At 67.9% G+C, this 47,292-nt stretch carries 41 protein-coding genes and 2 pseudogenes; 22 read left to right on the top strand and 21 right to left on the bottom strand.

The genetic code is table 11. From position 1 onward, the window contains the following. Positions 1–145, top strand: a pseudogene (locus tag A5622_RS29110) (two-component sensor histidine kinase); the annotation flags it as partial. Beyond that, positions 142–798 carry a response regulator transcription factor gene (locus A5622_RS11090; RefSeq protein WP_066861989.1) on the top strand — a complete coding sequence of 219 codons (657 nt, stop codon included), beginning with the start codon at positions 142–144 and terminating at the stop codon, positions 796–798. The pseudogene A5622_RS29110 and the gene A5622_RS11090, both read left to right, overlap by 4 nt. A gap of 4 nt (positions 799–802) precedes the next feature. Here the strand turns inward: A5622_RS11090 and A5622_RS11085 are convergent, their stop codons facing one another. From A5622_RS11085 to A5622_RS11065, 5 genes are all read right to left on the bottom strand, one after another. Beyond that, positions 803–1,063 carry a hypothetical protein gene (locus A5622_RS11085; protein WP_066861940.1) on the bottom strand — a complete coding sequence of 87 codons (261 nt, stop codon included), beginning with the start codon at positions 1,061–1,063 and terminating at the stop codon, positions 803–805. Positions 1,064–1,247: 184 nt separating this feature from the next. Next, positions 1,248–2,588 carry an SRPBCC family protein gene (locus A5622_RS11080; protein WP_066878496.1) on the bottom strand — a complete coding sequence of 447 codons (1,341 nt, stop codon included), beginning with the start codon at positions 2,586–2,588 and terminating at the stop codon, positions 1,248–1,250. A gap of 11 nt (positions 2,589–2,599) precedes the next feature. Beyond that, the gene (locus A5622_RS11075) at positions 2,600–4,360 is read right to left on the bottom strand and encodes an amidohydrolase family protein (RefSeq protein WP_066878494.1); all 1,761 of its coding nucleotides are present in this window, start codon (positions 4,358–4,360) and stop codon (positions 2,600–2,602) included. Positions 4,361–4,490: 130 nt separating this feature from the next. Continuing rightward, positions 4,491–5,627, bottom strand: coding sequence for a phosphotransferase (locus A5622_RS11070; protein WP_066878492.1), 1,137 nt, complete (start codon positions 5,625–5,627; stop codon positions 4,491–4,493). Between the two features lie 101 nt (positions 5,628–5,728). Further along, complete coding sequence (locus A5622_RS11065; RefSeq protein WP_066861958.1) at positions 5,729–6,349, bottom strand: TetR/AcrR family transcriptional regulator; 621 nt, start codon at positions 6,347–6,349, stop codon at positions 5,729–5,731. Between the two features lie 125 nt (positions 6,350–6,474). Here A5622_RS11065 and A5622_RS11060 point away from each other — a divergent pair, with 125 nt between their 5' ends. Then, the gene (locus A5622_RS11060; RefSeq protein WP_066878490.1) at positions 6,475–7,611 is read left to right on the top strand and encodes a hypothetical protein; all 1,137 of its coding nucleotides are present in this window, start codon (positions 6,475–6,477) and stop codon (positions 7,609–7,611) included. Further along, complete coding sequence (locus A5622_RS11055; RefSeq protein ID WP_066878488.1) at positions 7,608–8,684, top strand: phosphotransferase family protein; 1,077 nt, start codon at positions 7,608–7,610, stop codon at positions 8,682–8,684. Before A5622_RS11060 ends, A5622_RS11055 begins: the two co-directional genes overlap by 4 nt. On the opposite strand, the gene A5622_RS11050 is transcribed toward A5622_RS11055, so the two are convergent. Both A5622_RS11050 and A5622_RS11045 read right to left on the bottom strand, forming a co-directional pair. Beyond that, the gene (locus A5622_RS11050; protein ID WP_082984634.1) at positions 8,685–9,113 is read right to left on the bottom strand and encodes an ATP-binding protein; all 429 of its coding nucleotides are present in this window, start codon (positions 9,111–9,113) and stop codon (positions 8,685–8,687) included. Between the two features lie 59 nt (positions 9,114–9,172). After that, positions 9,173–9,550, bottom strand: a complete 378-nt coding sequence (locus A5622_RS11045) for an STAS domain-containing protein (RefSeq protein ID WP_066869897.1) — start codon at positions 9,548–9,550, stop codon at positions 9,173–9,175. 358 nt (positions 9,551–9,908) lie between these two features. On the opposite strand from A5622_RS11045, the gene A5622_RS11040 reads away from it, so the two are divergent. The 5 genes from A5622_RS11040 (at position 9,909) to A5622_RS11020 (ending at position 15,357) form a co-directional block, all read left to right on the top strand. Continuing rightward, positions 9,909–11,060: a catalase family peroxidase gene (locus A5622_RS11040; RefSeq protein ID WP_369829234.1), complete on the top strand. Its 1,152-nt coding sequence runs from the start codon at positions 9,909–9,911 to the stop codon at positions 11,058–11,060. Then, positions 11,057–11,647, top strand: a complete 591-nt coding sequence (locus tag A5622_RS11035; RefSeq protein ID WP_066869900.1) for a cytochrome b — start codon at positions 11,057–11,059, stop codon at positions 11,645–11,647. The genes A5622_RS11040 and A5622_RS11035 overlap by 4 nt, the downstream gene beginning before the upstream one ends. A gap of 119 nt (positions 11,648–11,766) precedes the next feature. Continuing rightward, positions 11,767–12,660 carry a fructose bisphosphate aldolase gene (locus A5622_RS11030; RefSeq protein WP_066869952.1) on the top strand — a complete coding sequence of 298 codons (894 nt, stop codon included), beginning with the start codon at positions 11,767–11,769 and terminating at the stop codon, positions 12,658–12,660. A 74-nt stretch (positions 12,661–12,734) separates the two neighbouring features. Beyond that, positions 12,735–13,556 carry a helix-turn-helix domain-containing protein gene (locus A5622_RS11025; RefSeq protein ID WP_066869903.1) on the top strand — a complete coding sequence of 274 codons (822 nt, stop codon included), beginning with the start codon at positions 12,735–12,737 and terminating at the stop codon, positions 13,554–13,556. A gap of 181 nt (positions 13,557–13,737) precedes the next feature. Further along, positions 13,738–15,357, top strand: a complete 1,620-nt coding sequence (locus tag A5622_RS11020) for a GMC family oxidoreductase (protein WP_082994569.1) — start codon at positions 13,738–13,740, stop codon at positions 15,355–15,357. Here the strand turns inward: A5622_RS11020 and A5622_RS11015 are convergent. The 3 genes from A5622_RS11015 to A5622_RS11005 all read right to left on the bottom strand — a co-directional run bounded on the left by A5622_RS11015 (position 15,354) and on the right by A5622_RS11005 (position 18,772). Beyond that, a complete protein-coding gene (locus A5622_RS11015) occupies positions 15,354–16,427 on the bottom strand; it encodes a DUF190 domain-containing protein (protein WP_066878482.1) in 1,074 nt (357 codons plus the stop codon). The genes A5622_RS11020 and A5622_RS11015 overlap by 4 nt on opposite strands. Positions 16,428–16,505: 78 nt before the next feature. Continuing rightward, complete coding sequence (locus A5622_RS11010; RefSeq protein WP_066878480.1) at positions 16,506–17,678, bottom strand: sulfotransferase; 1,173 nt, start codon at positions 17,676–17,678, stop codon at positions 16,506–16,508. Beyond that, the gene (locus A5622_RS11005) at positions 17,675–18,772 is read right to left on the bottom strand and encodes a DUF1214 domain-containing protein (RefSeq protein ID WP_066878478.1); all 1,098 of its coding nucleotides are present in this window, start codon (positions 18,770–18,772) and stop codon (positions 17,675–17,677) included. The genes A5622_RS11010 and A5622_RS11005 overlap by 4 nt, the downstream gene beginning before the upstream one ends. Before the next feature lie 62 nt (positions 18,773–18,834). Between A5622_RS11005 and A5622_RS11000 the strand changes: the two genes are divergently transcribed. Continuing rightward, complete coding sequence (locus tag A5622_RS11000; RefSeq protein WP_066869916.1) at positions 18,835–19,431, top strand: TetR family transcriptional regulator; 597 nt, start codon at positions 18,835–18,837, stop codon at positions 19,429–19,431. Positions 19,432–19,441: 10 nt separating this feature from the next. Here the strand turns inward: A5622_RS11000 and A5622_RS10995 are convergent, their stop codons facing one another. Then, positions 19,442–20,038: a TetR/AcrR family transcriptional regulator gene (locus A5622_RS10995; RefSeq protein ID WP_066878476.1), complete on the bottom strand. Its 597-nt coding sequence runs from the start codon at positions 20,036–20,038 to the stop codon at positions 19,442–19,444. Positions 20,039–20,208: 170 nt separating this feature from the next. On the opposite strand from A5622_RS10995, the gene A5622_RS10990 reads away from it, so the two are divergent. Genes A5622_RS10990 through A5622_RS10980 form a run of 3 tightly spaced genes read left to right on the top strand, consistent with a single transcriptional unit; the run spans position 20,209 to position 24,063 of the window. Beyond that, on the top strand, positions 20,209–22,431 hold the full coding sequence (locus tag A5622_RS10990; RefSeq protein WP_066878474.1) for an acyl-CoA dehydrogenase: 2,223 nt from the start codon (positions 20,209–20,211) through the stop codon (positions 22,429–22,431). An 8-nt stretch (positions 22,432–22,439) separates the two neighbouring features. Beyond that, on the top strand, positions 22,440–23,648 hold the full coding sequence (locus A5622_RS10985; RefSeq protein WP_066878472.1) for a thiolase family protein: 1,209 nt from the start codon (positions 22,440–22,442) through the stop codon (positions 23,646–23,648). 4 nt (positions 23,649–23,652) lie between these two features. Then, a complete protein-coding gene (locus tag A5622_RS10980; RefSeq protein WP_066878470.1) occupies positions 23,653–24,063 on the top strand; it encodes a Zn-ribbon domain-containing OB-fold protein in 411 nt (136 codons plus the stop codon). A 1-nt stretch (position 24,064) separates the two neighbouring features. Here the strand turns inward: A5622_RS10980 and A5622_RS10975 are convergent, their stop codons facing one another. Beyond that, positions 24,065–25,042 carry a LacI family DNA-binding transcriptional regulator gene (locus A5622_RS10975; RefSeq protein ID WP_156749100.1) on the bottom strand — a complete coding sequence of 326 codons (978 nt, stop codon included), beginning with the start codon at positions 25,040–25,042 and terminating at the stop codon, positions 24,065–24,067. 297 nt (positions 25,043–25,339) lie between these two features. Between A5622_RS10975 and A5622_RS10970 the strand changes: the two genes are divergently transcribed. The 6 genes from A5622_RS10970 to A5622_RS10945 are packed head-to-tail and all read left to right on the top strand — an operon-like array spanning position 25,340 to position 31,596. Then, positions 25,340–26,695, top strand: coding sequence for an amidohydrolase family protein (locus tag A5622_RS10970; RefSeq protein ID WP_066878468.1), 1,356 nt, complete (start codon positions 25,340–25,342; stop codon positions 26,693–26,695). 2 nt (positions 26,696–26,697) lie between these two features. Continuing rightward, on the top strand, positions 26,698–29,031 hold the full coding sequence (locus A5622_RS10965; RefSeq protein ID WP_066878466.1) for a CoA transferase: 2,334 nt from the start codon (positions 26,698–26,700) through the stop codon (positions 29,029–29,031). A 1-nt stretch (position 29,032) separates the two neighbouring features. Continuing rightward, positions 29,033–29,362, top strand: coding sequence for a hypothetical protein (locus A5622_RS10960; RefSeq protein ID WP_066869937.1), 330 nt, complete (start codon positions 29,033–29,035; stop codon positions 29,360–29,362). Continuing rightward, positions 29,352–30,518 carry a thiolase family protein gene (locus A5622_RS10955; RefSeq protein WP_066878465.1) on the top strand — a complete coding sequence of 389 codons (1,167 nt, stop codon included), beginning with the start codon at positions 29,352–29,354 and terminating at the stop codon, positions 30,516–30,518. The genes A5622_RS10960 and A5622_RS10955 overlap by 11 nt, the downstream gene beginning before the upstream one ends. Then, on the top strand, positions 30,515–30,949 hold the full coding sequence (locus tag A5622_RS10950) for a Zn-ribbon domain-containing OB-fold protein (RefSeq protein WP_066878463.1): 435 nt from the start codon (positions 30,515–30,517) through the stop codon (positions 30,947–30,949). Before A5622_RS10955 ends, A5622_RS10950 begins: the two co-directional genes overlap by 4 nt. After that, a complete protein-coding gene (locus A5622_RS10945; RefSeq protein WP_066869946.1) occupies positions 30,946–31,596 on the top strand; it encodes a PadR family transcriptional regulator in 651 nt (216 codons plus the stop codon). Before A5622_RS10950 ends, A5622_RS10945 begins: the two co-directional genes overlap by 4 nt. Positions 31,597–31,816: 220 nt before the next feature. On the opposite strand, the pseudogene fadD1 reads toward A5622_RS10945, so the two are convergent. Together fadD1 and A5622_RS10935 are read right to left on the bottom strand one after the other, a co-directional pair. After that, positions 31,817–33,385: pseudogene (gene fadD1 / locus A5622_RS10940) on the bottom strand (fatty-acid--CoA ligase FadD1); the annotation flags it as partial. A 362-nt stretch (positions 33,386–33,747) separates the two neighbouring features. After that, a complete protein-coding gene (locus A5622_RS10935; protein ID WP_156752922.1) occupies positions 33,748–34,509 on the bottom strand; it encodes an SDR family NAD(P)-dependent oxidoreductase in 762 nt (253 codons plus the stop codon). Positions 34,510–34,926: 417 nt separating this feature from the next. Between A5622_RS10935 and A5622_RS10930 the strand changes: the two genes are divergently transcribed. Both A5622_RS10930 and asnB read left to right on the top strand, forming a co-directional pair. Next, positions 34,927–36,381, top strand: coding sequence for an aldehyde dehydrogenase (locus tag A5622_RS10930; RefSeq protein WP_066878459.1), 1,455 nt, complete (start codon positions 34,927–34,929; stop codon positions 36,379–36,381). Between the two features lie 53 nt (positions 36,382–36,434). Further along, positions 36,435–38,264 carry an asparagine synthase (glutamine-hydrolyzing) gene (asnB, locus tag A5622_RS10925; protein ID WP_066878457.1) on the top strand — a complete coding sequence of 610 codons (1,830 nt, stop codon included), beginning with the start codon at positions 36,435–36,437 and terminating at the stop codon, positions 38,262–38,264. A gap of 64 nt (positions 38,265–38,328) precedes the next feature. Here asnB and A5622_RS10920 read toward each other — a convergent pair whose 3' ends face one another. Continuing rightward, entirely contained in the window at positions 38,329–39,159 is an 831-nt protein-coding gene (locus tag A5622_RS10920; protein WP_066868471.1) for an alpha/beta fold hydrolase, read from the bottom strand. Between the two features lie 67 nt (positions 39,160–39,226). On the opposite strand from A5622_RS10920, the gene A5622_RS10915 reads away from it, so the two are divergent. Then, the gene (locus tag A5622_RS10915) at positions 39,227–39,835 is read left to right on the top strand and encodes a TetR/AcrR family transcriptional regulator (protein WP_066868469.1); all 609 of its coding nucleotides are present in this window, start codon (positions 39,227–39,229) and stop codon (positions 39,833–39,835) included. Positions 39,836–39,888: 53 nt separating this feature from the next. On the opposite strand, the gene A5622_RS10910 is transcribed toward A5622_RS10915, so the two are convergent. From A5622_RS10910 to A5622_RS10885, 6 genes are all read right to left on the bottom strand, one after another. Then, on the bottom strand, positions 39,889–40,455 hold the full coding sequence (locus tag A5622_RS10910) for a TetR/AcrR family transcriptional regulator (protein ID WP_255361692.1): 567 nt from the start codon (positions 40,453–40,455) through the stop codon (positions 39,889–39,891). A gap of 112 nt (positions 40,456–40,567) precedes the next feature. Beyond that, positions 40,568–41,857: a lipase family protein gene (locus tag A5622_RS10905; RefSeq protein ID WP_197507992.1), complete on the bottom strand. Its 1,290-nt coding sequence runs from the start codon at positions 41,855–41,857 to the stop codon at positions 40,568–40,570. 153 nt (positions 41,858–42,010) lie between these two features. Beyond that, positions 42,011–42,820 carry a polysaccharide deacetylase family protein gene (locus tag A5622_RS10900; RefSeq protein WP_066868462.1) on the bottom strand — a complete coding sequence of 270 codons (810 nt, stop codon included), beginning with the start codon at positions 42,818–42,820 and terminating at the stop codon, positions 42,011–42,013. A 255-nt stretch (positions 42,821–43,075) separates the two neighbouring features. Beyond that, a complete protein-coding gene (locus A5622_RS10895) occupies positions 43,076–44,476 on the bottom strand; it encodes an alpha/beta hydrolase-fold protein (RefSeq protein WP_066868460.1) in 1,401 nt (466 codons plus the stop codon). A gap of 173 nt (positions 44,477–44,649) precedes the next feature. Next, positions 44,650–46,905: a cation-translocating P-type ATPase gene (locus A5622_RS10890; RefSeq protein WP_066878455.1), complete on the bottom strand. Its 2,256-nt coding sequence runs from the start codon at positions 46,903–46,905 to the stop codon at positions 44,650–44,652. Then, positions 46,902–47,114 (bottom strand): heavy-metal-associated domain-containing protein, encoded by a 213-nt coding sequence (locus A5622_RS10885; RefSeq protein ID WP_066878453.1) that lies wholly within the window; start codon positions 47,112–47,114, stop codon positions 46,902–46,904. The genes A5622_RS10890 and A5622_RS10885 overlap by 4 nt, the downstream gene beginning before the upstream one ends. Positions 47,115–47,292 lie beyond the last annotated feature (178 nt).

The raw sequence follows: 47,292 nt of genomic DNA, 5'->3' as shown, positions 1-47,292 counted from the left end.
CGGTTTGCGCGGCATGCGCCAGCGCGTCGAGCTGCTCGGCGGGGCCATCGACGTCGGCCCCACCCGCGACGGGTGGTCGGTGTGCGCCGAAATACCGCTGCAGGAAGGCGATACCGCCTGGCGGCCAGGGTGGTGCAGGGCGTGATCGACACCGTCCCCGAGGTCGCTGTGCTGCTCGTCGATGACCAGGACCTGGTGCGGTCGGGCCTGCGCCGGATCCTGCGCCGCAAGGACGGTTTCGTCATCGTGGCCGAGTGCGCCGACGGAGACGAGGTGCCCGCCGCGGTGGCCGAGCACCGGCCCGACGTCGTCGTGATGGACCTGCGGATGCGCCGCGTCGACGGCATCGAGGCGACGCGCAGGCTGGGTGGCAGGCCGCCGGTGCTGGCGCTGACCACCTTCAACGAGGACGAGCTGTTATCGGGGGCGCTGCGCGCCGGTGCGGCCGGCTTCGTGCTCAAGGACTCGTCGGCCGAGGAGTTGATCCGCGCGGTGCGGGCCGTCGCCAGGGGCGACAGCTATCTCGATCCCGCGGTGACCTCGCGGGTGTTGACCACCTACCGCAAGGCCGCTCCCGGGCCGCGCGGCACGGCGATCGGTGAGCTGACCACCCGCGAACTCGACGTGTTGACGTTGATCGGGCAGGGCCTGTCCAACACGGAGATCGCGAATCAACTGTGCATCTCGGGCGTCACGGTCAAGAGCCACATCGGCCGGATATTCGGGAAGCTCGATCTGCGCGACCGTGCCGCCGCGATCGTCTACGCCTACGACAACGGCATCGTCGCCCCGCGCTGAAGACCTACAGCGGCGCCGATTGCTCGGCCAGGTTCAGCATGACGTAGGCCATGCACATGAGGAAGTTGAGCACCACCATGATCAGGCCGGCGAGCATTAGCGACCGGGTACCGCGTTGCCTGAGCCGCTTGTAGCGCGCGGCACGCAATTCGCGGTCGAGCCGGATCGCGATCAGCGCGAAGTTCACGTTCATCAGCTCGTGGGCGGCCAGCGGCGCACCCTCCAGCATTTGGCGCAAGCGCTCCGGTGCCGTTCGAACGCCCACCCGCTCGAAGCTCTGGCTCAGACGTAGCGCCCGCCGCCGGCGGAGCGATTCATATGGCAGCCGAAGCCGCCGCGCAAGTTGCCCTCGATCGTCCCCCCAGGGGTAAGACGGGGTCATCACAAGCGGGATTCTAAATCGCCCGGCGCCACTTTTGCGCTGCGAACACGAATTATGTTGGGACAGATCACTTCGCCGCACCGCCGCTCATTTGCTGGGAGGCCGGTAGGTCGAGATAGCGCTCCAGGTTGCGATGCATGTTGATCACGCGGCGCTCCTCGCTGGACAACACCAAGTGAGTGAAGCCGGGTTGGTGCATGCCGCGCTGCAAGCCGGGCAGCACCGCGATGTCTTGCGTGAGCACCACCCCGGGCTCGGCCGACTCGGCGGCCATGCGGACATCCGTCGGCTTGGTGTGCGGCGCGCCCGGCGGCATGCGGGTCATCAAGAACATGACCAGCTCACCCTTGTCGGGCGACGGGTCGGCGGCGGGGCGCGCGCACATCACGGTCAGGTGGTCGGCGTTGGCGAGAAGCGTCATGTTAGGAAACACGTTGTACTGATGCAATCGGGTCATTCGATCGGTGTCAGCCCAGTTGAGATCCACGCCGCGGGTTGCGGCGAACGCCCGCGTTCGGTCGGCGATCAGGTCGGCAACCGTCTGCCCGGGCCTCCGTTCCTCGGCGGGGAAGGGGGTGCCTTCGGCCGCGCCCATCAGCGCGCCCTGCGTATAGACGTAGGCGTCCCAGACCTCTTCGTCGCTCAGCGCACCGTCAAACCGTGGGCTCTGCACACCGTAGGGCTGGTCCGATTTCCCGGTGTGCCCCCAAATCCGTTGCGGTGCATGGATGTCGTCGACGCAGCGCAGCAGTTCGGGATGCAGGGTCTGGATGTGGTAGGTCTCGCTGTATCCGTCGGCGATCGTTTTCCAGTTGGCGTCGACCTCGACGGTCAGGGTCGCATAGCAGTGGAAATCCTCCAGGTGGCACCAGGCGATGTCGTCGGGCACCGCCTCCAGGTACTCGATCAGGGACACCGCGCCCGGGTCGAGGGTGACGAAGACGAGCCCCGCCCAGGTGTCGACGCGCGCCGGCAGCAGCGGAAAGTCGGACATGCGCAGCCCGCCGAAGCCCTTGCGGTTGGGCACCCGTTTGAGCGCGCCGGCGAGGTCCCACGTCCAGCCGTGATAGCCGCATTTGAGTTCGTGCAGGCCCGAACCCGATCCGGTGCACAGCGAATTGCCGCGGTGCCGGCAGACGTTCTGGAACGCGCGGAGCACCCCGTCGTCGTCACGGACGATGAGCACCCCATAGGGGCCGCAGCGGTATTCGAAATAATCACCGGGCGCCGCGACGTGGTCGAGCATGCAGGCCAGCTGCCACACCCTCGGCCACATCCGCTGCGACTCGAGCGTCGCGAAGGCGGGGGAGTAGTAACGCTCGGCGGGCACCAGCGTCGGGCACTCCGGCGGGGCGCCGATGGCGTCCTCGTCGCGGGTCCGCGCCGGATTGCCGGCCGCCGTCGCCATCGCGGGAGCTCTTAACGCGCTCCGCGGACCAGGCGGCCGGGGCGCGCCCCGGTGTCGACGTCGTCGCGGCGGGTCACCGTTCCGCTGACGATGGTCGCGGCATAACCGCTGGCCCCCTGCAGGATTCGGTTGCCGCCGGCGGGCAGGTCGAACGCCATCGCGGCCGGATGCAGTGTCAGCGCGTCCATGTCGATGACGTTGATGTCGGCCTTCTTGCCCGGTTCGATGGTGCCGCGGTCGGTGAGGCCGAACAGGTGCGCGGTGTCGCGGGCTTGCTTGCGGATCACGTACTCCAGCGACAGCTTCTCGCCGCGGTGCCGGTCCCGCGCCCAGTGCGTGAGCAGGAACGTGGGATAGGAAGCGTCGCAGATCATCCCGCAGTGGGCGCCGCCGTCGGATAGTCCGAGAACGCCGGCGGGGTGCAGCATCATCTCGCGGATCGCGTCGTGGTTGCCGTCGGCGTAGTTGAACAGCGGCAGCATCAGCATGTTGGTCGCGTTCGACTCCAGCATGAGGTCGTACAGGGTGGACAACGGGTCCTCGCCGCGGGCCTCGGCGATGGCCGCGACGGTGCGGTCCGGGGTGGGCTCGTAGTCCGGCGGATTGCCCAGGGCATACAGCCGTCCCAGCGAGTGCTGCACCAGGGCGAACATGCCGTCGAACAACAATGTGGGGTCGGGGGGCAGGTCGTCCTCGGCGAGGATCGCCGCCTTCACGGCGGGGTCGGCCAGCCGCTGTGCGAGCTCGTCGCGGCTGCATTCGGCCTTCAGCCGGCGATAGGTGGGCCGGTGGCTGAACCCGTGATGACCTTGGAAGCCGATCATCATGCCGAAGGGGCGCGCCGCGATCTGCGGGTAGAGGCGGGCGCCCGCGGCGTGCGCGTCCGCGGACAAGTCCAGCATCTCCCGCCACAGCTTCGGGTCGGCGTCCACCTGGATCAGCGCGAAGGACACCGGCCGGTCGATCTCGCCGCTCAGTCGCCGCATCCAGTCCAGTTCCTTTTTCGGGCCGATGATGTCCTCGCCCGCGGCGCCCTGCGGGGCCAGCTCGAACACCGCCTGGCCGCCGGCCGCCATCGCGCGGCCGAGGCCGAACAGCTCTTCCTCGGCGGCGAAGGTGCCCGGCACCGGCTCACCGTCCATCGCGCGGTGGCCCATCGTGCGCGACGTGGAGAAGCCGAGCGCCCCGGCCTCGATCGCCTCGCGGACCAGCCGGCCCATCGCCTCGATGTCCTCGGGGGTGGCCGGTTCGTTGCGCGCGCCCCGCTCGCCCATGGCGTAGGCGCGGACGGCGCCGTGCGCGACCTGGCTGCCGACGTCGACGGCGAACTTCTGCTTGTCGACCGCGTCGAGATACTCCGGGTAGGTCTCCCATCCCCAGGTGATGCCCTCGGTCAACGCGGTCCCGGGGATGTCCTCGACGCCCTCCATCAGCTCGATCAGCCACTGCTCGGTGCCGGGCCGCACGGGCGCGAAGCCGACGCCGCAGTTGCCGGTCACGATCGTGGTCACGCCGTGGCCGCTGGAGGGCTCCAGCAGGCTGTCCCAGCTGACCTGACCGTCGTAGTGGGTGTGGATGTCGACGAATCCGGGCGCCACCACGCGACCTGTCGCATCGATGGTTTCGGCCGCCTCGCCGGTCAGCGTGGGGCCGTCGGCGGAGCGGCGAACGACGTCGACGATCTTGCCGTCCTTGATGCCGATGTCAGCGAGAAAGCGTTGCGCGCCCGTGCCGTCGACGACCGTGCCACCGATGATCTTCAGGTCGAACATGAGACTTCCCTTCGCCGGGTCGCGGGCTGTCCCTGGCGGGCTGAGCGCGAGGCACGCCGGATTTCGCTACGGTAGGTAGCGTAACTCTTGGCGCGACGAAGGCAATAGCCCCGGCCGAATTGGTCCGCCGTCAGAGCGAGCCCTTCAGGGCGTCGACGGTTTCCAGATCATCGAGTGCCGCGACGCCGCGCCGCAGGCCTTCCATCGCAATGACTTCGAGCTGCATGCCACCCATCCCGGTGGTGATCAGCGGGGCGACGTATGCGTACAACGCGGCCTGGCGGAACCGCAGCCACAGGTCGTCGCGGTCCAGCTCGGGTCCGCCGGCGGCGATCAGCGCCCGCCGGTAGTCGTCGAGGAGTTCGCGCTGGTTGGCCTGGCGGTCCTCCGGCGTCAGGCTGGTGATCAGGGTGTAGGCCAGTTCGCGCGACGGGTGTCCACGGCGCACCGCCTGCCAGTCCAGCAGCCCGGCCTTGCCGCCGTGGAAGTACATGTTGCCCGGGTGGGCATCGCCGTGCATGACGGTATGTGGGGGAGTGTCGATGAGCGCCGCGACGGCGCGGTAGTTGTCGGCGATGAACTTGCCGTTTTCCACCGGGATCGTGGTCCGCTCGGCCAGCCGCTTGATGGAGGTGTGCATGAGCGACCCGGTCAACAGCGACGTGACGTCGCCCGACGGGGTGTACAGCCAGCCCATTGGCCCGCGCCCGTCGCGCGGCAGCCGCCCCCAGAAGGTGGCGTGCAGTTCGGCAAGCAGCTCGACGATCAGGCCGGCCTGGTCGGCCGACAGCGGGTGCAGCGTGTCGGGGAACTCGCACGACTCCGCCGGCAGGTCCTCGAGGACCAGCAGGTATCGGCCGGTCCACGGGTCGAACGCCGTGCCGTGGCAGTAGGGGACGCCGATGACCTGCGGCGCGAGCTCCCGGTAGAAGCGGACCTCGGTGTGTCCCAGGCGTCCGAGCTCGCCCATCAGCCGGGTGGCAGCGGCCTGCGCCGCGACCTTGACGAACACCGAGTCGGGGACCTCCCTGCCGGTCAGTACCAGCCGGCCACGCGAGGAGGTGCCGGCGTCGCGGCTCAGCACGCGGATGGATCGAACGGTGGTCCCCATGACCCGGGACAGGGTGGCGGGGTCGATGTCCTCGACCGTCCGTGGCAGGCCGAATCGGCCTCCGACCACCGCGTCGGTGGCCACCCGCCCCGCACCGCGGCCCAGGTGAGCGGCTAAGCCGAGGATGGAAAATGCTTGTCCCACAGGAGTTTTCATGTCATCCATCCTGATTTGCGAGCCGGCCGCAGTACTGCGCGCTTAACACCAGCGGCGTCGGACAAAATCGATCGAACGTCTGGACATCAGACAATATACGATTATTGTCTGATCTGTGGCACCAAGGCCCTCACCACGAACTGCTCGACGAATTCTCGTTTGTCCGCGGCGGGGCGAAATCGCCACGAGGGCGCCAGCAGAAACAGCGTCGCGGTGTGCAACCACTGGACGATCGACCGGAAATCGACGTCGGGGTAGAGCAGCCCCGCCGCTTTCCATCGGTCCAACAGCGGCCCGTAATGCCGCAGCAGCAGCTCCACGATCGGTTCGGAACCCTTCTCGAGCGCCGACGCCACCGCGGTGCTCTCGGCGGCGAACAACGCTTCGTTCAGCGCGTTGCCGTCCACCGATTCCACCCGCGCCAGCACCATCTCCGGCACCGATCGAACCGGGTCGTCCGGGGCGGGCAGCGAGCGCACCAACTCGGCGAGCGCGCTGTCCACACGCGACAGCATCAGGCCCAGCAGGACGTCATCGCGGCCCGGGAAATACCGGTACACCGTCGACCGCGAGACGCCGGCCTCGTCGGCCACCTCGCCCATCCGGAACTGGGTGTTGCCGCGCCGGACGATGCAGCGGCCGGCGGCATCCAGGATTCGTCGACGGGCCTCCTCGTCATCGAGGATCGCGCGGTCGTCGCCCCAGCGCCGGCTCGGTTCCATGGCGGCGATGTTACGGGATGCGTTGTGCTGCTTTGTTATCTGACGCGAGCAGAATCCGGCCCAGCCTGAGCCGCTAACGAATCCTCCTGCAGCACAACGTGCCAGCGAGCCAGAAAGGGCCATCGATGGGGTACTCCGCGGCGGACGAGTCTTTCACCCACCAGCTGCCGACGACGTTCGACCAGGTGCACGACACCGATCCGACGTGGTCGGATCGGTGCTACTTCTTCGCCGCGTCGCCGGACGGCACCATGCTGTTGGCCAGTGGCTACGGCAACAACCCGAACACCGCCAGCGGGTTGGGTTACGTCAAGGTCAGCGTCGCCGACGGCCGGCACTGGGACCTGTTGTCCGGTCGGCCGGTATCAGGCGATGACCGCGCCGAGCTGCGCGCCGGGCCGATGCGCTGGACCTGCGTCGAGCCGCTGAAGAAGTGGCGATTGGACATCGAGCCCAACAACTCCGGAATCGAATGGGAACTCTATTACGAACCCACCGCCCCGATGTGGGAGTTGTTGCCCATGAAAGTGCATGGCAAGAACGGCGAACTGCTCGCGGACATGTACCACATGAAAGAACCCGGCCGGTGGAGTGGTTGGGTGCAGATCGACGGGGAACGCATCAGCGTCGACGGCTTCCACGGCGGACGTGACCGGACCTTCGGGGTGCGGATCTCCGACAAGATCGACTTCTGGCTGTGGCTCGACGCCGGCTTCGGCGACCATGCCATCGAAGCGTGGATCATCGAATCCTCCGATGGCGCGGTCAATTACGTCGACGGCGGCATCACGCATGCCGACGGGACCTTGTCGAAGCGATTCGTCAAGATCTCCCACGAGGTCGAATTCGACGGCGACCGCAAGCGGCCCACCCGCGCGGTGCTCGTCTTCACCGATGAGGACGGCGAGGCCCATCGGGTGATCGCCGAGGCGCCGCACCTCGAGGTCAACGCCTATTACGGGCTGCCGATGGCGCACTGCCAGTACGAGGACCTGGGCGGCGGCGCATACTTCATCCATTTCACCTGGGACAGCAGCGATCCCGAGCAGCTGACCGAGACAGAGGGCAAGTCGATGGCCCTGGACCAGCTGATGCGGTTCGAACGGGGTGGCGAGACCGGTTGGGGCATCTTCGAATTGCTGCTGGGCGGCCAGGGTTATCGCCGTTACCCCAACTGGGCGGCGATGGACATGTCCGCATTCACCCAGGACAAAACCCCGGTCGATCGACTGCCCGCGGATGACGCGGGGGTGCGCCAATGACGCTGGGCGAGGAGTTGCAACGGCGGCTCGGTGGCTGGCTGCGCACGCAGCTGCCGGACGCCGACGACGTCCGTCTCGAGGGCGTCGACCGGGTGAGCTTCGGGCACTCGGCCGAGATGATGACACTGCGCGTCGTCACCCGCACGGATGGGCGCGACGACCACCAGGACGTCGTGTTGGGGCTGCGCCCGCGGCCACCGGCGCTGTTGGAGCCCTACGACCTGGCGCGCCAGTTCCGGATTTTGCGAGCCCTGGCCGAAACCCCGGTCCGCGTGCCGCGAGCGCTGTGGCTCGAGCCCACCGGCGACATCCTCGGCAGGCCGTTCTTCGTCATGGAACGCGTCGACGGCGACGTCTACGAAATGGAGCCGCCGCCCGACGCCGACCGTGCTGTGGTGCGAATGTGTCAGAGCCTGGTCGAACAGCTGGCCGCCATCCACACGGTCGACCTGAGACGGACCGGGCTGGACACCCTCGACGACGGCTCGGACCATCTGGACCGCGAGCTCGCGCACTGGGCCGCGGAGATGAACCGGGTCAAGCGCGACCGCCTGCCCGCCCTGGAGCGGCTGCACGAGGCCCTGCTCGCCGCCAAGCCCGCGCCGTACCCGAAGGTCACACTGGTGCACGGGGACGCCAAACCGGGCAATTTCGCCTTCTCCGGCGGCGAGGTCAGCGCGGTCTTCGATTGGGAGATGACGACCGTCGGTGATCCGCTGACCGACATCGGGTGGCTCGAAATGCTGTGGATGCAGCCGGTCGGGATCACCAGCCACCCCGCGGCCCTTTCCATCGATGAGCTGCTCGCGCACTACGAGTCGGCCAGCGGCATCACGGTCACCGACCGGCCCTGGTATCGGGCGTTCAACGCGTTCAAGATGGCCGTCATCTGCCTCATCGGCGCGATGCTCGTGGAGGACGGGCACAGTGCGGACCAGAAACTCGTGCTGGCCGCTTACGGCACCTCATTGCTGACCAGCGCCGGGCTCACCGAGCTAGGAATCGACGAAGCCCTCGACGACGGTCCGGTGCTGCCGCGGGAAGAACGCATCCAGCAGGTGCTGGCGGGCTGATCAGGCGTTGACGTCGGTCCACGTCAACGTGACGCGGGTGCCCTGCGGCGTGGGCTCGATGACCACGGCGTCGGCGAGCACCTCCATCAGCGGAATGCCGCGGCCGCGCCGCTGCTGCTGGCGCTGCACCGGCACCTTCTGTCGCCAACGGCCGCGGTCGTCGACGGTCACCGCGAGGGTGTCGGCATTCGCGTCGTAGGCTGCCCGCACGTCGAGCGTGCCGCGCTCGGCGGCGTCGACGTAGGCGAATTCCGCGGCGTTGGCGATCGCCTCGTTCACCGCCAGCAGCAGATCGCTGAACCGGTCGTCGTCAAGGGAGAAGTACCGCTCGAGCCACGCCGCGAATTCGGCGCGGGTGCGGGCCGCGCTGCGCGCGTCGGCGACCACACGCGTCCGTACGAAGCGGGATCGGTCATCGATGTTGGACACGTTCTGCGGCTGGTCAGCGCGTCCCGTCATTCCCAGTTGCATTGCCACCCTGTCGACGCTCACTCACCAGCGATGCCGCTCAGCGCTCCGTCCAGACTGCTGTAGAGCGAGAGCACGCTGTCGATACCCATGAGTTTGATCGGCCTGCTGGTGGCCGAGCCATTGGCGACCACCGCGAACTGCGTCGGCGGCTCGAGCTCGGCCTGCGCGGAGACCAGGACCGTCATCCCGGCCGACGCCAGAAAACCGACTTTGGACAGATCGACGATCAAGGCCGCGGGCTTGGTCGCCAGCGCGGTCTGGATCGCGTCGGCCAGCAGCGGCGAGCTGAGCATGTCGACTTCGCCGGAGACGCTGAGCACGACCGCCTGGTCTACCTGGTGTTTGCCCACTTCAAAAGCGGTTGGATCGACTAAGTCGCCGGTTTGTTCGCCCATGGTCTATCACTCACATTCGGTCCCTTGCGGGACACCGCTAGCCTTCTGAACAGCCACTGCCGTATCCGGGGGCTGTTTATTCAACCCCGCGGGAACACGCTTGCCTACGGAGGAGACGCACCCCGTCGATCTGCGCTGGTAAATGCAGATACAGCTACAAGTGTTTAGTCAATGGTAGGACACGCGGCGTACCACGCTCAAAACGCTGAACGATTTCGGGCGCCGCGACGTAGTCCGGATGTGCGTGACGGCCAGCCTAGAAGTTGCACGGGCCAACGGCCCGTGCGTGAATTGCTTCCACCTGCCTCGCTCTCGGCCCGCGTGGCGTGGCCTGCAGAAATGGGAAGGACGGTCGGCCGTGGAACCCGGTGATCGCGGCGGCGAGCAACACAGCGGCGAGCGGCCCGACGATCCCGGAGAAGACCCGCGCACGGCGTCGACTTCCGGTGCGCTGAACCGGCGGCGCGCGCTGCTCGGCATGGGCGCGGTAGCCGGCGCCGCCGCGGTCGACGTCGGTGGCTTCGCCTATGCCGGTGCCTGGCTACGGCCCGGCACGCTGACGCCGCCCCGATTCACCGATCGCTTCGAGCACGTCTATGGCCGCCACGCCGGGTTCCGGCGAAACCACGCCAAAGGGCTCAGCGCCACCGGCACGTTCGTCAGCACCGGGGCGGCAGCGGGGATCTGCCGGGCCGCGGTCTTCGCGCCCGGAAGCGTTCCCCTGATCGGCCGGTTCTCTCTGTCCGGTGGGTTGCCCGACCAGGCCGACAAGCTCGACACCGTGCGCGGGCTGGGGCTGCTGTTCGACGGGCCCGCCGGGCGGCAGTGGCGCACCGCGATGATCAACCTCCCGGTCTTCCCGGACAGCACCCCGCAGGGGTTTTACGACCGGTTGCTGGCGTCCAAGCCGCTGCCCGGCACGAGCAAGCCCGACCCGCAGCAGATGGCCGCGTTCCTGCAACGCCATCCCGAGACCGCCGCGGCCATGCGGATCATCAAGCAGGCGCCGCCGAGCACGGGATTCGCCGACAGCGCCTTCCATGCGCTTAACGCCTTTCGGTTCACCAACGGCGCCGGCGCGACGGTGCCGGTGCGCTGGTCGGCGATTCCCCAGCAAGGCGCCGACGTGGCGGCCCTGCCCGCCGGGCCGCCGGCCAAGGACTACCTGTTCGACGCCCTCATCCGGACGCTGGCGCGCACCCCGCTGACCTGGCGGCTGATGCTCACCGTCGGCGAGCCGGGGGACCCGACCAACGACGCCACAAAACCGTGGCCGCCGGGACGGCGCACCATCGACGCCGGCACCATCACCATCTCCGCGGTCCAGACGGAGGACGCCGGCAACGCGCGCGATATCAACTTCGACCCGCTGGTGCTGCCGGACGGCATCACCGCCTCCGACGACCCGCTGCTCGCGGCGCGCTCGGCGGTGTACGCCCGTTCATTCGGTCGCCGCGCCGGTGAGCCCAAAACGCCCAGCGCAGTCGGCGTCGAAGCGGTCCTGCAATGACTGAGGCGACCGTCGCGCCGCGGTTCACCCTGCTTTCGCGCGTCCTGCACTGGCTGATGGCCCCGATGGTGATCGCGCAGTTGCTCATCGGCGTGACCATGGTCGCCGCCCTGGGCCTGTACCCACGACTGCTGGCCATCCACCGGCCGCTGGGCCTGCTGATCCTGGCCTTCGCCCTGGTCCGGCTGGTGAACCGGCTCAGGCACCGGCCACCGCCGTTTTTGGCCACCATGAGCAAGACCGAACGCCGCGTCGCGACGGGATCGGAGTACCTGCTCTACGCCCTGCTGCTCGTGCAGCCCCTGACCGGGTGGGCCATGCTGTCGTCGGCGCGCTTCCCGATCACCCTGCTCGGGCCCGTCGCGCTGCCCGGCATCGCACCGCACAACGTCGACGTCTTCGCGGTCCTGCGCGAGTGCCACGGCGCCTTCGCGCTCCTGCTTTTCCTCGCGTTTACCGCCCACATGACGGCGGTACTCTTCCACACGCTCGTCTTGCGCGACCGGCTCCTCGACCGCATGGCGGTGTGGCGCAGCAAGCCGCCACCCCGCAGCCAGACCGAGGCGCAGACCGACGTCGCAGTCTGACGACCTGCCTGCTCGGGCCCAAAGTGGCCGAATATGATCGGCACGATTCGGACTTGAGCGCGCGGTCACCGGCCGTGGGCGCCGTGCCCGTGAGGGCCATGAGGAACTGGGAGAGTTCAATGTCGAACCAGCAGCAAGCGGAGCGGATGACGGCGGGCAAAGGATTCATCGCGGCGCTCGACCAGAGCGGCGGTTCGACGCCCAAGGCGCTGCGCCTCTACGGCATCCAGGACGACGCCTACTCCTCCGAGAAGGAGATGTTCGACCTCATTCACCAGATGCGCTCGCGGATCATCACGTCCCCGGCGTTCACCGGTGACCGGGTGCTGGCCGCGATCCTGTTCGAGCAGACCATGGACCGCGAGATCGCGGGCAAGCCGTCGACCACCTACCTGTGGGAGACCAAGGGCGTGGTGCCGATCCTCAAGATCGACAAGGGCCTGGCCGACGCGTCCGACGACGTCCAGCTGATGAAGCCGATCCCGGGCCTCGACGAACTGCTGGACCGGGCCGCCGGCCTGGGCGTCTTCGGGACCAAGGAGCGGTCGGTGATCGGCGGTGCCAACCCCAAGGGCATCGCGGCGGTGATCGCCCAGCAGTTCGAGCTGGGCCATCAGGTGCTCTCGCACGGTCTGGTGCCCATCATCGAGCCCGAGGTCACCATCTCGATTTCGGACAAGGCCGAGGCCGAGGGCATCCTGCGCGACGAGATCACCAAGCAGCTCGACTCCGTGCCGGACGGTCAGCGCGTGATGCTCAAGCTGAGCCTGCCCACCGAGGTCAACTTCTACCGTCCTCTGATCGAGCACCCGAAGGTGATGCGGGTGGTCGCCCTGTCCGGCGGTTACTCCCGCGAGGAAGCCAACGACCTGCTGGCCAAGAACACCGGGCTGATCGCCAGCTTCAGCCGCGCGCTGACCGAGGGCCTGACCGTCGACCAGTCCGACGAGCAGTTCAACGCCACCCTGGACAAGGCGATCCAGTCCATCTACGACGCTTCGGTGGCCGGCTGAACCTTCCTGCGGGCCCTCGGTCCTGGTAGTAGCGGGACCACCCGAACGGCGCCCATCGGCGCTAGGGTCACTTCATGCGCGATCAGCAAGCGCTGGCGACGTTCCTGCGGGCACGGCGCGGCTTGTTGAAGCCCGCCGATGTCGGCCTTGTCGGGGGTGAACGCCGGCGGGTGGCCGGCTTGCGCCGCGAGGAAGTCGCGATGCTGGCCGGCATCAGCGCCGAGTACTACCTGCGGCTGGAGCAGGGGCGCGAGCGGCAGCCTTCAGACCAGGTCCTCGAGGGGCTCGCCAGCGCGCTGCAACTCAACGACGATGCCGCCGAATACATGCGGACCCTCACCCATCCCGCCCCCCGCCGACGGCGTCCGGCGGCAGCGAAGGTGGACCCTAGCCTGCAGGGGCTGCTCGACACCTGGCATCTGACTCCCGCTTATGTGCAGGACCGTCATATGAACATCCTGCTGGGCAACTCGATGGCGCGGGCGCTCATTCCGTACTTCGCGCCGGGCTCCAATCATCTGCGGTTCATCTTCTTGGACCCCGAGTTGCGCAAGTGGCTTCGTAATTGGGACGAGGTCGCCGGCATTCTGGTGTCCTGGTTGCGCTTCAACATCGCCGAGGAGAGTCCCGGCGATCCGGAACTGCAAAAGCTAATCGGCGAGTTGAGCATCGCCAGTCACGACTTCCGCACGCTGTGGGCCCGCCAGGACGTCAAACAGAAGACCAGTGGCATGGGGCTGATAAATCACCCGCAGGTGGGCCCGCTCGACCTGCACTACCGCGCCTTCGTTCTTCCCGAAACACGGCAGGCGCTGGTCACCTACTACGCGGAAGCCGGTTCACCGTCGGAAGAGCGGCTGCGTCTGCTCTCCAGCCTCGCGCAGCCCACAACGTAAGCCCTGGGCGCCATGCGCTCCTAGCGCGCGCCAATTGAACTGCAGCGCGGGCTATCTCGCTTCACGTCGCCGCGCTGCCTAGCCGCCGCGCTACCAGGAACGACGGGGCCTGGATGCGCCCTGGAGCACCCGACATGCTGATTGCAACAAACCGACGGCCAAGGAGCAATCGACGGTGGGCATGGCATCTGCACAAACCAATTCGGCGGCGGCGCAGGACTTTCAGGCGCGGGTGCGGGCAAATCAGCAGCGCCTCACGGGCGAGCTGAAACCGTGTTACGACTTCATCGTGTGCGGAGCCGGGTCGTCGGGTTCGGTCGTCGCGGGGCGCCTGGCCGAGAATCCGGAGGTCAGTGTGCTTTTGGTGGAGGCGGGCGGCGATGACGACGTACCGGCCGTCACCCAGGCCAACCAGTGGCCCTACAACCTCGGCAGTGAACGCGATTGGGGCTTTCGTGCCGTACCGAACCCGCACATCAACGGGCGGTCCATTCCGATGTCGATGGGCAAGGTGCTGGGTGGGGGATCCAGCATCAACGTCATGTGCTGGGCGCGCGGCCACAAGAACGACTGGGACTTCTTCGCCGACCAAGCCGGGGATCCGGGCTGGGGCTACGACGCAGTTCTCGACATCTATCGCCGCATCGAAGACTGGCATGGCCCCGCCGATCCCGCCTACCGGGGCACCGGTGGACCGGTGTTCGTGCAGCCCGCTCCCGAACCGAGCCCGCTGGCACCGGCCACGCTATTGGCCGCGCGTTCGATCGGGATTCCCACTTTCGAAAATCCCAACGGGCGCATGATGGAAGGGCCCGGCGGGGCGGCCATTGAAGATATCCGCGCGCGCAACGGCAAGCGGGAGTCGATATTTCGTTCCTACACGTATCCGCTCATGGATCGGCCCAACCTGACGGTGCTCACCGAGGCCCTCGTGACCCGGGTGGTCTTCGATGCGAACCGCGCTACCGGGGTCCAGATCCGGTATCGCGGGTCGACGCTCGTCGTCGGCGCCGAGTGCGAGGTGGTGCTGTCCCTGGGGGCCATCCATACCCCGAAGGTGTTGATGCAATCGGGGATCGGCGACGAGGGACAGCTGCACGCCTTCGGAATCCCTGTGCGCCAGCATCTTCCGGGTGTGGGCCGCAACTTCCAGGACCATGTGGCTATCCACTGCGTGTGGCAGGACCGGGTGCCGCTGCCGCCGCGCAACACCATGTCGGAGGCGACGGTGTATTGGACCATGTCGGATGCCGAGACGCCGGACGTGTTCATCTGCCAGGCCGAGGTGCCGATCGGCACCGACGAGACGATTGCCAGATTCGGCCTCCCACAGTCCGGTTGGACGCTGTTCGCCGGTGTGGCACACCCGAGGAGTCGTGGACACCTCCGGCTGACCGGACCACACCCGGATGATCCGATCCGCATCCACGCCAATACTTTTGGTGATCCCGACGACCTCAAGGCCGCGTTAGCCGCGGTGGAGTTGTGCCGCGAACTCGGGAACTCGCAGGCCCTGTGCCCGTTCGTCAGCCGGGAGGTGACACCCGGCAGCCTGAAGGGCCGTGACCTCGAGGGCTTCGTCCGCGACGCCGCGACTAGTTACTGGCATCAGAACGGTACGGCCAAGATGGGCCGCGATTCGGATGCCGTCGTCGACGCATCACTGCGCGTCTACGGGATCGAGAAGCTGCGCGTCGCCGACGCGTCGGTGATGCCGGGAATCACCACCGGCAACACCATGGCGCCCAGCGTGATCATCGGCGAGCGCGCCGCCGCGATGCTCGTCGCGGACCACTCCTAGTAGCGGTGCCGGGCCATGCGCGGGGGCCCGGAGTCACCGTCGTCGGAGACCAGTGCGGGCACCATCTCGCTGGTCACCAGGCCCTCGTGTCGGGTCGCTTCGTCGATGACGGCGAAGGATTCGGCGATGTTGGCCGGCGTATCGATCACCACGGTGACGACGGGAACCCGGCGGGTCAACGAGAGCAATCCGTCGCCGTGGGGCGGGTGGTCGCCGTGGAACCCCCAGACGCCGCGCAGCACGGTCGCGCCGTCGACGGTCTTGGCTTGGCGCAGCCGCTGGACGATCGCGCGGTGTATCGGCACACCCGCATGGTGCGCCGATTCCGTGGTGTAGATCGTCAGCTGCTGGAACAGCGGCAGGCCGCGCTCGTCGACGCCGGGCAGGGCGTGCGGCCGCTCCAGAAACCGGCCGTCGCGCTTGCACACCCGGACGCGTTCGACGGTGAACAGCGGCCTGCGCAGCAGTTGGCCGAGCTCCGGTAGCACCCGACCGATGCGCTCGCCGGAGCCGACGACCACGATCATCATCGGCACATCGGCGTTGCGGCCAAAGAAGTTCGCGCGCTGGCGTTCTCCGTGTGCGACGCCGTCCACCCCGAGCAACACCGTGGCGCCGGCCAGGCCGCGCCGGTGCATCAAGTCGCACAGCGCGATGTAGGCGGGCGAGCCGTCGACGCGCTGCTTGCGCCCGACGTAGATCGTCAACTTGACGGCGTCGCGCAGATCCTCGGGTAGCCGCGGCGACCCGATGTCGTCGTGCAGCAGCCGAGCACGTTCCAGGGTCACCAGGCCTCGCTGCTTGACGCTCAGCACCGGGTCGAGCAGCGCCTCGATCTTCGCTCGCGTGTCGACCGCGATGATCGCCACGGGCGGGTCCTCGGACAACGTCAGCGACTCGTCGGTGCGCAGATAGTGACCGGTGCCGAACCCGCCGATGCCGCGCAGCAGGACGCCGCAGGCGATTCGGTGCCGCGCGTACAGGCCGAGCAGCACATCGGAGACGAAACTGTCCCCGGTCCGCCTGCGCTCGGCCAGATAGGTGGTGAGCTTCAGGCAATCGTCGTCCATCGCCGCTCCCGTCGCCCTTGCGCCGAGCCTACCGTTCGCAGACGTCAAGCGTCGCAGCGGTGTTCGGTGTGACCTACCTCAGCGCAGCTGCTCGGTGGGCACGCCGTAGCGGCCCTGGTAGGCGCCCACTCGCTCACGCACTTCGACGGCGTCCAGCCCGGTGTCCGCCCAGGTGTATCGGCTGCGCCCGCCGTCCGAGGGGTGGGAGGCGAGGAAGTCGCGCATCTTCTGCTCGGCATCGGGGCGCAGCTCGCGGTCCATCCGCTGGTAGATGTCCTTGATCGTGGTCCAGGGGTCGTTCATGAAGTCGGCGAACTGCACGTCGATCACCCGGTCCGCGGGCACGGCGCCGCTGTCCCGCAAGGCCATCTCGCGCTCCAGGCCGACGATGATCTCCTCGTAGGACTGGGCCGCGCACTCGGTGATGCTGGATTCGTCGCTGCACATCCGGCGCAGGTGATGGGTGAGCGCGGCGATCGACGATATGACGTTGAGTGGGTCGCGGTGGGTCTGCACGATCAACGCGTCCGGGTATTCGGTCAGCAGCGCGTCGAGCTGCCAAAGGTGCGCCGGTGACTTCAACAACCACTGCCCGGGGACGCCAGACTGCAAGTGCTGCAAGAAGATCCGATGGAAGCGATAGGCGCCGGCATGGTCGGCTTCGTACATCAGCCAACGGTAGTAGCTCGGCAGCCGATACTGCACCGAGAAGATCATGCTGACGAACTCGGCCGCGGTGATGCGCACACACTCCTGGCCGACCAGCGCCCCCATCGGGTGAAAGGCCAAGAACCCCGGCATGATCTGTTCGGAAAGGTCGATGCCGGCCTGGGTCTGGGCGATGCGGGGATCGCTGTGATAGGTCTCGGGCTGCGGCACCGGACAGGGCTCGTCGACCTCCCACGTCAGCGGCGCGCGCAGCTCGGGATCCTGGGCGAGCAGGTCGTAGAGAATCGTGGTGCCGGTGCGCGGCTGGCCGACGATGAAGATCGGCGCCTTGACCTCCTCGCGGGAGACCTCGGGATGTTCTTTGCGCCAAGCGATTACGCCGAGCCGGTTCTTCAGCGCCCGCATCAGGTCAAGGTGGGCGATCTCGACACCGATGTCGGATAGCCGGGCGTCGTTGATCAGCCCGTCGGTCACCCGGTGCAATCCGGGCCGCCAACCCTCGTCGCCGAAGTCGTCGCTGCCGACTTCGTCGCAGGCGGCGGCGATCAATCGTTCCGGAGCGAAGCGGTCCTGCAATGTCATTTCCGCTCCTCGGCCTCGCGCACGGACACGGTGACCTCGGGCGGGCTCGGATTGTCCAGCCAGCGCACGACGATGAAGCCGCGATGCCGGCCACCGGTGTCGAGCCAGTGGCCAAACCCGAAGTCTTCGGCCGCGATTGCGATCCGCACCCGCCCGTCGGCGTCGGGCTGGACGCCGCGGTTGGTCACCGAGCTGTGCCGGCGAAGCGGCTCCAGGCATTCGTGCCAAATGCTTTCCAGCGTGACGTTCCAGTACCGGGTGTCGGGCGGGACGATGTCCAGGACGAGGGCCTGACCGGGTTCGAGCCGAAAGGTGCCCATCATGTACAGGTTGTCCGGCGTGGTGTCGGCCGCACCCAGGTCGGCGGCTTGGGCGGTCAGCAACGTATTTGGCGTGTGCAGGAGTTCCGGCTTGATGGTGCGGTGCAGGGTCGCGAGTTTCATCAGCGACCATGCCATCGCGGTGAATTGGTCGGCGAGCCCGTCGTCGGTCAGCGTCGGCACGGGCCCGGGGTCCAGCGCCTCGATCCGCAGCGTCGCCAATTCCTCGTTCGACCGGTCACCGATGTATTCCCGGACGACCACCGACGAGGCGTCGTCGGGGACCTTCACCCACTGAGCGCCGGCCAGATCGGCGGGTTCGTCGGCCGCGAGCACGAGCGTGAACTCACCGGAGTCGAGCGCCAGGTCGACGTCGCTCAGGTAGGCCGCCATCCGCCGCGGGGTGAGTCCGGTCCCGGCCAGGATCTGGAATCCCAGGTAAGCGCTGGAGCCGCGGGTGCCGGTGATGCGGTAGCGGCGGTCGCCGCGAATCATCGCCAGGTAATACTTGCCGTCCGGGTTGGGGCCCCCGACCATCCGGTTCTCCGAGCACATATCGAAGAACGACGGCCGCTCGGGGTCGGATTCGACCGTCATCTGCGCGCACAGCGCTAACACCCGGGCGACCACGCGCAGACCCTCGGCCAGTTCCCGCGCCGACTCGGCATCCTCGGTCACGATCTTGGTGACGTCGGCCAGCATCTGCTGGAAGAACTCCCACGCGGCGCGCGCCTTAGGGGCCGGCTGATCGGACGAAGCGGTGATCTGAGACATTGTCTCATACTAAGACTATGTCTTACGATTGTGGGGACGATTCGCAGGAAACAGGTGGGGACATGTCAAGTGCAGCGTCCGCTACGCCGTCGCTGGCCCAGCGCAAGCGTGCGGCGATGCGCCAGCGCATCGCCACGGCGGCCGCCCAGCTGGTCGCCAGCCGGGGTCTGGCGGGGGCCACGGTGGACCGCATCGCCGACACCGCTGACATTGGCCGGGCAACGTTCTTCCGCTACTTCAATTCCAAGGAAGACGCCGTCGCCGAGGGCATGAACGCCCACTGGCTGGACCGGATCACCGCCGCGCTGGCCGCCCAACCACCGCAGCTGACCGCCATCGAAGCGGTAGCCGGCGCCTTCGGTGAGCTCGCCCGTGGCTTCGCCGAGATCGAAACGCAGATCCGCGAATTGGCCACGCTGACAAGGTCATCCGACACGCTGGACGCGTGGACGCTGCATATCTATGTGCGCTATGAGCTGGCGATCGCCGAGCTCATCGCGCCCCGCATGCCCAACCTGACCCCGCAGGACCCGCGGCCACGCCTGATCGGGGCGCTGGCGATGGCGGCGGTGCGCGTCGCGCTGGACGACTGGCTGAGCCACGGGGGTTCGTTGCCCGACCGGGTGCGCCGGGGCCTGGCCGCGGTGTCGGTCGGCTGACGCGCGACGGTCAGGCGACGGTGAGCGCCTCCACGATGAGCCGGGTGGTCCGTTCGGCGCGGCGGCGCGAGTAGGGCTGCGCGCCGGAAAGGATCGGGTACACCACCCCACCGACGATGGCATCCGCAGCCGATTCCGCGGTGGCCTCGTCGATGCCGTCGGCCCGGAGCCGGGCCCGCACGCTGTCGTGTAGCGGCGCACTGAATCCGGCGCGCAGCTTGACGGCGGTGTCCTCGTGTTCCATGCAGGCCACCGTCAGCGTGCGCAGCATGGCCGAACCGCGCGGCGTCGTCAGGCTGGCGAACAACTTGCCCACCCAGCCCTCCAGGTCGGCGGCCAGGTTGCCACTGTGGTTGACCGACGCGAGCAGTTTGTCGGCATCTTCGAGCATCACGTCGGCGACCAGCGCGGGGCGAGTGGGCCACCATCGATAGATGGTCTGCTTGCCCACCCCGGCGCGCGCGGCGACCGCCTCGATGGTCAGCCCGTCGAAGCCGCGCTCGAGCAGCAGTTCTCGCGTGGCGGTGACGATCGCCGTGCGCGACTTCTCGCTGCGCCTGCGAGGCGAGCCCGCCGCCGTGTTCACCGCGTCGAGATCGGTTGGCATCTGGTGGTCCTCGCTTCTGCGAACTCAGATCGAACGCCCCTCGCGGGGATCGGGTGCGCTTTACATATCCCGAATCGCCCCGGTAGTCTGCCACAAGACGAGACGGTCCGTCTTGTAACGAAAGGATAGCAGTCGGTGCGGCCAACGCCAGTTATCGCTCGGCCGTCCTCGTGAGTCTGGGACTGAGTCCGGAGCAGCAGGAGCTCAGCGACGCCGTCGGACAATTCGCCGCCCGCCATGCCCCCATCGCCACCACGCGCGACAGCTTCGGCGACCTCGCGGCCGGACGCGTCCCCGAATGGTGGGATGCTCTGGTTGCCAACGGGTTCCACGCCGTGCATCTGCCCGAAGACCTCGGCGGCCAAGGCGGGGAACTGATCGACGCCGCATGCGTTCTGGAATCGGCGGGCATTTCGCTGCTCCCCGGCCCGCTGCTGCCGACGGTCAGCGCCGGAGCCGCCACACTGCTCGCCGATCCGACGCCGAGCGCCCAGTCATTCCTTCGGGACCTGGCAGCCGGCGCCACCGCGGCGATCGTGCTACCCGGGGACGGCTTCTCGGCGCGCCTCGACGGCGGCAACTGGCGGATCAGCGGAGCTTCACCCGTCACCCTCGGGGTGTGCGCGGCGCGAACGATCCTGCTCGGGGCCCATACCGATGACGGCGACATAGTCTGGGCGCTGGTGGACACCGAAACCCCCACGGCCACAGTCGAACCCGTAATCGGCACCGACCTCGTCGCCGACGCCGGCATCCTGCGGCTCGACGACCACAGCGTCACCGACACCGAGGTGCTTACCGGCCTCGACAGCGAGCGTGCCCGCTGTGTGGTCGTGGGGCTCGTCGCCAGCACGACCGCCGGCATCGTTGCGTGGTGCCTGCGGACCGTCACCGCGCACCTGCGCATCCGCGAGCAGTTCGGCAAGGTGATCGGCACGTTTCAGGCGTTGCAGCACAACGCGGCGATGCTGTTGGTGAGCAGCGAGTTGGCCACCGCGGCGGCCTGGGACGCGGTCCGCGCCGTCGGCGAATCACTCGACCAGCATCGGATCGCCGCGGCCGGCGCGGCCGTGATCGCGATCTCGCCCGCGCCGGACCTGGTGCTCGACGCGTTGACGATGCTCGGCGCCATCGGTTTCACCTGGGAACACGACGTGCACCTGTACTGGCGGCGAGCCATCAGCCTGGCGGGATCGATCGGCCCGGCGAATCGCTGGGCGCGACGGCTGGGGGAGCTGACATGCACCCAGACGCGCGACATGTCGGTCAATCTCGGCGATGCGGAGGCCGAATTCCGTTCCTGGGTGGCCGAAACGCTGGATGCGGCCCTGCAGTTGAGCAACGACAAACCAGCACCGCACGGTGACTACGCCGACCAGGCGTCGGGGCCACAGCGCACGTTGCTCGCCGACGCCGGTCTGATTGTGCCGCACTGGCCGGCGCCGTGGGGCGTGGATGCGGGCCCGTTGAAGCAGCTCATCATCGACGAGGAGTTCGCCAAGCGGCCCGGGCTGGTTCGGCCGTCGCTGAACATCGCCGAGTGGATCCTGCCCTCGGTGCTGGCCGCCGCGCCAAAAGAGTTGCAGGAGAGGTTGATTCCGCCGACCCAGCGCGGTGACATTCACTGGTGCCAACTGTTCAGCGAGCCAGGGGCCGGTTCGGACCTCGCGTCGCTGGCCACCCGGGCCACCAAGGTCGACGGCGGCTGGCGGATCAACGGCCACAAGATCTGGACGTCGCTGGCCCAATACGCCGACCTGGGTGCACTGCTCGCCCGCACCGACCCCGAAGCCAGCAAGCACCGCGGCATCGGCTATTTCATCCTCGATATGCGTTCCCCCGGGGTCGAGATCCAGCCGATCAAGACGGCGACCGGGCAGGCGCACTTCAACGAGGTGTTCCTCAACGACGTCTTCGTCCCCGACGAGATGCTGCTGGGCGGACCCACCGACGGCTGGAGCCTCGCGATCGCCACGATGGCCGAAGAGCGCACGGCCATCAGCGGATACGTCAAGTTCGACCGGGCCGTCGCCCTGCGCCGGCTGGCCGCGCAACCCGGACCCGATCGGGACGACGCGTTGCGCGAGCTCGGCGAACTCGACGCCTACACCAATGCGATCAGGGCGCTCGGGGTGCGGGAAACAATTCGGCTGCTCGACGGCCAGGCGTCCGGCCCGGCGTCCAGCATCGCCAAGGTCGCGATGAATGTGCTGCTGCGCCGCACCTTCCAGGCCACGCTGCAGCTGACCGGGCAGGTCGCGATGGTCGACGACCCCGACGCCGCGGTCGTGGAACCCTACCTGCACCTGCCGGCCGAGCTGATCGGAGGCGGGACGAGGGAGATCCAGCTGAACATCATCGCGCAGATGATCCTCGGACTACCCCGAAAGTAAGGCACAGCATGGGATTACGCGGAGAAGCCGCGATCGTCGGATACGTCGAGCTGCCGCCCGAGCGGCTCAACAAGGCCTCGCCCGCGCCGTTCGTCCTCGAGCAGTGGGCGGAGCTGGGCGCCGCCGCGCTCGAGGATGCCGGCCTGCCGGGAGATGTCGTCAACGGCATCGTGGCGTCGCACCTGGCCGAGTCGGAGATCTTCGTCCCCTCCACGATCGCCGAATACCTCGGTGTGGGAGCGAGATTCGCCGAGCACGTCGATCTGGGCGGGGCCAGCGCCGCGGCCATGGTGTGGCGCGCGGCCGCGGCCGTCGAGCTGGGGATCTGCGACGCGGTGCTGTGCGCGCTGCCCGCCCGCTACATCACGCCGTCGTCCAAGAAGAAGCCCCGGCCCATGGTCGACGCCATGTTCTTCGGCTCGTCGAGCAACCAATACGGCTCGCCCCAAGCCGAATTCGAGATCCCCTACGGCAACCTCGGCCAGAACGGACCGTACGGCCAGGTGGCGCAGCGCTACGCCGCGGTCTACGGCTACGACGAGCGTGCGATGGCCAAGATCGTCGTCGATCAGCGCGTCAACGCCAATCACACCGACGGCGCGATCTGGAAGGACAAGCCGCTGACCGTCGACGACGTGCTCGCCAGCCCGGTCATCGCCGACCCGCTGCACATGCTCGAGATCGTCATGCCCTGCGTCGGGGGCGCCGCGGTCGTCGTCGCCAGCGCCGACGTCGCCAGGCGGTCGCGCAATCGCCCGGTGTGGATCAAGGGATTCGGCGAACACGTGCCGTTCAAGACCCCGACGTACGCCGAGGATCTGCTGCACACCCCGATCGCCGCCGCGGCCGATACCGCGTTCGCCATGACCGAGCTGAGCCACGAACAGATGGACATGGTGTCGATCTATGACTGTTACACCATCACCGTGCTGCTGTCCCTGGAAGATGCCGGCTTCTGCGAAAAGGGCAAGGGCATGGAATTCGTCGCCAACCACGACCTGACCTTCCGCGGCGATTTCCCACTCAACACCGCGGGCGGGCAATTGGGCTTCGGCCAAGCGGGTTTGGCCGGCGGAATGCACCACGTCTGCGACGCCACCCGCCAGATCATGGGCCGCGCGGGCGCCGCGCAGATCGCCGACTGCAACCGGGCGTTCGTGTCCGGCAACGGGGGCATCCTGTCCGAGCAGACGACGCTGATCCTGCAAGGGGACTGAGGAGATGAATTTCGAACGGCCCATGCCCGTCAAAACGCCCACCAGCGCGCCGTTTTGGGATGCGCTCGGCGAGCATCGCATCGTCATCCAGTATTCGCCGTCGCTACAGGCCTATGTGTTCTACCCGCGAGTGCGCGCGCCGCGCACCCTGGCCGACGACCTGGAATGGCGCGAGATTTCCGGGATGGGGACGCTGTACTCCTACACCGTCGCGCACCGGCCGGTCAGCCCGCATTTCGCCGACGCCGTGCCGCAGTTGCTCGCCATCGTCGAATGGGACGAGGGCCCACGGTTTTCCACCGAGATGGTCAACGTCGACCCGGTTCGCCTCAGGGTCGGAATGCGGGTGCAGCCGGTGTTCTGCGACTACCCGGAGCACGACGTGACGCTGCTGCGTTACGAGCCCGCCGACTGAGTCAGGTCGACGACCGCACCACGAGGTGGGCGATGTCGGTCAGCTCCGGAGACGGTGGGGCGGGATGGCCCAGCCGCTCGAATACGGCGGCAAGGGCGGCGTCGGCGACCGCGCAGGGATCGAATTGCACAGTGGTCAGCGGCGGAGTGCTCACCATGCCCATCGGGCTGGCGTCGACGCCCATCACGGCGAGGTCCCCGGGACAGCGCAGCCGTGCTTGGTGGATACCGTAGAGGACCAGGCAGGCGATCTCGTCGCTCTGGGCGCATACCGCGGTCACCCCCTCGCCCACCCAGGCGCTGACCACGTCGGCGGCGTTGTCCAGGGTGACCTCGTCGACGCGCACCGGCGGCAGGTCGCGCGACTGCGCCGCGCGTGACACACCCTCGAACCAGTAGTCACCCAGCGGGCGCCACCGGGCAATCCCGGTGTAGGCGAACGCGATTCGGCGATGACCACGCTCGACCAGGTGCTCGACGCGCATCTCGCCCACCGACAGGTGCGGGTTCTTGAGCGCGGGCAATGTCCCGATCTCGATATGGGGGATACCCGCCTTCGTCACCGCTTGACGGGCGGCCGCACTCAACGGGAACAGGCTGGTGATCGCGACCGGGTCGAGATTTTCGATCGCGTCGACCAGATGCTGGTCGTCGTCGGTCTCGAAGATCTGCACCTGAAGAAAACCCTCGCGGGCCAGTGCGGTGGTCATGTGACTGCCGGCCTGCATCGGCATCTCGCCCACGGCCACGTGTGGGACCACGTAGAGCACCACACCGCTTTTGCCGCGCGCCAGGTTGCGGGCGGCGAGATTGGGCCGGTATCCCAGCAGTTTGGCCGCACGGTACACCGCATCGCGGGTTTCGGGGGAGATGCGCCGGCCCTGCGCGTTGTTCAGCACATAACTGACCGTGGCGGTCGACACGCTGGCCAACCGAGCCACGTCGGCGGTGGTCGGACGCGCAGCCTTATTGTTGCTCAACTTCCGTCACCTTCCCGGCCGGTCATGCCCCATCGTGGCACGCGGCGGCAAAGCGCATCGCGCGATGCCGCGTGGGGAGTTCGCACGCAGCGCCACCGCTTGGACTAATAGTCTTTATGCGAAGACCGAACGGCAATGATCTGTCAGCGATGAACCGGTACCGCCGCATGCCGACCTGGGGTTGGGACAGCCGCGATTCGGGTGGAAACCGCGGCGACCCGCACCTGACGCCGCGGTTGACACTGTGACTCACACCATTGTCTACTAGTCGCTGATGATCCGATCGAGGAGCGCGGCATGAACAAGGACGATCTGATCCTGATCAGCGTGGACGACCACATCGCCGAGCCCGCTGACATGTTCGACGCCCACGTTCCCGCCGCCTACAAGGACCGAGCCCCGCGGGTGGTTCTCGAGCCCGACGGCATCCAGCAGTGGTACTACGGTGAGATCCGCGGACGCAACATGGGGCTGAACGCCGTCGCGGGAAAACCGCGCGAGATGTACAACATCGACGCCTCACGCTACGACGAGATGCGGCCGGGCTGCTTCAACGTCGACGAGCGGGTGCGGGACATGAATGCCGGCGGCCAGCTGGCGGGGCTGAACTTCCCGAACTTCACCGGCTTTTCCGGCCAGGTCCTCAACCAGGGCCCCGACCGCGACACGAACCTGGTGATGATCAAGGCCTACAACGACTGGCACGTCGACGAATGGTGCGGGGCCTACCCGGGCCGGTTCATCCCGTGCGGCATCCTGCCGTTGTTCGACGTGACCGAGGCCGCCAAGGAAGTCAAGCGCCTCGCCGGCAAGGGCTGCCACGCGGTCACCTTCTCGGAGAACCCAGAAGCCTTGCAAATGCCCAGCATTCACACCAAATACTGGTATCCGTTGTTCGAGGCCGTCTGCGCACACAACACGGTGCTGTGCACCCATGTGGGGTCAGCGTCGCGCTCTCCCCAGGTGTCGACGGACGCCCCGCCCAGCGTGCAGATGACGGCCTCGTCGATGATGAGCATGTTCACCTTCACCGAGCTCATCTGGGCGCAGTTCTGGGCCGACTTCCCGCAACTGAAGTTCTCGCTGACCGAGGGCGACGTCGGCTGGATACCGTACTTCCTCTGGCGGGCCGAACACGTCTACAACCGTCACTCGGGGTGGACGCTGGCGACCTTCCCACCCGGATACGACGGACCCACCGATGTGTTCAAGCGGCACTTCTACACCTGCTTCATCAGCGACAAGGTGGGCGTGCAGAACATGAACTGGTTCAACGAGGACATGCTGTGCTGGGAGTCCGACTTCCCGCATTCGGACAGCAACTGGCCCTTCGCCCCAGAGGACGTCATCGCCACCATGGGCCACCTCGACGACACGGTCATCGACAAGATCACCCACCAAAACGCCATGGCCGCATACTCATTCGATCCGTTCCGGTACATCCCGAAAGACCACGCCCGGGCCGGCTACCTACGCGCGCAGGCCACCGACGTCGATGTGGTCACCCACGTCGGCCGCCAAGCCAGCCAGCGCGACCGTGACGCGTGGACGCGGATGACCCAGTTCGCGCTGCAGGCGCAGGCCTCCGCGCAGGCGCCGGTCACGGTCGAGGCGTCCGGAATCGCTGGACGCGCGACCACCCTGGGCAACTGAGCGTGGGGGCCGAGGCGCCGTTCGCGGGCTGGCGCGTGCTGGAGTTGTGCAACGGCCTGCCGGCGTCATACTGCGGCAAGATGTTCGCCGATGCCGGCGCCGAGGTGGTGAAAGTCGAGTCACCGCAGGGAGATGCGCTGCGCCAGTGGTCGGCCGGCGGACCGCCCGGAGCGTTGTTCGACTATCTGGCCGCGGGCAAGAAGTCGGTGGTCGATCACGGCCAGCCCGAGATCACCTCGCTGCTGGCCGGCGCCGACCTGGTGATCACCGACCTCACCGGCGGGCGGACGCTCGACGAAATCACCGCCCACACCGCCGCGGCGGCCGTGGTCGTGGCGGTGACGCCGTTCGGCACCACCGGCCCCTACGTCGAAAACCAGCTGGTCGCCAACGAATTCATCCTGCAAGCGCTGTGCGGATCGATCGCCGGTCGCGGCTGGCCCGACGACGAGCCGGTGCAGGCGGGCGGCCGGCTCGGCGAGTGGCTGGCGGGCACGTTCGCCGCGGCCGCGGCGGCGGCAACGACCCGGCATGCGGCCCGAAGCGGACGCGGACACATCATCGATGTCTCGACGTACGAGGCCATGGCGATCGCCATGGGGGGTTTGTCCGCGATGTCGGCCAGCGTGCTGGGCGCCGATTCGCTGCTGCACGAACGAAGTTTGGAGCTGCCGTCGATCGTCTCGACGGCCGACGGCATGGTCGGTTTCTGCACCATCACCGCACAGCAGTTCCAGGACTTCCTGGTGATGATCGAGCGCGCCGATCTGGTCGGCGACGCCGAACTGGCCTCGTTCGCCGGCCGGGTCGAGCGCCGCGACGAGTTCCTGGGCATGGTCACCGAATGGACCGCGCGCCGAACCACCCAGGAGATCATCGATCTGGCGGTGGCGTTCCGAATTCCAGTCGCCCCCATCGCGACGCCGGAGACGCTCCCCGAGATCGACCACTTCCGCGAACGCGGCGTGTTCGTCGAGTCGCCGACCGGGGCGCTGGCGCCCCGCGTGCCGTACCGCAGCGACGCGATGGCGACCCGGGGGCCCGCGGAACCGCCGCGACTCGGCGCCGATAACGGGCGGGTCCAGTGGCCGGCGCGGCCCCAACCGCCCCGCAGCGCCGATCCGGACGCGCTGCCGCTGTCCGACATCCGGGTCACCGACTTCACCGCGTTCTGGGCGGGCCCGGTCGCCACCCAGCTGCTCGGCGCCCTGGGGGCGGACGTGATCAAGGTCGAGGGCGTGCGCCGGCCCGACGGCATGAGGTTCTCGGCCGGGCGCCCACCGGACTGGGACCACTGGTGGGAGTGGGGCCCGGTCTTCTTGTGCAGCAACAACAACAAGCGGGGCGTCAGCATCGAACTCGGCACCGACACCGGGCGAGAGCTGGCGCTCGGGCTCATCGCCGCGAGCGATCTGGTCGTCGAGAACTTCTCACCCCGGGTGATGGCGAACTTCGGCCTGGAATGGGATGCGGTGCGTGCCGCGAATCCGCGGGCGATCCTGGTCCGCATGCCCGCGTTCGGCCTCGACGGTCCGTGGCGCGATCGCGTCGGCTTCGCCCAGACGATGGAGCAGGCCACCGGCATGGCATGGGTGACCGGGCACGCCGACGGCCCGCCGGTGATCCCGCGGGGCGTGTGCGATCCGATCGCCGGGTTGCACGCCGCCTTCGCCGCCGTCGCGGGGCTGGTGATCCGTGACCGGCGGGGCGCCGGAATGCAGGTGGAAGCGACCATGGTCGAGGCCGCGCTCAACGTGGCGGCCGAAATGCTGGTCGAATACTCCCGAAATGGAATCGCGCTGTGCCGCAACGGTAACCGCGGCCCGGACGCCGACCCCCAGGGAGTCTACCGGTGTCGTGGTGACGACGACTGGGTCGCGCTGGCCGCACTCGACGGTGCCGCGCGAGCGTCGTTGGCCGGCCTCCTCGGCCAGCCAGGGCTTCAGGATGCCGACTGGGCCGAGCGTGTCGACGACATCGACAAGCTGATCTCCGCCTGGGCCGCGGGGCATTCCGTCACCGAGGCGGCCGCCGCGCTGCGCGCCGCCGGCGTAGCCGCCGCGCCCGTCACACCCGCCGCGGCGCTGCTGACCGATCCGCAGTTGCAGGCCCGGGGCTTCTGGGAGACGGTCGACCATCCTGTCGCCGGCTCCTTCCTTTGCACCGGAATGCCTTTCGCGTTCCTCGGCATGCCGCGGCGCTGGATCCGGCGGGTACCGCCGCTCTACGGCCAGCACACCGGCGAGGTGCTGACCGGCCTGTTGGGGTTAAGTGAGCACGACCTGGATGCATTGCGCCGGTCGGGAACCATCAGCGCCCGGCCGGCGGGTCTGTGACATGGCGATCAGCCTGTGCGTGCCGCCCCGCGCCGGAGAGCTGTGTGCACCGGTGCGCTTCCTGGTCCGCCAGGATTCCGTGGTGATGGAACTGACCGCGCGCCACCGCATCACCAGCGTCGAATGGGACGACGGCGAGCGCGCGGTCGCGATGGTCGTCGAAATCACCGATCCGCAGACGGCGCGGCCGGTGGACGTGCGAATCGATGTCGTGGAGCAGGGCGCAGTGCCCGTCAACTCACGGGCCACGACGATCGGCACCATCACGCGCGGCGGGCGTGAATACGACGTCATGGGAACGTATTTGGGAGTTGTCGCGGATGAGAACTAGCCTGACCACGCGCACTGCGGCGATCGTCGGAGTGCACAACACCCGGCAGGGGAGACGGCTGGACGGCGAAACCTCACGCGGACTGGCGATCGAGGCGATCCTCGGCGCGCTCGACGATGCCGGCCTGACCCTCGACGACGTCGACGGCATCAGCGCCGGCCCGGACTCGACCTCGTTGATCTACGACCTGCGCATCGGCCCGGCCTGGCAGGGCCTGGCCTTTGGGGTCGGCATGATCACCGAGGCGGTCACCGCGATCGAGCACGGCATGGCCGAGGTGGTGGTGTTGGTCGCCGCCCAGGCCGGCGAATACCGGGACCACGAAGCCACGGCGCCCTGGACCCGGCCGGAGAACGAATTCGTCGCCCCCTGGGGCATGTTCACCACCGCCGAATTCGCGCTCATCGCGCGGCGCCACATGCATGCGTATGGCACCACGCGCGAACAACTTTCGTTGGTGGCGGCGACCATCCGCAACAACGGCTCACGCAATCCCGAAGCCGTGTACTACGACCGCGGGCCGTTCAGCCCGGAGGACATCACCGCCTCGCGGCCCATCGCCGACCCGTTCCACCTCCTGGATTGCGCCACCACCTCCGAAGGAGGGTGTGCGCTCGTCGTGGCCAACATCGACGCCGTCGACGTTGCGGGCCGGCCCATCTACGTGTTGGGCAGCGGCGCGGACTTTCACGGCCCGTCGTATCAGCACCCGCCCGCGTACGACCTGGCCGGCCGCCGCGGAGACCATGTCAACGGCGTGGTGGGCCGGCGCGCCGCCGAGTGCGCATTCACACACGCCGGCTTGCGTCGCGACGACGTCGACGTGCTGGAACTCTACGACCCGTTCTCCTTCGAAATCATCCGTCAACTCGAGGCTTTCGGCTTCTGCGACGACGGCGAGGGCGGTCCGTTCGTGGCCGACGGCCACATCGCCATCGGCGGCAGTCACCCGATCACCACCGACGGCGGCACCATGTCGTTCAGCCATGCCGGCGCCAATCCGCAGATGATGCAGCGGGCGATCCGCGCGGTACAGCAGCTGCGCGGACAGGCCGGCGCCCTTCAGGTCCCCAACGCGCACATCGCGCTGTGCAGCAACGGGGGAGCGGGGGCCCTGTTCACCACCGTGCTGATTCTGGGAGACCAACCACGATGACTTCGGATCACTTGCGGCCCCAAGTCGGGCCCGTCCCGCACGCGAGCAGCCACGTCAGCCGCCCGTTCTGGGAGGGATGCCGTTCCCATGAGCTGCGCTACCAGCGTTGCGCGGCGTGCGGATTGGCGAACTTCCCGCCGACCGAGCAGTGCCGCCAATGCCTCTCGCAGGACGTCGCCTGGCAGCGGGGCAGCGGCCGCGGCGAGATCTACAGCTGGACAGTCGTATACCGGCCCGTGACACCGGAATTCGAACCGCCCTACGCGCCGGCGATCGTCACCCTGCACGAGGGCTACCAGATGCTGACCAACGTCGTCGGCGTGCCACCGGAGGACCTGGCCGTCGGCCTGCGGGTGCGCGTGCAGTTCCACCCCACCGGGCCCGACGTGACGCTGCCCTACTTCGCCGCCGCGGAAACCGGCAGTTCGTGAGCCCGAGAACCAGCAACGGCCTGCCGGTCACCGCCTACCTGGTGTTGGGGGTGCTGGCCGCCAACGACGAGCAACTCACCGCCGGCGAGATCAAGATGCGCGCCGAACTGTCGGTCGGGCACTTCTATTGGTCACCGTCGGTCAGTCACGTGCGGCGCGAACTGACCCGCCTGCTGCAGCGGGGCATGGTCAGCGAGATCGGCGCGCAATCCGGCAAGCGCGCCATCACCCTGTACGAGACCACCGACGCCGGCCGCGACGCGCTGCGCCGCTGGGTGCAGCACTTCCCGGGCCCCGACCGCGTGGTCATCAAACACCCCGTCATCCTCAAAACGTGGCTGGCGCGCGGCCAGGATCCCGAACACGTCGTCGACACCTTGGACCGGCACCTGGACGCGACCCGCGCCCGGTTGGACGAGGCACTGTGGTCGCGGCAGCGGTCGGCCGAACTCGGCATCACCGAGGACCCCGAGCAGCGGTACTCCTTCGCGGTTTTGGATTACGCCATCCGCGGGCTGTACGCCGAAATCTCCAACATCACCCAGCTGCGCGACGAGATCGCCGCCGGCACAACCCGGGACCCGGTCAAACGGGTGCGACGGTCGAAGGGTCAGATCCGGCGCCGGGTACCGAGGAGCCCGGCTTAGTCGATGGTGGCGACCCGCCGCGCCCGGCTCCGCCGCCCTTGCGATCGCCACTAGTCGATGGTGGCGACCCGCCGCGCCCGGCTCCGCCGCCCTTGCGATCGCCACTAGCCGATGGTGGCGACCCGCCGCGCCCGGCTCCGCCGCCCTTGCGATCGCCACTAGTCGATGGTGGCGACCCGCCGCGCCCGGCTCCGCCGCCCTTGCGATCGCCACTGACGGTGTAGGCCGTGCCCCGGGGTTCGCGCTCCCACAGCACTTCGCCGGCGCCGACGGTCGTTCCCGCAGCGATCAACTGGCGCTTGAGCACCTTGTGCGTGGCGGTGCTGGGCAGGTCGGCCGCGATCCGGACGTAGCGCGGGCGGGCCTTGGGGGACAGGTCGGGCTGGGCGTCCAGGAATTCTTCGAACTCCGCGGCGGTCAGGCCGTGACCGTCGTTGAGGACGATCGCGGCCATCACCTGATCGCCGACGTGGCCGTCGGCCACGGCGTAGACAGCGACCCGGCTGATCGCGCTGTGGCGCAACAGGATCCGTTCGATCGGCGCCGCCGCCAGATTCTCGCCGTCCACCCGCATCCAGTCGGCGGTGCGCCCGGCCAGGTAAATCCAGCCGTCGGCGTCCCGGTAGGCCAGGTCGCCGGACCAGTACATGCCGTGGCGCATGCGTTCGGCGTTGGCGTCCGGGTCGTTGTAGTAGCCGGTGAAGAAACCCGAACCCGCCGTGTTGACCAACTCGCCCACCGCTTCGTCGGCGTTGACCAGCGCCCCGGCGGCGTCGAACCGGGCGACCGCACATTCGGTGACGGTGTCGCTGTTGTAGACCGCGACCCCGTCGGCGCCGCGGCCGATCGAGCCCTTCGGGGTGCCGGGTTCGCGGATGATGATGACGGCGTTCTCGGTGGACCCGAAGCCGTCCTCGACCTGCACACCGAACCGGCGACCGAACTCCTCGATGTCCTTGTCGTTGGCCTCGTTGCCGAACGCCACCCGCAGCGGATTGTCGGCGTCGTCCTCGCGTTCGGCGGTGGCCAGGATGTAGGCCAGCGGCTTCCCCACGTAGTTCATATAGGTGGCGCCGTAGCGGCGGACGTCCTCGAGAAAACTGCTCGCCGAGAATTTCGCGGGCACGATCGCCGCACCCGAGCACACCGCCGGCGCCCAGCCCGCGACGACCGCGTTGGAGTGAAACAGTGGCATCGACACGTAACAGGTGTCCCGGTCGGTGAGGGCGAAGCGGCCGGCCAGGCTGAGACCGGCGACGGTGGCCATGAAGTGGGATACCTGGACGGCCTTGGGATTCCCGCTCGTGCCCGAGGTGAAGATCATCATGAAGGCGTCCATCGCGGTGACCTGCCGATGCGGTGTCAGTTCGCCTGCGGTGCCGACGAATTCGGCCCATTGCGGTGTCGAGGTGTCGAGGATCTGCGTGCCGGCGAGGTCCAGGCCGTCGAGCAGCGGCCGATGTTCGGCATCGGTCACCACGAACTGACAGTCCGAACGACGGACATCGGCGGCCAGCGCCTCACCGCGGCGCGTGTCGTTCAGGCCGCACAGCACGTAGCCACCCAGCCCGGCCGCCGCCATCTGGCTCAGCATCTCGGGCGTGTTCCCCAGCAGGGCGCCGACGTGCACGGGCCGTTGCGGATCGGCCGCGGCCAGCAGGGCGGCGGCCCGCGCCGCGGCGCCCTCCAGATACTGACGCCAAGTCCATTGCAGGTCACGATATTTCACCGCGATGGACGGATCGGACCGGCGCTTGTTCAGCAGCGCTTGAATCGTGTCGTCAGCCATCGGCCCGATCCACCTTCACTTAACCCATCCTGCGAGACGAGACGGTCCGTCTTATACTAGCTGTCGGCTCGGCCCGGAGGTAAGTGGCCTGCCGCCTTGCGCCACGCATGGGTGAAGTTTTCACACTTATTTCGCTCACGATTCCGCTTCGGGGCCCGCGTGTATAGCGGATCCGTTCGTCTCGGACGGTCATCATTGGCCCCATGCTGTTTGAGCTGCACCGGTCGCTGTTGCTGTTACGGAATCGAGCGCGTGAACTTCGCCGCGAAATCTCACAGTCGCGATCGTCGCACCTGTCCGGCCGGCGGCACGGCCGCAGGGGACCATCGACGGGCGACGGCCAAAGTTAATGCGCGGCGGCGCTATCCGCCCACCATCATCAGCCCGCCGTCCACGGCCAGCAGCTGGCCGGTGATGAAACCCGCGCCCGGGCCGGCCAGGAAAACCAACATCGGACCGACGTCGCGAGCGGGCTCGCCCAGCGTGCCCCCGAGCGGGATCATCATCTTCATCTGCTGGTCGATCAGGGCCGCGGCGTCCGGACCGAGGAAGTCACGGAGCCGGTCGGCGCCGGGTGTCTGGACCGCGGGGGCAAGCGCGTTGACGGTGATGTTGTCGGCGGCCCAGGCTTTGGCGGCCGACCGCGTCCATGCCTGCACCGCGCCCTTGGTCGCGGCGTAGACGGCCGAGATCGGGCTGCCCATCACGGCTTCCGACGATCCGAAATTGATGATCCGGCCGCCCTTGGGGTCCTTGTCCTTCATGACCGCGTAGGCGGCCTGGTTGGTGAGGATGGTCGCCTTGACGTTGGTGTCCAACAGAAACGAGATGTCGTCGGCGCCGATGTAGCCGGGGATGCCCGCCTGCCACAGCCCGGCGGCGTTCACCAGGACCTCGAGCCCGCCGAGGCGTTGTGTCGCCTCGCGGACCATCGCCGAGACGGCCTCGGCCTCGCGGACGTCGCACTGTAGCCACTCGGCCGCCAGGCCGTCCGGCGGCGGCGTCTGGTGATAGGTCGCTGCCACCTTCGCTCCCGCCGCGGTGAGCACCTCTACGGCCGCCGCGCCGATACCGGTGGCGCCACCGGTGACCAGGATCCGCCGTCCTTGCAGTGGTGCTGTCACATCCGGCATGGCGGCAACCTTATCGGGCCTAAGCCGGCGCCACTTCAGTTCCCGCAGAACTGCGACATCGGGTCCCCCGCCGGCGGCCCGAGGCCCGCGCAAACACGGCGACTCTCGCGCAAACCGTAGCTGCGGTAAGCAGCACCTATGTGCTTGTCGCATAGCACCATTCCCCAATGACAGTTCCGACTGTGCCGCCCACTGAATGGGCGCGACGTACGGCCAGGTCTCGCGCCGAAGCTAATGTCGCCGCCATGAGCCGCAACGAATTCGATGTGCGAAGGGGCTCCTCGGCAGTGGAAGCCACATCCGATTATTTGACGGCGTAAACACCGCCTCGAGTTCACCGTCACGCGTTTGTCCGTGATGACAACAACGACGTCCAAGTCAATTCGATCACGGCAGAAGGAGGATTCGGTGGGGAGGATTCGCGAGGACGCGGCGGAGCTGTTCATCGATGGGGAGTTCCGCCCTGCCAGCGCCACTTCGCCTGTCTTCGAGGCCGCGACCGAAAGGCTGCTTGCCCAGGGGCCCAGCGCTCGCGAGGCCGATATCGACGACGCGGTGGCCGCGTCCGGGGAGGCGTTGCACGACTGGAGGAGCACCCCGGCGACCGAACGAGCCAGCCTCCTGGAACGAATGGCCGACGCCCTGGAGGCGCGCGCCGAACACACCAGCGAACTGTGTACCCGCGAGACGGGCGCGCCGATCGCTTTTTCCCGGAACGGTAACGGGCTGCTGCCTGCGGCGGTACTGCGCTACTACGCGACGCTGATTCAGAAGCTCGATGTCGAAGAGGTCAGGCCTAGCGCAAACGGGCATACCATCGTGCGCCGCGAGCCGGTCGGCGTGGTCGGCGCCATCGTGCCCTGGAACGTCCCGCAGGTGCTGGCGGCGGTCAAGTTGGCCCCCGCGTTGGCGGCCGGCTGCACCGTAGTCCTGAAGCCCGCACCGGAAACAGCCTTGGACGCAAGGGTATTCGGCGAAGCCGCCGCGGAAGCTGAACTGCCGCCGGGCGTGCTCAACGTCGTTGCCGGCGGTGACGACGCGGGCGCCTACCTTGTCAGCCGGCCCGGTGTTGACAAGGTGGCGTTCACCGGCTCGACGGAAGCGGGTCGTCTGATCGCGGAAACCTGCGGGCGGCTCATGCGACCGGTGACCTTGGAACTCGGCGGCAAGTCCGCCGCGCTCATCCTCGATGACGCCGATCTGGATGCGACATTGGATGGGCTGCGCAGCTGGTCGTTCGGCAATAACGGACAGCTGTGCGTCGCGAATTCGCGGGTACTCGCCCCCGTTAACCGCTACGGCGAAGTCGTCGACGCGTTAGGAGAAATGGCGAACTCGCTCGTCGTTGGGGATCCGCTCGACCCAGGCGTCGATATCGGCCCCCTGGTGAGCGCCCGACAGCGCGACCGGGTGCTGGATTACATCGAGACGGGAAAAGCCGAAGGCGCAACGCTGGTAACAGGCGGCGGGGTTCCCGCGGGGCGGTCCACTGGTTGGTATGTGGCGCCGACAGTGTTCGCCGATGTGCACAACTCGGCTCGCATCGCCCGTGAGGAAACCTTCGGACCCGTGGTCACGGTAATTCCGTACCGCAGCGACGCTGAAGCCGTCGAAATCGCCAACGACTCCGACTTCGGTCTGGCCGGCACCGTCTGGTCGCGCGACGAAGCGCGGGCAACCGAGATCGCCCGCGCCGTGCGCACAGGAACCATTGGCATCAACCATTACGCTCTCGATCTCGATGCCCCCTTCGGCGGAGTCAAAGCAAGCGGTATCGGGCGGGAGTTCGGGCCGGAAGGCCTAGCCACTTATCAGACCGTCAAGTCGATGGCTCGCATCGGTGCCCCGATTACCGAGACGTAGTCGGTCCGCAGCAGACATCCAGGCGCGGGTCCTCAAAATGAAGGGTTGACAACGTGTGTGGCATTACTGGCTGGATTGCTTTCGAGCGTGATTTGACGCGTGAGCGTGACGTGCTTGATGCGATGACCCTGACGATGGCGTGCCGTGGCCCGGACGCGTCGGGTGTGTGGTCAGAGCGTAATGCGGCGCTGGGCCATCGCCGCCTCGCGGTGATCGACCTGCCGGGTGGTGGGCAGCCGATGTCAGTTTCGACCCCGCAGGGTGATGTCGCCATGGTCTACAGCGGCGAGGTCTACAACTTCACCGAACTGCGAGACGAATTGGTGGCGCTGGGCGAGCGCTTCAAGACGTCCAGCGATACCGAGGTGGTGCTGCGTGGCTATCTGCGGTGGGGCGATGCGGTGGCTGATCGCCTCAACGGGATGTACGCGTTTGCGATCTGGGATGCGCGGCGCCGCACGCTGGTAATGATCCGCGACCGGATGGGCATCAAGCCCTTTTATATCTATCCGACAGCGGACGGGGTGCTGTTCGGTTCCGAACCGAAGGCCGTCTTGGCGAATCCGATGGTCAAGCGCGTCGTGGACATCGATGGCCTACGCGAGATGGTGCTGCCGATCAAGACTCCGGGGATGGCCGTCTGGAAAGGCATGCGGGAGGTCGAGCCCGGCACGGTCGTCACCGTCGACGAGCGTGGTATCCGTGAGCGCACCTATTGGCGGCTGGAGTCGCGGCCCCACACCGATGACGAAGAGACGACCGTTCGGCGGGTGCGCGAGCTGCTCGACGACATCGTGCGGCGGCAGCTGGTGGCCGATGTTCCCAAATGCGTATTGCTTTCCGGCGGGCTGGACTCGAGCTCGATCACCGCACTGTCTGCGCGTCAGTTGAGCGTTCCGGTGCGAAGCTTCTCGGTGGACTTTGCGGGGCAGGCCGACAATTTCGCCCCCGATCAGGTGCGCTCGAGCTGGGATACCCCCTACGCGCGCGATGTGAGCGAGCACGTTCGTTCCGAGCACACCGAAATCGTGCTCAACGCCGATGATTTGGCGGATCCGGATATCCGGCGTGCGGTGATCGTCGCCCGCGACCTGCCGGCGGGCGGGGGTGACTTGGACGCGTCGTTGTACCTGTTGTTCAAGGCGATCCGCAGGCACTCGACGGTGGCGTTGTCGGGTGAGTCCGCGGACGAGATCTTCGGCGGTTACCCACAGTTCCACGACCCCGTCATGCAGCGCACCGACGACTTCCCCTGGCTTGCCGCCATGGAACTGATGAAGGGGAATGCCGCTGGCGTGTACACCCGACCGTTGCGCTCGGCGGTCGACCTGGACACGTACAAGCGCGAGCGCTACACCGAGGCGGTGACCGAGGTGGCCAGCGTTGAGGGTGAGGACGATTTCACCCACCGGATGCGCGTTATGAGTTACCTGCATCTAACGAGGTTTCTGCGGATCCTGTTGGACCGCAAGGACCGGATGAGCATGGCGGTGGGCCTAGAGGTGCGGGTGCCGTTTTGTGATCACCGGTTGGTGGAGTACGTATACAACACGCCGTGGTCCTTGAAGGCCTTTGATGGGCGGGAGAAGAGCCTGCTGCGCGGCGCCTGTCGTGACCTGCTGCCCGAATCGGTGGTGCGGCGGGTCAAAGCCCCCTACCCGTCGACGGCCGACCCGAGGTACGGCGAACAGATCCAGCGGCAAGCCAAGGATCTTCTCGCCGGGGACAGCGACGCACTGTTCGGTCTGATCGAGCGCTCCAGGCTCGAGGAGCTGACCAGCCTCGACCCGGAAACGCTGCCAACAGGTGCTCGGTACCAGATAGAGCAGGCGCTGGACGTGGCCAGCTGGCTCGACCTGTACCAGCCCGAGGTCGTCTTCTGACCCACTGGCCGCGTCGCAGACTTCCGGTGCATGTAGCCCCGCACCGGCCTGCCGCGCGGGATGCCTAGGCGCGCACCGCAATCGATGACAGCAGATCGGCGAGCCGATCGGGCTGATCGACCATCGAGAACGTCCGTGCCCCCGCGATGACTTCGAGGCGGGCATTGGGAATCGTCGCGGCCAGCCGCGCCCCGTCTTCCTGCTCGAAGAACACGTCGTCGGCCGACCACGCGATGAGCGTCGGCTTGTCGAAGTCGTAGAGCCGGGCCGCCACCGTCGTCGTCACCTCGGTGCGCATCGAAAGGGTGAACTGGCGCAGGTCTTCCGCGACCGCGGGGAGCGACAGCGCCGGGCGCACCCAGGCCTCGGTGAGCTCGTCGATGTTGCGATGCGCCAGGCCGTCGAACGCACGCTTGCGCACGGCCGGCACCCGCATGGCCTGGGTCACGGTCCGGAAGGAGGGCTTGGTCTTCGCCGCGAGAATGACCGGCTTGAGGATCGGCGGCGGAAAGTGTTCGAACGCATCGCAACTCGTGAGCACCAAGGCACCCAGCCGTTCGCGATGGTGCACGGCCACCAGCTGGGTGACGACGCCGCCGGTGTCGTTGCCCACCAGCACCACGTCCTGCAGATCCAGCGCGGCAAGCACGTCGGCGACCATGCCGGCGACACCGGTGATCGTCCGGTCGGCGCCGCGGCGCAGCGGCTCGGGATGCGCGCCCAACGGCCAGGTCGGAGCGATGCACCGCAGGCCACGGGCCGCCAGGCGCTCACTGACCTGGCGCCACAGTTGCCCACCCATCATGTAGCCGTGCACGAACACGACAGGCCTGCCGTTTTCGGGTCCGGTTGCTTCGTAATGGATCGTTCCGGCACTAATGTCGATCGTCGACATAGCAAACTCCTAATTCGGGGATACACTTACAAACAGGCTGTCTGTTCGTAAGTTACCAACAGACTGTATGGAAAGCAAGAGACGGACCCAGGAAGAGCGCTCCGCGGCGACCCGCGAGGCGCTGATCGCGGCTGCCCGCAAGCTGTGGGGGCTGCGGGGTTACGCCGAAGTGGGGACGCCGGAGATCGCGACCGCCGCGGGGGTCACCCGGGGCGCGATGTACCACCAATTCGCCGACAAGGCAGCGCTTTTCCGCGAGGTCGTCGAGGTCGTCGAGCAGGACGTGATGGCGCGGATGGCCGTGGTGGTGGCCGAATCCGGGGCCGCCACGCCGGCCGACGCGGTGCGAGCCGCGGTCGACGCGTGGCTCGACGTGTCCGGCGATCCCGAGGTGCGCCAGCTGATCCTGCTGGATGCGCCGAGTGTGCTCGGCTGGGCCGAATTCCGTGATGTCGCCCAGCGGTACAGCCTGGGGATGACCGAGCAGATGCTCACCGAGGCGATCCGGGCCGGCCAGCTGGCCGAGCAGCCGGTGCGGCCGTTGGCGCACGTGCTGATCGGCGCGCTCGACGAGGCGGCCATGGTGATCGCCACGGCCGACGACCCGACGCGGACCCGTCTCGAAGTCGGGCAGGTGTTGCATCGGCTGATCGACGCGATGTTCGACGCTCGGTGACGGCCACCACCCTCGGTGGTCACGCGAAAACCACAGAGCTGGATCGGTTTTCGCTACTCTTCGCGTACCTGCGCGACGCCCGCGATGACGCCCTGGATCAGGCGGTCCAGGCGCTCGGCATCGTCGACGGCCGGCTGGCCCGCGACGAAGGTCAACATGATGCCGTTGATGAACGCCAGGGTGGCGGTCGCCTGGTCATCGACCAGGTCCGGATCCGGCGCGCTGTCGGCGGCATGCCATTGGGTGACGACACTGCGCGCCAGGGCGTAGAGCCGGTCGGCGGATTCGTTGAGGGCAGCGGCCAGTTCCGGGTCGCGGCCGGCCAGCAGCGCGAGTTCATAGCGGGCCTTGGCGCGCGTCAGCCAGGGTTCGCTGTTCACGTACATGACGATGCGGGCCAGGCCCGCGGTGCCGGCGAACTGGGTGGCGTGATTCTCGGCGAGCTCGGCCATCATCGAGAAGTCGGCGACGTCGAGCTCGGCCAGCCGTGTCGCCATGGCGTGCACCAGTGCCTTGCGGGTCCGAAAGTAGAACGACGTGGTGCCGGCCGGCACCCCGGCGTGGTCGTCGACCTTGGGATGGCTGACGCCATGCACCCCGTTGGCGCCCAGCAGCTCGATCGCGGCGTCGGCGAGCTGGCGGCGCCGCTCCGGCGCGTTGTGCTTTCTACGTGCAGCGATACGCCCCAGTTTATCCGGCGGAGGCGGCGCCGGCCCGGATCGCGCGAATCCGTTAGAACTGACCGCAGTTCGGTGTGGTGGGCTCGCCGTTGAAGCGCGCGGCGATCCATTGCATGGCCGGTTCGCCGTCGACCAGCATCGGCAGCGCGTGGTTGATGACGAGCTTGTTGAGGAAGGGTGGCTCTTCGTTGGTGCGGAATTCGACGTCGGCGTCCTGGGCGCACCAGTCGCGGCCCAGCTGGTTGGCCGCGGTCCAGGGCACCAGCGGGTCATAGCGATTGCTGTCGATCATGACCGGTGCGTTGGGTTTGAAGCGCCCGAGCCGTTGGGCCTCGAACAGGCTGTTGAACGGCTCCTCGTTCACCAGCTGGTTGATGTCCTCGGTGAAATAGGGCTGAATGTGGCGAAACATGAAGTCCAGCAGGGTCTGTCCGACGCATTGCCGCGATACCGATTCCAGCATCGCCAACCCGCGGGGCGTCATCTTGGAGCGGATGATGTCGGCGAACTCCGGATAGGCCGCCATGACGCTGTTGAGGGCATACCCGACGACACCGACCAGCGCGCTGCCGTCGGCGTAGGGCAACAGTTCCTTGAGGTTGGCCGGCGGCGCGCCGGCGTAGGTGCCCACGATGTGGAGGTCCGGGGCGTATTGGGAGGCGAGCTCGGCGGCCGACGCGGTCGCGCCACCGCCTTGCGAGTAGCCCCAAAATGCCACCGGCCCATGCGGATCCAACGACGTCCCGGGCAGCCGCATGGCCGCGCGGGCCGCATCGAGCACGGCCTGACCCTCGGCCACCCGGCCCACGTAGGTGTGCATGGACGGGGTGCCGAGGCCCTGATAGTCGGTCATCACGATGGCGAAGCCACGCGCGACCATGGTCGCGACGAACAGCTCCTCGTAGTTGAACATGATGTCCCAGCCACCCGAATAGTGGATGCCCTGGTTGAACATTCGCGACGGGGCGCACTGATTGCCCTGGCCCTGGGTGCCGGGCGCGTAGCTGATCAACGGCCGCGGTCCGCGCCCGGGCCAGTCGTTGTAGGGCTCGAAGTAGGTGCCGGTGACCGCGATCGGATTGCCGCGGGTATCGGTGCTGCGGTACATGATCCGGGTGCCGGTGGCCATGATCGCGCCCAGTTGTCCGGAGGGTTCCAGCACCAGCCGCGAAGGCTCGGTACGGATCAGATCGCCAGGCTGGCCGGGCGGTAGCGGGTCCGGCGGGGTGTAGAAGTCGGCGTACTGCGGTTCGTCACCGCCGTCGGCCCGCGCATTTCCCACTCCCACGAGTGCGCACGCAATTACCAGCAGTACTGCGAAAATTCCCCCGGCCCGATGCATTACGGAACGGTAACAATCACCGGGCCGTGAGCGGAAGAGCAATCTCTAAATTTTTAGAGATTGAATTGTCCGGCGCATGTTTTTGGCCGAAGAATTGCCAGGTGGTGCGGTGGCGCCCGGTGCATGAAGCCGGAATCCGTTGACTAGCAGTCGCTACGGCGTCTTGAGGAAGACGTCGTTGAGCGTGACGGTGCGCAGGTTCCGGTCGCGGATGATGTCGACGAGTTGCGGGTAGACGTGCGTGACCGGCAGATGATTGAGGTGCCCGATCACGATGGCCTGCGGCGTGAAGTACTGATCGGCCATCTGGACGATGTACTCCTCGGTGATCAGCGTCGAGTCCGACAGGGAGCCCGACCACAGCGTGGGGACGTGGTAACCGAGGTCGGCGGCCACCGCGTCGACGGCGGCGTTGCGCTTCGCGTATGGCGGCCGCCAATACGGCTTGGCACCGATGCCGTACGTCTTCTTCAGGAACGCGTCGTTGCGGGAGAGCTGTTCTGCCACTTGCTCTTTGGTTAGTGTGGTCATGTCAGGGTGTGACCAGGTGTGGTTGCCGAGCTGGATCTGACCGCTGTCGACCAGCGGCCGAAGCAGCTCCAGGTTGTCCGTCCACGAGTCGTAGATCCCGTTCACGAAATAGGTCAGTCGTATGCCGGTGTCCTTCGCGAACTGCGTGTAGGCACGCACCACGTCGCTGTTGACGCCGTCGTCGACGGTCAGCGCCAGCAGGTCACCCTCGCCCGGGAGCTTCATCAGGGCGCCGCCGCCGGGCAGCGGTATGCGGGCGCTGGGCGGCGGGGGCGGTAACAGGGCCCGTGGGGCGGTCGGTCCGGAGGTCGGCACGTCGGCCGCCGGCGTCTGGGCAAAGGTGCGTGGCTGCGGATCGACGATCAGCCGGGCGGCGCCGACGCCGGCGACGACAGACGCGGCGAGCGATCCCAGGAACTGGCGGCGGTTCATGGCTGACAAGCGACGGCGTCGATCAAATGATCACGAGGCGATGAAAATGGCGAATTCGGCGCGAGGATTCGCACCCGGATTGTGGCGCGCTGCGCACCAAGCGGGTCCACGCAGGAACCGCCTTTGATGCAAAACATCGAGGCCACAGCAGCGAACCGTACCATTGGCGGCGCCGAGAAGTCGGCTCCGTTACGGGAGGGTCAGCTGTGAATTTCGCCGACCCTGGCTAATTCACGGTCCGGGCCGGCTGGTGAATCAGTGCGGTTCCCCGGCGGCCCGTTGCGGCAATTGCACCGGTTCGGTGCTTGGTGTGCCCAGCGTCGAGGCCAGCCACGGCAGTGCCGTGGCAAACGCCTGGGCGGCGAACGGCCAGTCGTGCTTGCCCGGTTGGGTGACCACCGCGCAGGCGATGCCGTGGGCGGTGCCGACGGCGCACAGCGAGTTCGCCGCGGCGTCCTGGCCTTCGGGGTTGGCGGCGGGATCGCTGCTGGACGCGGTGAGCGTGGGGCTGGCTTCCTGCGCGACCGTGCGCGCCTCCGTCGACGAGGGCACGTCGAACCATCCCGACAGGCCTTCGTAGTGGCCGTGCTTCGTCATGACGGTGACCGGGTCGAAGGCGGCCCACGCGTCGTGGTTGCCGCCGAAGAGGCGGGCGACGGTTTGATCTGTGGAGCCGCCGTTGGGCCCACGGTCACCCGCGATGTCCACGAACGCGCTGAACAACTCGGGGTGCATGACGGCCAGGTCCACCGCGCAGGTACCGCCCATCGACCAGCCGGCGACGCCCCAGTTGGCGCGGTCGGCGCTGACGCCGAAGTTCGACACCATGAAGGGCACGATGTCCTTGGTCAGATGATCGGCGGCGTTGCCGCGGGGGCCGTTGACACACTCGGTGTCGTTGTCGAAGGAACCGGTGGGGTCGACGAACACCAGCACCGGGGAAAAGCCGTGGTGGGCGGCCGCGAAGTTGTCGATGGCGGTGAACGCGCCGCCCGGGCCCAGCCAGTCGGCGGGGGTGTTGAAGGCGGAGCTGATCATCATGACCGCCGGCAGCCGCGGCGGCGGATTGCTGTTGAACCAGGCCGGTGGCAGGTAGACGAGCTCTCGGCGGTGGGCGAAGTGCGAGCCAGAGGGGACATTGTCGTCGATGTCGACCGGCACCACCACGCCCTTGGTCGGCCTGGTTCCGGCGATCTGCATCTCGGTCACCCGCAGCCGGTCGATCTGGTCGGGCAGCGGCACCGACGTCAGCTGGTTCCACGCGGCGAGCGCGGTCGGAAAGTAACCGACCCAGCCGTTCAGCGCCATGCCGGCACACAGGACGCACAGCGGTATCGACACCAGCGCCACCCCGCGACGCCACCAGCGGACGCCCCGCCACCCCACCAGGAAGACCGCGGCGGCCAGACCGGTCATCGCGATCCAAAGCCACAGCGTCGTCGGTGCCGGGTCGCCGGCCACCCCGAGCGAGGTGATGTACCACCGCGCCAGCAGGGTCACCGCGACGGCCGCGATCAGCGCGACCGGCAGCACCCGCTTGAGCCAGCTCCCGGCACGCCATTGGATCGCCACGAGCAGCACGAGCAGCGCCAGCCCCTGCACGGCCGGCGGGAACCAGCCATGCAGCAGGGACAGTTGTCCGAAGAACTGCTCCAACGGTCGTGACCTTCGCTAGATCGATCGCTGTGCGGGGGTGCGGTGAATATCCGAGGGCCGGTCGGGGTCATCGAAGACGGCGGCCGGACCAACTATCCCATACGATCGCGGCCCGTCAGCCGACCGTTTCAGCGTGTGGGCCGAGCAAGGTCCGCTCGACCCTGCTGGCGCCCTCATGCGTCGTCGACGCCGCTGGTGAACGAGCGCAGCCGCAGGCTGTTGCCGACGACGAGAAGGCTGGAGACGGCCATTGCGGCGCCGGCGAACATCGGGTTGAGCATGCCGAGCGCGGCCAGCGGGATGGCGGCGAGGTTGTACCCGAACGCCCACAGCAGGTTCGTCTTGATCGTGGCCAGCGTCCGCCGGGACAGCCGGATCGCGTCCACAGCGGCCCGCAGGTCACCGCGGACGACCGTGAGGTCGGCGGCCTGGATCGCGACGTCGGTGCCGGTGCCCATGGCCAGGCCCAGATCGGCGGCGGCCAGCGCCGCGGCGTCGTTGACGCCGTCGCCGACCATGGCGACCACCTTGCCCTCCGATTGGAGGCGTTGCACCGCGGCGACCTTGTCGGCGGGCGTCGCGTCGGCGATGACCTGCGCGATCCCGAGCTCGTCGGCGACGCGGGCGGCGACGCCCGCGTTGTCGCCGGTCAGCAGCACCGGCGTAAGGCCCAGTCGGGTGAACTGTCGGACCGCCTCGGCGCTGGACGGTTTGATCGTGTCGGCGACCACCAGGATGCCGCGGGCCAGGCCGTCCCAGCCGACTACCACGGCGGTCTTGCCTTCCGCCTCGGCGCGGGCCTTGGCCGCCGACAGCGCGGCGTCGAGGTGCATCCCGCGTTCGGTCAGCAAGCGTTCGCGGCCGACGACGACCGCACGCCCGTCGACCGTGCCCTGCACGCCGTCGCCGTCGATCCCGGTGAAGTCGGTGGGAGCGGGCAGCGCGCCGAGTTGGGCCACGGCACCCCGGGCGATGGCCCGCGCGACGGGATGTTCGGAGGCGTCTTCCAGGGCCCCGGCGTAACGCAACAGCGTGCTGCGGTCGGTCTGCGGGCCGGGGATGACGTCGACCAGGGTCATCTTGCCGGTGGTGACGGTGCCGGTCTTGTCGAGCACGATCGTGTCGACGCTGCGCGTGGCCTCGAGCACTTCGGGCCCGTTGATGAGCACGCAGAGCTGGGCGGCGCGTCCGGTGCCGACCAGCAGGGCGGTCGGAGTGGCCAACCCCAGCGCGCATGGGCAGGCGATGATGAGCACCGCGACGGCCGCCGTCAGCGCGGTGGTGAGCGAGAAGCCCGCCGCGAGCCAGCCGGCCAGCGTCGCCACCGCGAGGCCGATGACCACGGGAACGAACACCCCCGAGACGCGGTCGGCGAGGCGCTGCGCCCGGGCCTTGCCGGATTGCGTCCGCTCGACGAGCCTGGCCATCTGCGCGAGCTGGGTGTCGTCCCCGACCCCGGTGGCGCGCACCACGAGCCGGCCGCCGACGTTGACGGTGGCGCCGGTGACCGCGTCGCCCGCACCGACCTCGACCGGGACGGACTCGCCGGTCAGCATGGCGACGTCGACGGCCGAGGAACCCGCGACGACGATCCCGTCGGTGGCGATCCGTTCCCCGGGACGCACGACGAACTCGTCGCCGACCGCGAGGTGCTCGATCGGGATGCGGGTCTCGGCACCGTCGCGTAGCACCGCGACGTCCTTGGCGCCCAGTGTCAGCAGCTCGCGCAGCGCGGAGCCGGCCGCCCGCTTGGACCGCTTCTCGAAATACCGGCCGGCGAGCACGAACAACGTCACACCCGCGGCGACCTCGAAGTAGACGTGGCACGGGGCGCCGTCGCGCCCGACGGTCAGCTCGAAGTCATGTTGCATACCCGGTTGGTCGGCGGCCCCGAGAAACAGGGCGTAGATCGACCACAGGAATGCCGCCAGGGTGCCGAGCGAGACCAGCGTGTCCATGGTGGCGACGCCGTGCTTGAGGTTGGTCCAGGCGGCCCCGTGGAAGGGCCGGCCGCACCAGACGACGACCGGTGTGGTCAGGGCCAGCGAAACCCAGTGCCAGTGCGGGAAATCCCACGCGGGCACCATGGCCATGGCGATGACGGGCCCGGCCAGCACGATCGCGGTGGCCAGCCGCCGGCGCAGCGAGGCCAGCTCCCGGTCATCGGGTGTCGAGCCTCGCGGCAGGGCGGCGGCGTACCCGGCTTTTTCGATCTCGCCGATGAGAATCCGCGGGTCGTACCCGGCGGGGGCCGTGACGGCGGCCTTCTCGGTGGCGTAGTTGACGGTCGCCGCGACGCCGTCGAGCTTGTTGAGCTTCTTCTCGATCCGGGCCGCGCACGAGGCGCAGGTCATCCCGGTGATCTCCAGCTCGATGCGGGACGGGGTGGTTGCGGCGGCGCGATTGATCTGTCGTGGGGGCGTGCTCATGCGACCAGGACGGCCTCATAGCCGGCCTCGTCGACCGCGCCGAGGACGGCATCCGCGTCGATGGGCCGTGCGCTGGTGACGACGAGCCGGCCCGTGGCGGCGCTGACCGCCACCTCCTGCACGCCGGGAATCTGGGCGACCTCGCTCTGGACGGCGGCCTCGCAGTGCCCACAGCTCATCCCGCTCACCCGATATTCGCTGGTGGGCATGCCGCTCCTTCTTCGCTTCCCCGGCAGGTCTGGACCCCTCCATTCTGCCTGCACGGCCCGGCGGGCTATTGGCGCAGGTGGGATCGACTGCCGGGATTAGGCTGCCGGGTAGCGGAAGGAGACATCATGACCGTCACTGTCGTCGACCGGGGTCCCCGCCAGGTGAGCCGCAGGGTCG

The organism is Mycobacterium sp. 1245801.1 (assembly GCF_001673055.1).
GTDB lineage: Bacteria > Actinomycetota > Actinomycetes > Mycobacteriales > Mycobacteriaceae > Mycobacterium > Mycobacterium europaeum_A.
The sequence above is the reverse complement of the archived record's forward strand: the minus strand, read 5'-3'. Positions and strand labels throughout refer to the sequence as shown.

Coding starts and splice junctions, on each gene's coding strand:
- A5622_RS11010 (WP_066878480.1), bottom strand. CDS start 17,678: ATGACATTGCAGGACCGCTTCGCTCCGGAACGATTGATCGCCGCCGCC.
- A5622_RS11075 (WP_066878494.1), bottom strand. CDS start 4,360: ATGTTCGACCTGAAGATCATCGGTGGCACGGTCGTCGACGGCACGGGC.
- A5622_RS10955 (WP_066878465.1), top strand. CDS start 29,352: ATGAGAACTAGCCTGACCACGCGCACTGCGGCGATCGTCGGAGTGCAC.
- A5622_RS10900 (WP_066868462.1), bottom strand. CDS start 42,820: ATGAACCGCCGCCAGTTCCTGGGATCGCTCGCCGCGTCTGTCGTCGCC.
- A5622_RS11045 (WP_066869897.1), bottom strand. CDS start 9,550: ATGGGCGAACAAACCGGCGACTTAGTCGATCCAACCGCTTTTGAAGTG.
- A5622_RS11060 (WP_066878490.1), top strand. CDS start 6,475: ATGGGGTACTCCGCGGCGGACGAGTCTTTCACCCACCAGCTGCCGACG.
- A5622_RS11080 (WP_066878496.1), bottom strand. CDS start 2,588: ATGGCGACGGCGGCCGGCAATCCGGCGCGGACCCGCGACGAGGACGCC.
- A5622_RS11020 (WP_082994569.1), top strand. CDS start 13,738: ATGGCATCTGCACAAACCAATTCGGCGGCGGCGCAGGACTTTCAGGCG.
- A5622_RS10885 (WP_066878453.1), bottom strand. CDS start 47,114: ATGCCCACCAGCGAATATCGGGTGAGCGGGATGAGCTGTGGGCACTGC.
- A5622_RS10905 (WP_197507992.1), bottom strand. CDS start 41,857: ATGCATCGGGCCGGGGGAATTTTCGCAGTACTGCTGGTAATTGCGTGC.
- A5622_RS10890 (WP_066878455.1), bottom strand. CDS start 46,905: ATGAGCACGCCCCCACGACAGATCAATCGCGCCGCCGCAACCACCCCG.
- A5622_RS10950 (WP_066878463.1), top strand. CDS start 30,515: ATGACTTCGGATCACTTGCGGCCCCAAGTCGGGCCCGTCCCGCACGCG.
- A5622_RS10960 (WP_066869937.1), top strand. CDS start 29,033: ATGGCGATCAGCCTGTGCGTGCCGCCCCGCGCCGGAGAGCTGTGTGCA.
- A5622_RS11015 (WP_066878482.1), bottom strand. CDS start 16,427: ATGGACGACGATTGCCTGAAGCTCACCACCTATCTGGCCGAGCGCAGG.
- A5622_RS11055 (WP_066878488.1), top strand. CDS start 7,608: ATGACGCTGGGCGAGGAGTTGCAACGGCGGCTCGGTGGCTGGCTGCGC.
- A5622_RS10920 (WP_066868471.1), bottom strand. CDS start 39,159: ATGTCGACGATCGACATTAGTGCCGGAACGATCCATTACGAAGCAACC.
- A5622_RS10915 (WP_066868469.1), top strand. CDS start 39,227: ATGGAAAGCAAGAGACGGACCCAGGAAGAGCGCTCCGCGGCGACCCGC.
- A5622_RS11005 (WP_066878478.1), bottom strand. CDS start 18,772: ATGTCTCAGATCACCGCTTCGTCCGATCAGCCGGCCCCTAAGGCGCGC.
- A5622_RS11000 (WP_066869916.1), top strand. CDS start 18,835: ATGTCAAGTGCAGCGTCCGCTACGCCGTCGCTGGCCCAGCGCAAGCGT.
- A5622_RS10980 (WP_066878470.1), top strand. CDS start 23,653: ATGAATTTCGAACGGCCCATGCCCGTCAAAACGCCCACCAGCGCGCCG.
- A5622_RS11035 (WP_066869900.1), top strand. CDS start 11,057: ATGACTGAGGCGACCGTCGCGCCGCGGTTCACCCTGCTTTCGCGCGTC.
- A5622_RS11025 (WP_066869903.1), top strand. CDS start 12,735: ATGCGCGATCAGCAAGCGCTGGCGACGTTCCTGCGGGCACGGCGCGGC.
- A5622_RS11030 (WP_066869952.1), top strand. CDS start 11,767: ATGTCGAACCAGCAGCAAGCGGAGCGGATGACGGCGGGCAAAGGATTC.
- A5622_RS11070 (WP_066878492.1), bottom strand. CDS start 5,627: ATGAAAACTCCTGTGGGACAAGCATTTTCCATCCTCGGCTTAGCCGCT.
- A5622_RS10985 (WP_066878472.1), top strand. CDS start 22,440: ATGGGATTACGCGGAGAAGCCGCGATCGTCGGATACGTCGAGCTGCCG.
- A5622_RS11065 (WP_066861958.1), bottom strand. CDS start 6,349: ATGGAACCGAGCCGGCGCTGGGGCGACGACCGCGCGATCCTCGATGAC.
- A5622_RS10970 (WP_066878468.1), top strand. CDS start 25,340: ATGAACAAGGACGATCTGATCCTGATCAGCGTGGACGACCACATCGCC.
- A5622_RS10995 (WP_066878476.1), bottom strand. CDS start 20,038: ATGCCAACCGATCTCGACGCGGTGAACACGGCGGCGGGCTCGCCTCGC.